This window comes from Cytobacillus sp. IB215665, assembly GCF_033963835.1.
In the GTDB taxonomy this organism is placed as follows: domain Bacteria; phylum Bacillota; class Bacilli; order Bacillales; family SM2101; genus Nanhaiella.
This window is the reverse complement of sequence record NZ_JAXBME010000026.1, coordinates 1-49,240: the sequence shown is the minus strand read 5'-3', so window position 1 is coordinate 49,240 and position 49,240 is coordinate 1. Positions and strand designations below refer to the sequence as shown.

At 33.6% G+C, this 49,240-nt stretch carries 51 protein-coding genes, 1 pseudogene and 1 other annotated feature; of the genes and pseudogenes, 37 read left to right on the top strand and 15 right to left on the bottom strand.

Annotation, left to right across the window (positions count from 1 at the left end; genetic code table 11):
• Positions 1-197, top strand: a 197-nt coding sequence (locus tag SLH52_RS21580) for a DUF1456 family protein (protein ID WP_320211268.1), incomplete at its 5' end; no start/stop codon positions are given.
• A gap of 246 nt (positions 198-443) precedes the next feature.
• On the opposite strand, the gene SLH52_RS21575 is transcribed toward SLH52_RS21580, so the two are convergent.
• Positions 444-887, bottom strand: a complete 444-nt coding sequence (locus SLH52_RS21575) for a VOC family protein (protein WP_320211267.1) — start codon at positions 885-887, stop codon at positions 444-446.
• Positions 888-968: 81 nt separating this feature from the next.
• On the opposite strand from SLH52_RS21575, the gene SLH52_RS21570 reads away from it, so the two are divergent.
• From SLH52_RS21570 to SLH52_RS21540, 7 genes are all read left to right on the top strand, one after another.
• The gene (locus SLH52_RS21570) at positions 969-1,913 is read left to right on the top strand and encodes a helix-turn-helix transcriptional regulator (protein ID WP_320211266.1); all 945 of its coding nucleotides are present in this window, start codon (positions 969-971) and stop codon (positions 1,911-1,913) included.
• Between the two features lie 265 nt (positions 1,914-2,178).
• On the top strand, positions 2,179-2,460 hold the full coding sequence (locus tag SLH52_RS21565; RefSeq protein ID WP_320211265.1) for a transposase: 282 nt from the start codon (positions 2,179-2,181) through the stop codon (positions 2,458-2,460).
• Positions 2,461-2,747: 287 nt separating this feature from the next.
• Positions 2,748-3,683 carry a YafY family protein gene (locus tag SLH52_RS21560; RefSeq protein ID WP_320211264.1) on the top strand — a complete coding sequence of 312 codons (936 nt, stop codon included), beginning with the start codon at positions 2,748-2,750 and terminating at the stop codon, positions 3,681-3,683.
• A 91-nt stretch (positions 3,684-3,774) separates the two neighbouring features.
• A complete protein-coding gene (locus SLH52_RS21555; RefSeq protein ID WP_320211263.1) occupies positions 3,775-4,716 on the top strand; it encodes an alpha/beta hydrolase in 942 nt (313 codons plus the stop codon).
• Complete coding sequence (locus tag SLH52_RS21550) at positions 4,692-5,261, top strand: YdeI/OmpD-associated family protein (protein WP_320211262.1); 570 nt, start codon at positions 4,692-4,694, stop codon at positions 5,259-5,261. The genes SLH52_RS21555 and SLH52_RS21550 overlap by 25 nt, the downstream gene beginning before the upstream one ends.
• Before the next feature lie 857 nt (positions 5,262-6,118).
• Positions 6,119-6,385 carry a CD3324 family protein gene (locus SLH52_RS21545; protein ID WP_320211261.1) on the top strand — a complete coding sequence of 89 codons (267 nt, stop codon included), beginning with the start codon at positions 6,119-6,121 and terminating at the stop codon, positions 6,383-6,385.
• Positions 6,386-6,543: 158 nt separating this feature from the next.
• On the top strand, positions 6,544-7,545 hold the full coding sequence (locus tag SLH52_RS21540) for a phosphotransferase enzyme family protein (RefSeq protein ID WP_320211260.1): 1,002 nt from the start codon (positions 6,544-6,546) through the stop codon (positions 7,543-7,545).
• A gap of 277 nt (positions 7,546-7,822) precedes the next feature.
• Here SLH52_RS21540 and SLH52_RS21535 read toward each other — a convergent pair whose 3' ends face one another.
• Entirely contained in the window at positions 7,823-8,836 is a 1,014-nt protein-coding gene (locus SLH52_RS21535; protein WP_320211259.1) for a cytochrome D1 domain-containing protein, read from the bottom strand.
• A 559-nt stretch (positions 8,837-9,395) separates the two neighbouring features.
• Here SLH52_RS21535 and SLH52_RS21530 point away from each other — a divergent pair.
• The 5 genes from SLH52_RS21530 to SLH52_RS21510 all read left to right on the top strand — a co-directional run bounded on the left by SLH52_RS21530 (position 9,396) and on the right by SLH52_RS21510 (position 12,252).
• Positions 9,396-9,602 (top strand): helix-turn-helix transcriptional regulator, encoded by a 207-nt coding sequence (locus SLH52_RS21530; RefSeq protein WP_320211258.1) that lies wholly within the window; start codon positions 9,396-9,398, stop codon positions 9,600-9,602.
• 40 nt (positions 9,603-9,642) lie between these two features.
• Complete coding sequence (locus tag SLH52_RS21525; protein WP_320211257.1) at positions 9,643-10,032, top strand: hypothetical protein; 390 nt, start codon at positions 9,643-9,645, stop codon at positions 10,030-10,032.
• Positions 10,033-10,081: 49 nt separating this feature from the next.
• Positions 10,082-10,447, top strand: a complete 366-nt coding sequence (locus SLH52_RS21520; RefSeq protein ID WP_320211256.1) for a hypothetical protein — start codon at positions 10,082-10,084, stop codon at positions 10,445-10,447.
• A 284-nt stretch (positions 10,448-10,731) separates the two neighbouring features.
• Entirely contained in the window at positions 10,732-11,616 is an 885-nt protein-coding gene (locus tag SLH52_RS21515; protein ID WP_320211255.1) for an alpha/beta hydrolase, read from the top strand.
• A gap of 246 nt (positions 11,617-11,862) precedes the next feature.
• Positions 11,863-12,252 (top strand): hypothetical protein, encoded by a 390-nt coding sequence (locus tag SLH52_RS21510; protein ID WP_320211254.1) that lies wholly within the window; start codon positions 11,863-11,865, stop codon positions 12,250-12,252.
• Positions 12,253-12,566: 314 nt separating this feature from the next.
• On the opposite strand, the gene SLH52_RS21505 is transcribed toward SLH52_RS21510, so the two are convergent.
• Complete coding sequence (locus tag SLH52_RS21505; RefSeq protein ID WP_320211253.1) at positions 12,567-13,022, bottom strand: hypothetical protein; 456 nt, start codon at positions 13,020-13,022, stop codon at positions 12,567-12,569.
• A 205-nt stretch (positions 13,023-13,227) separates the two neighbouring features.
• Here SLH52_RS21505 and SLH52_RS21500 point away from each other — a divergent pair, with 205 nt between their 5' ends.
• Entirely contained in the window at positions 13,228-13,701 is a 474-nt protein-coding gene (locus tag SLH52_RS21500; protein WP_320211252.1) for a hypothetical protein, read from the top strand.
• 476 nt (positions 13,702-14,177) lie between these two features.
• On the opposite strand, the gene SLH52_RS21495 is transcribed toward SLH52_RS21500, so the two are convergent.
• Complete coding sequence (locus SLH52_RS21495; RefSeq protein ID WP_320211251.1) at positions 14,178-15,401, bottom strand: MFS transporter; 1,224 nt, start codon at positions 15,399-15,401, stop codon at positions 14,178-14,180.
• Between the two features lie 427 nt (positions 15,402-15,828).
• On the opposite strand from SLH52_RS21495, the gene SLH52_RS21490 reads away from it, so the two are divergent.
• Positions 15,829-16,206, top strand: a complete 378-nt coding sequence (locus tag SLH52_RS21490) for a hypothetical protein (RefSeq protein WP_320211250.1) — start codon at positions 15,829-15,831, stop codon at positions 16,204-16,206.
• A gap of 127 nt (positions 16,207-16,333) precedes the next feature.
• Here SLH52_RS21490 and SLH52_RS21485 read toward each other — a convergent pair.
• A protein-coding gene (locus SLH52_RS21485) for an IS3 family transposase (protein ID WP_320211249.1) occupies positions 16,334-17,691 on the bottom strand; the annotation gives its coding sequence in 2 pieces (ribosomal slippage) (positions 16,334-17,235 and positions 17,235-17,691; 1,359 coding nt in all).
• Between the two features lie 216 nt (positions 17,692-17,907).
• Complete coding sequence (locus tag SLH52_RS21480; RefSeq protein WP_320211248.1) at positions 17,908-18,600, bottom strand: M23 family metallopeptidase; 693 nt, start codon at positions 18,598-18,600, stop codon at positions 17,908-17,910.
• Between the two features lie 368 nt (positions 18,601-18,968).
• Here SLH52_RS21480 and SLH52_RS21475 point away from each other — a divergent pair, with 368 nt between their 5' ends.
• From SLH52_RS21475 to SLH52_RS21455, 5 genes are all read left to right on the top strand, one after another.
• Positions 18,969-19,541, top strand: coding sequence for a VanZ family protein (locus tag SLH52_RS21475; protein WP_320211269.1), 573 nt, complete (start codon positions 18,969-18,971; stop codon positions 19,539-19,541).
• 16 nt (positions 19,542-19,557) lie between these two features.
• Positions 19,558-20,436, top strand: a complete 879-nt coding sequence (locus tag SLH52_RS21470) for an alpha/beta hydrolase (protein WP_320211247.1) — start codon at positions 19,558-19,560, stop codon at positions 20,434-20,436.
• 395 nt (positions 20,437-20,831) lie between these two features.
• The gene (locus SLH52_RS21465) at positions 20,832-21,410 is read left to right on the top strand and encodes a cupin domain-containing protein (RefSeq protein ID WP_320211246.1); all 579 of its coding nucleotides are present in this window, start codon (positions 20,832-20,834) and stop codon (positions 21,408-21,410) included.
• A gap of 618 nt (positions 21,411-22,028) precedes the next feature.
• Positions 22,029-22,817: an MBL fold metallo-hydrolase gene (locus SLH52_RS21460; protein WP_320211245.1), complete on the top strand. Its 789-nt coding sequence runs from the start codon at positions 22,029-22,031 to the stop codon at positions 22,815-22,817.
• 342 nt (positions 22,818-23,159) lie between these two features.
• On the top strand, positions 23,160-23,594 hold the full coding sequence (locus tag SLH52_RS21455; RefSeq protein ID WP_320211244.1) for a hypothetical protein: 435 nt from the start codon (positions 23,160-23,162) through the stop codon (positions 23,592-23,594).
• 514 nt (positions 23,595-24,108) lie between these two features.
• On the opposite strand, the gene SLH52_RS21450 is transcribed toward SLH52_RS21455, so the two are convergent.
• Together SLH52_RS21450 and SLH52_RS21445 are read right to left on the bottom strand one after the other, a co-directional pair.
• Positions 24,109-24,591: a hypothetical protein gene (locus tag SLH52_RS21450; RefSeq protein ID WP_320211243.1), complete on the bottom strand. Its 483-nt coding sequence runs from the start codon at positions 24,589-24,591 to the stop codon at positions 24,109-24,111.
• A 318-nt stretch (positions 24,592-24,909) separates the two neighbouring features.
• Positions 24,910-25,158 (bottom strand): hypothetical protein, encoded by a 249-nt coding sequence (locus SLH52_RS21445; protein WP_320211242.1) that lies wholly within the window; start codon positions 25,156-25,158, stop codon positions 24,910-24,912.
• Positions 25,159-25,663: 505 nt separating this feature from the next.
• On the opposite strand from SLH52_RS21445, the gene SLH52_RS21440 reads away from it, so the two are divergent.
• The 4 genes from SLH52_RS21440 to SLH52_RS21425 all read left to right on the top strand — a co-directional run bounded on the left by SLH52_RS21440 (position 25,664) and on the right by SLH52_RS21425 (position 28,476).
• Positions 25,664-26,314, top strand: coding sequence for a bifunctional transcriptional activator/DNA repair enzyme AdaA (locus SLH52_RS21440; protein WP_320211241.1), 651 nt, complete (start codon positions 25,664-25,666; stop codon positions 26,312-26,314).
• Complete coding sequence (locus SLH52_RS21435; RefSeq protein ID WP_320211240.1) at positions 26,304-26,852, top strand: methylated-DNA--[protein]-cysteine S-methyltransferase; 549 nt, start codon at positions 26,304-26,306, stop codon at positions 26,850-26,852. The genes SLH52_RS21440 and SLH52_RS21435 overlap by 11 nt, the downstream gene beginning before the upstream one ends.
• Positions 26,845-27,558 (top strand): 2OG-Fe(II) oxygenase, encoded by a 714-nt coding sequence (locus tag SLH52_RS21430; RefSeq protein WP_320211239.1) that lies wholly within the window; start codon positions 26,845-26,847, stop codon positions 27,556-27,558. The genes SLH52_RS21435 and SLH52_RS21430 overlap by 8 nt, the downstream gene beginning before the upstream one ends.
• Before the next feature lie 99 nt (positions 27,559-27,657).
• Entirely contained in the window at positions 27,658-28,476 is an 819-nt protein-coding gene (locus tag SLH52_RS21425; protein ID WP_320211238.1) for an SPL family radical SAM protein, read from the top strand.
• A 141-nt stretch (positions 28,477-28,617) separates the two neighbouring features.
• Here SLH52_RS21425 and SLH52_RS21420 read toward each other — a convergent pair.
• Positions 28,618-28,728: pseudogene (locus SLH52_RS21420) on the bottom strand (helix-turn-helix domain-containing protein); the annotation flags it as partial.
• A 174-nt stretch (positions 28,729-28,902) separates the two neighbouring features.
• On the opposite strand from SLH52_RS21420, the gene SLH52_RS21415 reads away from it, so the two are divergent.
• The 4 genes from SLH52_RS21415 (at position 28,903) to SLH52_RS21400 (ending at position 33,269) form a co-directional block, all read left to right on the top strand.
• A complete protein-coding gene (locus SLH52_RS21415; RefSeq protein WP_320211237.1) occupies positions 28,903-30,147 on the top strand; it encodes an MFS transporter in 1,245 nt (414 codons plus the stop codon).
• Between the two features lie 14 nt (positions 30,148-30,161).
• Positions 30,162-31,493, top strand: coding sequence for an ATP-grasp domain-containing protein (locus tag SLH52_RS21410; protein WP_320211236.1), 1,332 nt, complete (start codon positions 30,162-30,164; stop codon positions 31,491-31,493).
• 427 nt (positions 31,494-31,920) lie between these two features.
• Complete coding sequence (locus SLH52_RS21405; RefSeq protein ID WP_320211235.1) at positions 31,921-32,646, top strand: alpha/beta fold hydrolase; 726 nt, start codon at positions 31,921-31,923, stop codon at positions 32,644-32,646.
• 149 nt (positions 32,647-32,795) lie between these two features.
• A complete protein-coding gene (locus SLH52_RS21400; RefSeq protein WP_320211234.1) occupies positions 32,796-33,269 on the top strand; it encodes an NUDIX hydrolase in 474 nt (157 codons plus the stop codon).
• An 833-nt stretch (positions 33,270-34,102) separates the two neighbouring features.
• Here the strand turns inward: SLH52_RS21400 and SLH52_RS21395 are convergent.
• Positions 34,103-34,900, bottom strand: a complete 798-nt coding sequence (locus SLH52_RS21395; protein WP_320211233.1) for an alpha/beta hydrolase — start codon at positions 34,898-34,900, stop codon at positions 34,103-34,105.
• A 616-nt stretch (positions 34,901-35,516) separates the two neighbouring features.
• The gene (locus SLH52_RS21390; protein WP_320211232.1) at positions 35,517-35,999 is read right to left on the bottom strand and encodes a hypothetical protein; all 483 of its coding nucleotides are present in this window, start codon (positions 35,997-35,999) and stop codon (positions 35,517-35,519) included.
• A gap of 491 nt (positions 36,000-36,490) precedes the next feature.
• On the opposite strand from SLH52_RS21390, the gene SLH52_RS21385 reads away from it, so the two are divergent.
• Positions 36,491-36,931 (top strand): GyrI-like domain-containing protein, encoded by a 441-nt coding sequence (locus SLH52_RS21385; protein WP_320211231.1) that lies wholly within the window; start codon positions 36,491-36,493, stop codon positions 36,929-36,931.
• 241 nt (positions 36,932-37,172) lie between these two features.
• Positions 37,173-37,505, top strand: a complete 333-nt coding sequence (locus tag SLH52_RS21380; protein WP_320211230.1) for a hypothetical protein — start codon at positions 37,173-37,175, stop codon at positions 37,503-37,505.
• Positions 37,506-37,791: 286 nt separating this feature from the next.
• Here SLH52_RS21380 and SLH52_RS21375 read toward each other — a convergent pair whose 3' ends face one another.
• The 4 genes from SLH52_RS21375 to SLH52_RS21360 all read right to left on the bottom strand — a co-directional run bounded on the left by SLH52_RS21375 (position 37,792) and on the right by SLH52_RS21360 (position 42,302).
• Positions 37,792-37,983: a YbxH family protein gene (locus SLH52_RS21375; protein ID WP_320211229.1), complete on the bottom strand. Its 192-nt coding sequence runs from the start codon at positions 37,981-37,983 to the stop codon at positions 37,792-37,794.
• A gap of 1,318 nt (positions 37,984-39,301) precedes the next feature.
• Complete coding sequence (locus SLH52_RS21370) at positions 39,302-40,201, bottom strand: glycine betaine ABC transporter substrate-binding protein (RefSeq protein WP_320211228.1); 900 nt, start codon at positions 40,199-40,201, stop codon at positions 39,302-39,304.
• Positions 40,201-41,073 (bottom strand): proline/glycine betaine ABC transporter permease, encoded by an 873-nt coding sequence (locus SLH52_RS21365; protein ID WP_320211227.1) that lies wholly within the window; start codon positions 41,071-41,073, stop codon positions 40,201-40,203. The genes SLH52_RS21370 and SLH52_RS21365 overlap by 1 nt, the downstream gene beginning before the upstream one ends.
• Positions 41,074-41,096: 23 nt before the next feature.
• Positions 41,097-42,302: a glycine betaine/L-proline ABC transporter ATP-binding protein gene (locus tag SLH52_RS21360; protein WP_320211226.1), complete on the bottom strand. Its 1,206-nt coding sequence runs from the start codon at positions 42,300-42,302 to the stop codon at positions 41,097-41,099.
• A gap of 266 nt (positions 42,303-42,568) precedes the next feature.
• Here SLH52_RS21360 and SLH52_RS21355 point away from each other — a divergent pair, with 266 nt between their 5' ends.
• The 7 genes from SLH52_RS21355 to SLH52_RS21325 all read left to right on the top strand — a co-directional run bounded on the left by SLH52_RS21355 (position 42,569) and on the right by SLH52_RS21325 (position 48,967).
• Positions 42,569-43,102: a GbsR/MarR family transcriptional regulator gene (locus SLH52_RS21355; protein WP_320211225.1), complete on the top strand. Its 534-nt coding sequence runs from the start codon at positions 42,569-42,571 to the stop codon at positions 43,100-43,102.
• A 573-nt stretch (positions 43,103-43,675) separates the two neighbouring features.
• Positions 43,676-44,572: an AraC family transcriptional regulator gene (locus SLH52_RS21350; protein ID WP_320211224.1), complete on the top strand. Its 897-nt coding sequence runs from the start codon at positions 43,676-43,678 to the stop codon at positions 44,570-44,572.
• 143 nt (positions 44,573-44,715) lie between these two features.
• Positions 44,716-45,597, top strand: coding sequence for an alpha/beta hydrolase family protein (locus SLH52_RS21345; RefSeq protein WP_320211223.1), 882 nt, complete (start codon positions 44,716-44,718; stop codon positions 45,595-45,597).
• Between the two features lie 885 nt (positions 45,598-46,482).
• On the top strand, positions 46,483-46,683 hold the full coding sequence (locus tag SLH52_RS21340; RefSeq protein ID WP_320211222.1) for a hypothetical protein: 201 nt from the start codon (positions 46,483-46,485) through the stop codon (positions 46,681-46,683).
• Between the two features lie 141 nt (positions 46,684-46,824).
• Positions 46,825-47,208, top strand: a complete 384-nt coding sequence (locus SLH52_RS21335; protein ID WP_320211221.1) for a VOC family protein — start codon at positions 46,825-46,827, stop codon at positions 47,206-47,208.
• A 234-nt stretch (positions 47,209-47,442) separates the two neighbouring features.
• Positions 47,443-47,659, top strand: a binding site (T-box leader).
• Positions 47,660-47,712: 53 nt separating this feature from the next.
• Positions 47,713-48,156: an HIT family protein gene (locus SLH52_RS21330; RefSeq protein WP_320211220.1), complete on the top strand. Its 444-nt coding sequence runs from the start codon at positions 47,713-47,715 to the stop codon at positions 48,154-48,156.
• Position 48,157: 1 nt separating this feature from the next.
• On the top strand, positions 48,158-48,967 hold the full coding sequence (locus SLH52_RS21325; RefSeq protein WP_320211219.1) for a protein phosphatase 2C domain-containing protein: 810 nt from the start codon (positions 48,158-48,160) through the stop codon (positions 48,965-48,967).
• The last annotated feature ends 273 nt before the right edge of the window (positions 48,968-49,240 follow it).

Here is a 49,240-nt window from a genome sequence, read left to right as displayed (position 1 = left end):
TTCTAAAGAAAGTGAAAATCGCTCTCTCTTTGACAAGTGAGGATATGATCGAGATATTGGAAGACGCTGGAGTGATCATAACAAAAGGGGAATTAGGTGCCCTATTACGTAAAGAAGGCCATAAAAATTACAAAGTGTGCGGTGATCGGTACGCGCGGAATTTCTTAAAAGGACTAACGATAAGATACAGGGGATAAGACTTGAATTTAGCTTTCTCTTTTTGCGACATCCAGGACAATCACTGGATCCATACTGTATCACATCTCCTTTTAGTGGGAGTAATCAATCTCTTTCTTGTTGAAAAAGGATAAGTTTATTATGTGAAGAAGCCATTATGATGAATCTCTCTCAAAATGGCTTCTATTTGTCTATCTAAGAATATGGACATACAAGAAATATTTGATCCGACTTTATTCCAAAGCTATATTACTTCAATTATATGTCTATTTTAAACGCTTATCATACATAAGTTGAATTTGAACACCATAAGGATCCTGAACAATCCCGTAAGCTTCACTGAAAATATTCTTAGCAAGGGGAGTAATAATTTGAACTCTATCATCGCTTGTTAAATTAGTATAAAAGTTTTGAATTTCTGCTAAGTTTGCACTTTGAATACAAAGCGAAATATTATTACCTACATTGTAATTTTCACTAGGTAGCATTGTTTCTTCAGCAATCATTAGTTTAGTTTTTCCTATTTGAAGTACCGAATGTGAAATATAATCTTTGTTTCCTTTTGTTAAAACAAGTGAATCATCACGTTTTGCCATATCTGAATATGTCACACATAGTAGCTCTTTAGCGTTTAAGTGTTTTTTGTAAAAATTAATTGCTTCATATGCTTTGCCACTCATAGATAAAAAAACTGCAATTTCTAATGTCATTGAAATGACCTCCTTTTATTTTTGACACTTTTAATATACACTTTAAAGGTATCAAATAATGACACCATTTAAGGAGTTAATATGAATAAGTCTGAAAGATTAAATGATATGTTACAATTCATAAATAATAAAAAGACTTTTAACCTTAAGGATTTGATGGAAAAGTATAATATATCTAGGAGTACAGCGATTAGAGATGTTCAATCATTAGAATTATTAGGGATGCCAATATACGCTGAGCAAGGTAGAAATGGGAAATATTTAGTATTAGAAAATCGTATATTATCTCCAATTATCTTTACTGTTGATGAAATGTTTGCTATGTACTTTTCTATGCTAACGTTGGAAGGATATAAAGCAAAACCATTTGAATATGAAATAAATAATTTAGAAGAAAAGTTTAAAAAAGTTTTACCTATTCAAGTGAAAGAAAATATTGAGAAAATGAAAGGGTTAATTAGCTTAGAAATAACCAACCATAGTAATTATAACCCTTACATACAAGATTTAATTCAAGGTATTATTGATGAGAACATCTACCAAGTTTCCTATGAAAAAAATAAAGAAAAAATACAATTAACAGGTCAGTTTATAAAAATTAACTCTAAATTGGGGCAATGGTATGCAAAATTTTACAATATCGATAAGCAAAAAGTCCAAACTTTACGGTGTGATAAGATTTTATCATTAGAAATGGTTAAAGATAGAACTTCAATGAGATTAAAATATTTATTATCACTATTAGGGACCTACCATAAACAAGAAAATGCTATTCATTTCTCCATTGTTGTAAATGATAAAGGAAAGGACTTATATGATAAGGAGCATTATCCATCAATGTCAATTTTAAAAGAAGACGAACATTATGTCATATCAGGCTACTACAATATGAACGAAGAAGATTTTATTTCTGACTACATTTTGCGTTTTGGCCAGAACATTATTTCTATAAGTCCTCACTCATTAAAAACTTTGATTCAAAGCAAGTTGAAGATTATTTCGCTACACATAAATAACATAAACTAACTCGATTGTGTTGATTTTAAAACAGAGAAAATAATTTTGAATCGACTTTTTTCAATAGCATATAGTCCTCATGAGTAAATGAAATATTCCACAATATGGTGCATATCTGTAATGTTATGATCCCCTTATAGTAGACACATATATTAAAGCGCCTACCCTAAGGGGATCATAACAAAATTGAGATATGCGTCATTTTTCGTTTGATCGAGCTAATCTGAAAGTGTACTGCACCCCAATTGTTAGACACAACTATCAAATGGAGGTGTTGTTTTTTATAAGGAAATTTTCTTCTGAAGTAAAAATTAATGCAGTAAAACAATTTCTTCATGAGAAAGACAGTAGTGAATTTATTGCTCAATCCATATGGATCGACCACAGTAATTTTCATCAATCGGTGAAATGGTACAAAGCTTATGGTGAAGAGGCTTTTATTATAAACTATACAAGTTACCCTGCACCGTTTAAACTAGACGTACTTACTTATATGAAAGAAAATCTGGCGTCTATCAGAGAAACGGCTGCAATTTTTCACATCCCATCTTCATAAACACTTAGACAATGGAAAGTTGGTTATGAAAGAGGAGCGTTTGATGCCCTGCATTCAAAGAAAGAGGGGCGTCAGTCTATGAAAATCAAAATAATAAGCAAAGAAAAAATGAAAAGCAGACAGAAGATTCTTATGAAGCATTTCAAAAGTAGCAAGATAATAAAAAATATTATAAGTATTACGTGGCATCAAGACGTTCAGCGATTATAAGCATGATATGTTAAAAATGCTATGACAAAAATAACTTATACTCTAGAATATGCCAAATATAAATTAAGGAGAAGAATATGAAAATAGACCGTATGCTGACAATCATTGTTATATTACTTAATAGAAGTCGAATATCGGCAAAAGAGCTTGCGGAAAAGTTTGAAGTTTCAGTTCGAACGATTTACAGAGACATTGAAGCTATTAATATGGCTGGTATTCCAATTATATCCTACCCTGGGAATAATGGTGGTTTTGGTATTAGGGAGAATTATAAATTAAATCATCAGTTGCTGACACTAAACAATTTGTGTTCCATACTTTCAGCACTTAAAGGTGTTAACTCAACATTTGATGATGTTGAGCTCGAATCATCCATAGAAAAACTGCGAAATATTATTCCACAGGATAAAATTCATCATCTTGACCTGCATATGGAGCAAATCATAATTGGTATGCAGCCCTGGGCATACACCTCAAAACAAAAAGACCTGGTCAAAAACATCCGGAATGCTATCACTCAATCAAAAATGATTACAATTATATATAGAAACTATGCAAACGAAACAAGTACAAGGCAGATAGAACCGATGTCATTAATCTTTAAAGGTTATACATGGTACCTGTTTGGCTATTGTCACTTAAAAGCAAATTTCCGGGTATTTAGAATTTCACGCATTATTGACTTGCAGGTTGAAGATGTACTATTCAAGCGTAGGGAAAAGTCATATCAAGAAATTGAAGAGGCATCAATGAAGAAGGTCTCTTTAACAAGCATTAAATTAAAATTTGTACCCCAGGTGAGATCCCGAGTTGAAGATATTTTTGACAAAGAAAATATTGAAATTTTGAACACAGGTGAACTGATTGTGACTGCACAATTTCCAGAGAAGGAATGGTATTTCGCATTGATATTCAGTTTTGGCGAACATGTCGAAGTGTTAGGTCCTGAAAGGGTTCGCCAAGTTGTTGCATCTAGAATAAAATCGATGCATGCAAAATATCAATACAATTAATTTTTCAAACCTGACACGCTAGTGTCACACCACTATGCTACTATGCTAACTGTAACAGTCTTTTAGTACAGTTAGTATAGGAGGTAATATGATGATTAATAAAGCTGATTTTCCCAAACCTACCCTTATTTCAGTAAACGGTGTGGAACTCGAAGTCTTTGAAGCAGGCCGACAAAATTTAGGAAAACCTATTGTACTCTGTCATGGCTGGCCAGAGCATGCCTTTTCTTGGCGCCATCAGGTGCCCGCCCTTGTCGCAGCGGGCTACCATGTCATCGTCCCAAACCAGCGGGGTTATGGCAATTCATCCCGTCCGAGCGAAGTAACAGACTATGACATTGAACACTTGTCGGGTGATCTCATCGCACTTCTCGATCACTTCGAATACGAAGATGCCACCTTTGTCGGTCATGATTGGGGCGCGATGGTCGTTTGGGGGCTGACTTTATTGCATCCAAACCGTGTAAATAAAGTGATAAATCTGAGCTTGCCTTACCAAGAGCGCGGTGAAAGACCCTGGATCGAGTTCATGGAAGAAATACTTGGTGGCGACTACTATTTTGTCCACTTCAATCGACAGCCAGGTGTCGCAGACGCCATATTAGAAGAAAATACATTCCAGTTCCTTCGCAACATTTACCGGAAGAACGAGCCCCCAAGAGTGCCTCAGCCAGGTATGGCGATGATTAATCTTGCCAGAGCAGAAACACCACTCGGTGAACCCATAATGAGCGACAGCGAACTGGCCGTTTTCGTCTCAGCCTTCAAATCAACAGGCTTCACGGCAAGTATAAATTGGTACAGGAACCTTGACCGCAACTGGCACTTATTGGCGGACGTGAACCCAATCATCCGCCAGCCTGCACTTATGATCTATGGAGATCGGGATGTGATCCCGAAGTCTGAAAAACTAGCGGAATTCGTGCCCAATGTGGAAGTGGTCAATCTGGATTGCGGTCATTGGATCCAGCAAGAAAAGCCGGAAGAAACAAACCAAGCGATTTTAAAATGGCTGCAACAATGGGAGATGTAATTTTTTTCAACAACCAAGAAGAGTTTAACGATTGGTTAGAAGAACATCATGCTGAAGCTAGTGAAATTTGGGTGGGCTATTTCAAGGTAAGTACAGGGCGTGCAAGCCTTACTTGGTCTGCATCAGTAGATGCCCCTCTTTGTTTTGGGTGGATTGACGGTATACGAAAAACCATTGATAAACAAAGCTATAAGATTCGCTTTACTCCGCGCAAAGTAAATAGTGTATGGAGTGCTGTCAACGTAAAGAAGGTAAAAGCACTAATAAAGCTTGGAAAGATGAGACCAGAAGGAATGCACGTATATAATAACAGAGCCGATGCACAAGGCTATTCCTCTGAACAAAGGAACGTGGAACTTGCCAAAGAATATGAAGAACAAATCAAGGCAAATCAAACAGCCTGGCTATTCTTCACTAAATTAGCACCATCCTATAAAAGAGATTCTATTTGGTGGGTAATGAGCGCTAAGAAAGAAGAAACACGATTAAGAAGGCTTGGAATATTGATCTCTTCATTTGAAGAAGGGTTAAAATTTCAGCATTGATTAGGAGAGAGAAGCCACTGTATTTCTCAAACAATATTATGTAAACACCTAGAAATCGATAAACTGCTACAAATTAAAATGATTATAATATAGAAAATGAAAAAGGACGGTTAGGAAAGACACTCTGATAATATTGTACAATCTGGCGCATTTCTCTAAGTGATGCGCCTTTGGGATTGTTTTTTAATCATTACAGTTTTTATTATTTTTAAATTAATTATAATACTTGGTAAGAAAATTGAAAAAGAAGACAGAATGAACGAATAAGAAAGAGCTATCTCTAAGTAATTCACTTAACTGATAGCTCCTTTTTCCCGCAAAAAACTAATCTGTAATATAACAAAAGGAACTGCAAGAATTACGTAAGTGAATAAGCAAGGAAACTTGAAGGGATCGTCTAGAAGATCTGCCTGAAATTCAGAGTATAAAGGAGCAAATTTTAAACCGATCTAAACGCTGACCTAGTAAGTTATTTACACAAATCAATGACTGCAAAGGTTATTTATTCACTTGATTACTACAAATAAATTTTAAATACATCTAGTCAGCATCATCTAACGTATTTCTGATCTCCTAAAAGTTTATGGAAAATGTGGAAATTTAATTTATGTTCATCACCAGTTTTAAGAATTTAAAAATTCTGATAAAATAGTATGATAGTCTAACTTGGGAAGGGGCATTACTATGATAATTATTTCGTTCGCAAATTTGGAAATTACTCATGCAAAGTCTTGTATTAGAAATTAATACTTCGCATGAAGTGAAAGATAAAATCACTGCTGCTTTGTATTTCCATTTCTGATGTATGGCTTTGCACCTTATTTATAGTAATTAATTACGAATAAGGGGCTGCAGAAATGAGTTATATAAATGCAAACAAAATTCTACCTGAAAAACTTCTAAAAGAACTTCAACAATATGTTCAAGGAGAAACAATATATATTCCTAAGACGAAGAATAATTTTCAAAAATGGGGTACATGTTCTGGTGGAAGGCAAAAAATCAATGAAAGAAATACTTCTATGAAAAATGATTTTAAAAACGGGAAGACTGTTTATCAATTAGCTGAACAATATTTCCTTTCAACTGAAACTGTAAAGAAAATAATTTATACGAAGAATTAATGACATTAAAACTGATCATCTAGCAAAATAGATGATCAGTTTTTTATGGTGACCTTGATTACTAATGATTCTTGCTATTTATTTGTCGTTAATCATCAATTAGTCTTTATAGTAAGAATCATGATAAAAGCTTGTAATTTGAAAGGATGTATTAAAGTATGGCATACGAACAAAGTAGCCCATTATCAAGAAAAGAAGCTTTACAAAAGGTAGCAGAACTTTCAACACAAAGATATCATCTACAAGTTAAACAATTAGAATTTTTGAGTGAAGAGACCAACTTTCTATACAAGGTTATAGATAGCTTGGATGACGTATATGTGTTAAAAATTTTTGAAGAGGAATATAGTTCTCTTGAAGATAACCTTACTGAAATATTTTTTATGGACATTGTAAATAAAACAAACCACATTTCAGCACCAAGAATGATCCCTGGTAAAGATGGTGAGAAATTACAAATTATTACATCTAATTATACTTCTAAACCGAAACATGTCGCCGTATATAGTTGGTTGGACGGTGAAGAGCTAGAGGAAAATGAAAATGATGAGCGGTTTGTGCAATTAGGTGAGCTAACTGCTCATTTACATAACGCAACCTACGGGATTTCGGTCCCTACAGAACTTGCCCCAAAAATGTGGAATGAAGTGTTTTATTTTAAGGGAGAACAAGCAATATATAAGCAAGAAGAGTTTCAGAAATTTTTGTCAAAGGAATACCATCAAATAATGGACGACATTATCCCTTATTTAAATGATAAATTATCGTCTTACTATAAAAATAATATTAAAGACATTCAATTAATACATGGTGATCTAAATCCATCTAATATTAAGGTACAAGATGAACAAATGCACATTATTGATTTTGCAGATTCTATGCTTGGTTTACCAATACACGATTTATCCATTATGTTGTATTACTACAAGTATAATGAATCTCTAAATTTTGAAGAAGTAAAAAAGCTCTATTTTGAAGGTTATAGAAAGATCCGTGATTTGCCTGAAGTAACTGACTATGAGCTAGATCTATTTATGACAGCAAGAAGAGTAAGTTTCCTGAATTATATATTAGAGGTTAGTGAAGATCCTACAAATTTTATAGAAAGAAATATATCTAGAGTGAAAGATTTCTTAGGAAAATATAACATCAACTTATAAATACATTATACAGGAATGATCTCTTTTTGATTTGTAGTGGATGGGTTGTTATATTTATAACAACCCATTTTCTTTACAAATCAAAAAAATTGGCTCGGCTAGACATTATGGGAATTGTTTTTTTACATACTGAATTATTGTTAAATATATTTATTTTTTACCTACAAATGATTTTAGTTTTCGTAATAACAGTTTATTTGGGCTTAAATACGATAGGAAATCTAATATAGAGAAGTAAAAAAAGATACGTAAGCAAGAACAATCCTTTTCCATTTGGTTAAGTAGGTGTAATTGCTATGCCTCTAGGATTACTTCCAACTTGAACAGTAGCGATCACATTATGTGTTTTCACGTCAATCACGGATACATTGCCCTCTCCATTAATAGTCACATAAGCGAATTTCGCGTCTGGGGTGAAGGTAACAACATCTAGATCGTTTCCAATCTGCACGGTTGCTATGACACTATGAGTTTTCACATCGATGACCGATACAGAGTCGCCGTTTTCACCAGTATCCGTCACATAGGCCAGTTTCCCATCGGGGGTGAAGGTAACATCATCTGGATTACCATCAACCACCAAGGTAGTTGTTACACTATGAGTTTTTACATCCATGACAAATACAGAATCTTCCCTTATACTATTATCGATTACATAGGCAAATTTCCCGTCCGGTGTGAAGGCAACAGCCTTTGGATCATCTCCAACCTGCACGGTTGCTATGACACTATGAGTTTTCACATCGATGACTGATACAGAGTCTCGATTCACACCAGCACTCGTCACATAGGCCAGTTTCCCATCGGGCGTAAAGGAGACATCAACTGGATTACCGCCCACCTGCACGGTTGCTACGACACTATGTGTTTTTGTGTCCAAAACGGAAATTGCTGAGTTAGTAATAAAATATAGGTATTTACCATTTGGTGTGATAGATATGGCATTATCAGTATTACCTAACACTGTCGCCATGATAGAATGAGTTTTAGTATCTAAAACAAAGACACAATCATCACCCGCAACATAGGCTATTTTTCCATCAGGTGTAAAAACAGTTTGAAATGTATTTACATTAGTGCCAATGGTTGCTATTAATGAATGAGTTTTAATATCTACAGCATAAATGTTTCCAGAATCTATACTCGTAACATAAGCTAATTTTCCATCAGGCGTAATTGTAATTAAGGATGGTTCTATCACATTAGGTATTGTAGCTATTACTCCATGAGTTTTTGTATCAATGACAGTAACAAAATTAGACCCTTCGTTAGCAACATAAGCTACTCCCATAAATACACTCCCCTTTCTATGTATTATTACTTTAATATATGAGCAATGAAATGGATTTACGCTACATAATTCTTCGTAAGTTATCTACAAAAACGAGGCGTATATTGAATTTTATGACTCTCAATATAATATAACCTATAGAGACAAGTGGAAAATGACAGTCGAATGGTAAGGAAAGTCTAAGCCAACTTGTCTCAAAATTGTCAGGGAAAATAGGAGAGCTTGATTTTGTCACATTCATTTTGAATTTCAGCATTGTATGATTAAAATGGTGAGTGGTAAACACAAGTTGAGTAGTGTTTACTAATTACAGTTATGCCACAATCTGGCGCAAATCTGATATATGAAGGTATGCGTCTTTTTTAATTTATGTAATTATTGTTGAAAAACGAAGATAAGAGTAAGTGCTAAGATTAGGAAGATAGTATGACATGTTTTTTCGAGTAAATCAGCGGAATGAAAAGCAATAATTGTAAAAGCTTTGACAAATATTGGGCCTTTTTATATTATATAAGGTGTAAAACATGTTTTACACCTTGTTTATGGTGGTGACAAAAAATTGGAAAATAAAATTAAACAATACAGAGAGAAAAAAGGTCTATCACAGGGTAAGTTAGCCGATCTTTGTAATGTTAGTAGGCAGACAGTAAATGCAATTGAAAATAATAAATATGACCCCAGTCTTCAATTAGCTTTTGATATTGCATTTCACCTAAATAAACCTATGGAAGAAGTTTTTAGCCCTAAAAGACGAGGTGACAATTAGAGTAATCAATTATTATACAAAGGAGGAATAAGGATAAATTATGAGTACTAGAAAAATTGGGGGACTTATTTTGGGATTAGCAATTTTATCTGTACTTGGTTTTACAATCTTTAAAATCATTACAGGTAAAGAAGCTGGATTTAATGAATTCTTGGTGTTTAGTAGTTTATTTATGATGTTTTTTTCTGCTATTACATGGGGAGGAGAAAAAGAGAAAGATGGGATTTTACAAAATGAAGAATTAGGCAGAAAGATTACCGAGCAAAGTTCAAAAATTAGCTATTATATTTTAGTAGTAATTATAATAATCTTTGTCTTCTTAGATTATTCTGTAAACGGTACATATAACTTCTTTATCCTAGGGATTATGGGTATAGCTATGGTTTTGTTACCATTAGTAGAATTTTTAGTTTCACGAAAGTATCAGTAATTGAATATAGGGTATAGAAAATTAAGTTAAAGAAAACAAAGGGGAAAGAATGAAACCGAGATTAATAAAATTACGACCAAAAGTAGGCCCTCGGGATTACATAAAAGAACAAGATGATAGAGGTAACTACATTCCATATGAAGGTGTAGTTAGCAAAAATACCGATAGACAGAATCATATCAAGTCTCTGTTTAGAGAAAATGAAAATCCTCCCCAATTTGCATACCAGCGATTTTATCATGCTGACATAATTATAGATTCTTTAAATAAAACTCTAGGGGTTATTGACACTATTTATAGGTCATATTATGAAGGATCCGAAGATTGGATAATAGATATGAGTAATGGTATCCAATTGATAATTAACACATATGATGAATATGGTGGAGATAGTGGTATTAAGCTACAGGCTTAATAACTGATGGAAATATAAATGACAAAGAGGTGTATAATTCTATTAATTGGTTATCGAAGGTGTATCAACTATATGACACATTGATTATTGAGTAGATTAGTTCTAAGAAATAAGTTCATCTTACTATTGGCCAACAAGAAAATGTAACAAGCTAGTGCTTTTTTATAAATTGAAAGCGTCATTCTTCATAATTTGGAGTGTTAGAACTGACCAGACGATGAGGTGTAGAACCCATCTTAAAATAATGGATATACTTTGATTAACTGTTAATGGGGGAAGGTAGGATGGATAAACAGATTGAACTTTTCAGAAGTGAAAAAAAGAAATCAGAGTATCTAAAAATATATGATCTAGCTTTATCTCAACTAACTACACCATTTACTAGTAAGTATATTGGAACTAGCTATGGTAATACTCACGTTATCCGTTGTGGACTGGAAAATAGTCCGAAGTTATTGATGCTACATAGCATGGGATTCACCTCCATTGCTTGGCATAAAAATTTAGAAGGGCTCTCTAAGCAATTTGATATATATTGTATTGACTTAATCGGAGAACCAAATAGGACAGAAAGTAACAGAATAAAAATAACTCTAACAGACTATTTACAATGGTTAGTAGAAGTACTAGATGCATTAAACTTGAAAAAAACCAATCTGGTTGGGTGGTCATATGGAGGATTTTTAGTAACTACCTTTGCAATGAATTTTCCTAACCGTATTGAAAGAGTCGTAACAATGTCTCCTGCAGGAACTATTTCACCTTTGACTACTAGTTTTTATATAAAGCTCCTTCCTGCATTATTTAGTGGGAAAGATAAAAAAATCAATAAATTTTTAAAATGGATAAGTGGCAAGGATAATAATAATTACCCTAACCCTGCTTTTTTGTTGTTTACTGAAGGAATGAAGAATTTCAAAGGATGGGCCAGGGGTACAAAAATTATCGTATATTCAGATGATGATTTTATGAAACTTAAAGTACCTTATTTACTATTAATTGGAGATAAAGATCCTATTTACAAAAAAGAAATACACAATCAACTTATAGACAAATTCAATAATATTAGCCCCAATATTAAAGCAAATATAATAGGTGGAACACACGGATTCCCAATGCAGGAATCTGAAGTAGTAAATAAAAAAATAATCTCATTCCTTACGAACTAAAAAAATAATTGTGACTAATCTTGCTTTCGTTTATTATGCCAGTCTAGGATTTACGAATGTCAGGATGCATCGTTCGTTATTCAAGTAGCTAAAAATAGATTGATCCAACAAAAAGGCGCGTGTCTGAAAGGAAGTAGTGATCCAATAAAATAAGCTGAATATTTACTGGAATAAGTAATATTTTAGTCTGCGGGCTGAAGAATCTGAGTATTATAGGAAATATAATATTTGGGGGAGGCGAATTTTATGGACGGGGATATTTTCTACACATTATCGATTATTGTTACTATAATGTTTGTTTCTATAGCTGCTTTTCAAGTTTTACTTGTACTAGGGTTACCTTTAGGCGAATATGCGATGGGTGGATTTTATAAAGTTCTACCTAAAAAACTACGTATTGTAAGTGCCATAAATGCTATCATCCTTTTGTTTATGGGAATTGTTTTTTTACAGCATAGTGACTTGTTAAATATCTTTAATTTTTTACCTACACATATTTTAGTTTGGGTAGTAACAGTTTATTTAGGCTTAAATACGATAGGAAATCTAATATCCAGAAGCAAAAAAGAAAGATACGTAATGACACCTTTATCGAGTATTGCATTTATATTATGTTTAATGGTTTCTTTATCATAGGGTAGAGGATTATCACATATATATAACTCCACGATCTGGCGCTAATCTGAAATACATATAAGCGTCATTTTTTGTTGTTGAGCCATAACGTTAATTAGTAAGTAGAATAGTTCGATTTTTTCAGAATTGAAAAGTAGGGGAATATTCTATTGAAAATTTTGTATTGAAAATACATAAATACCAACAAGAAAAGATAATTTTGTGAACGAGTATTTAAGCACAATAATAAAAAATGAACTATGTAATGGCACTAGGTATAAAAAAGTAAAGATAGATTTTCATAGTAAAGAACACTTTCTATACTATACTAAACTTTATTCTGTTAATTCTTCTACTATTGTTGATTCTCCAAATCCAGTTACTTTATATTTATGGCCATCATCTAATTGAAATACTATACCCAAAATCGATTTCTCATATCTATCTTTTCGGTCAATGCTCTCTTTAGTAAGACCATCTGACTCATAATATACTTTACCTTCAATATTAATGAAATTCTCATCTTGATTTTCATTAATGTTACTAATCTCATGATTTATCATTCTATCTTGGATCCAGGCCCCTAATACTGGTTCAATGCTATTAATATCAAAAACCATTTCATCTTTGTAATATAAAGTTATAGAATATGTTACGAATTGTTCACTAAAGTCCTCATTACCCCCGTGTCCATAATAAAATTCGAATATTCTAAAATCCTCAAAGTCATTATAAGAGTTAGTACATGCTACTAGTGTTATGATTTGTAAAACAATTATTATTCGCTTCATTAAATCACCCCATACCCATATTATATTTGAATTTGCAAAAAAATAATCTACATATTTCAAAATGTAGACTTTCAAACCTTCTTATTCAACGATTGGCGCATTTCTAACAATTTCTATCAGGAGAAGCCACTTTCTTTATAAAAGATCTGAATTGTGTATACCGTTCTGTTATTATTTAGCTAAATAAAACTTGAGGTGAAAGGAAATGAACACTATTATAGAGGATTTTTTAGAGCTTAAAGAAATTTTGAATTCCTTTAACGGTCTTGAAAAAAAGTATAATTGGTTGCTAACCGACCTAGATTGGGCATATCCTGAAAGTTACCTCGATTATTTTATGGGCTATCGAAATAATGGGCATAACAATATTTATTTGATAACAGGGGAAAATCTTAAAAAATTAGCAAATATGAACGGTGTCTATTTTATATGGGGGGTATTTTCAGCAATCCCCAAAAATGAGATTGTTGATTTAGATAAAATTAAAGTGGAACCATATGCTGACGGAAACCCTGGTTTTTGGATGGGAAACCCAGCAATTCAGCATCCAAAGGCATCGGTGGAACTGGTATTGTGGGACTCAACTTTAGTTGTATTGCTAAGTAAAGATGATGGTTTATCGAGCAATTTTAGAAACACCTTTAATGGTTGGAATGACCTAAATCTCTATAACCAGTAATGAGATTTTTTCAAGTAAAAGGATCATTTTTTATATAAAAATACACTTAGGATTATCTTGAAACCGAGTCTTCAAGATAATGGCGTTAGTAGTAAATGAAAACTTAGAGAAAAGTGAATTTGAGAGCTCGGTTGAATAAGTGATAAACAATTACAAAATACTTTAACCTGCGACTTAATATAGATGAAACTGTATAGATACAGCACATTATTAACAATTGAAATTAATGTTTAGTCCAGGAAGTACATGTTGTGTTGTTTCGACATTGTAATAAGAGAAGATAAATTATGTAAGTAATGTGGAGCCGGAATATCAATTTCTGTTGAAATATCATTTACTGCTGTCCAGAAAGAAGTGAAAACTGACTTTCTGGACAGTCTCTTATCATAATAGACCTTCTCGGGGGATAAGGAAAAAACTCAAATGGCTGTAAGTTCTGTCCATACCCTATCCCTTTTTCCCTAAGTAAAATATGTTTATAGACTATATTCTACTTTCCGATTTGTTGATTTCATTAAGCCCTTAACATACAGAAGAACGGGGAACCCAAGTGAAGAGATTAGTGCCAACACACTAAACAAAGTAAAGTGGTTTGTATAACCGAAATACTCTAACATAAGCCCACCAATCAAAGGACCGAATGAACTTCCAATTGCAGTAAAACCCATCGCACCAAAATACAGACCTTTCATTTCATTTGGTGATATTTGATCAATAAATAAATCAGTCATTGTAAACATCATTACTTCACCGACCGTAAATACTAAGATCGACAAAAATAAAAAGGGTATAGAAGTAAAAAATGCAAAGCCTAGTAACCCAATAGATGTCGTTAATGTTCCAATCATTATTGATGTTAGTGCAGAATAGCGTTTTCCTATTCTTGTTACTGGGTATTGGACAATTAATACTGTTATAGCATTAAACACAATAAGGTAAGAGAATACTTCTACACCATTCGTAATAAGTGGTGAGGAGGATAAATATTGTGGGATGGTTGAACTGAATTGGGAATAACCGCATACCCCCATAATTAGTCCAATGACTGCGAAAAAAAATACACGATCAGCACTAAGTACCTTCAATGCTTTTGCCATCGTTACCCGTTCATTTGTTTTAGTGTTTAAACTATCATCAATTTGGTTTATAGAAAACATGGCAAGCAGAACAATAAAGTAAAGAGAATAAATAACTGCAGTCACAAAAAATGCAGACGTTGAAGACGAGCTACCTATCTTTAATCCAATAAGGGGACCTACTGCAGCACCGATATTAATGGCTGCATACCTAAGATTAAACACCAACAGTTTATTTTTGGGTTTAGTAACTTTTGAAAGTAATGCCCTAGACGAAGGCTCAAAAAAAGAACGACATAAACCATTTAAGGCATTTAAAATAAAAAACGTAACTACACTTTCTGCTAAAGCAAAGCCAACAAAAACAAAAATCCAAATAAAAATGGAATATTTCATGACCTTTTCTTGACCATATAAATCCGATAAAAAGCCACCAATAAAACCACCAAATAGGCCTACAATTGAACTAATTCCAATAATAGCACCAGCAAAACCTGGACTAACCCCCTTCACTGAAGTGAGGTAAATTGCTAGGAATGGGATTGTCATAAATGTAGCCATTCGAGCAAAGAGTGTACCAATGATTATGGTGAGACTTATTGGATGAATTCTTCTTATTCCCAACCTACACTCCTCCCTCCGAGTATTTACTCTATGTATCCTTCGTTCAACTCTATCTTAGGTTGAAAGAGTTTGGTTCTCTAGATTAGCATACTTCATTATACTAAATATGTATAAAGGACGGAATGAGAATTAAGAATGATATATTAGTACAACTTTAGAATGAGAGGTTAGTAATCCATGGAAGATAAATCAGCTAGGTTTGAGTATGTTAGTATATGTAAACCACTAATTTTGTACAGTAAACCACAGTTTGGACAGTAAACCACTGAGTTTGTACAGTAAACCACTAATTTTGGATACTGAATTTATTAACAAAGTGAAAATTCTTTTTTATAGATCAGACTAAATAAGAACACATAAATAATATGGTATATACTTAATTTTAACTTACGAATATGGATAGGAATTCATTTGGAGGGGGAGTAGATTGACCAAAAAAGACGTATCATATATTTTATTATTTATTTTTGGGGTGTTATTGGGTAGCTTCTCTATTTATATGCCTGCTTTAGGGTATAAAAATATTGAGTATATTGAACAAACATCTAGTTATCAGATTACTAATTATAGTTGGTATGGTAAAAAAATACATCAAGAAACTTTTGATGGAGATAATAAGGAAGGGTTGATGATATATCAAAACCAAAGAAGAATTCAAAAAATAGAAGCTTGGATAATATTTTTTTCAATAGCGTCGTTGGTGTTATGGAGGTTTAGAGATAAGAAATTTCGTATTTATGCCTGTGTCTTTTCAGCGATTGTATTTATAGTAATGGATATTGTATTGGTAAACAAATTCAATTAAAACAAGGATTTCTCCCTAACCTTTATTCACCATAATAGATAAGTATAGCTTAAATATTAATATTATCCACAACCTGGCGCAAATCTGAAATTGAAGTGACCCCAAAAAGTTAGACACGTTATTAAATTTATGCAACTTTGGCATGAGTTCGGTATTGTACTGGGCTCATGCCATTTAATTTACCTTTTATCCTTTTATGATTATAGTAATCTATATACTTTTTTAGTTCTTCTTTAAAATGTTTTATATTTTTAAATTCGTTTAGGTATAGGAATTCTGATTTCATTATTCCAAAGAAGTTTTCAATCACCGCGTTATCATAACAGTTTCCTTTTCTAGACATGCTTTGAGTGATTCCTAGATTTTTGAGGGTATCACGAAATTGTTTCATCTGATAGTGCCATCCTTGATCAGAATGAATAACTAGTATATCTCCCTCTGTTATACGTTTAAGAGCTTGATCTAACATAGTTGAAACAAGAGTATAGGTCGGTCTTGTTTGTAGCGTATATGTGATGATTTCCCCATTATATAAATCTAACATCGGAGAAAAGTATAATTTTTGACCAAATAATTTAAACTCAGTAATATCTGTTGCCCATTTATTATTTGGTCTATTTGCTTGAAAATTTCGATCCAAAATATTAGGGGCTATTTTCCCAATATTCCCTTTGTAAGAACGATATTTCTTTGGGCGGACAACACATTTTAACCCTAGTTCTTTCATAATGCGCTGAACCTTTTTGTGGTTTAGTTTGTACCCTTGATTCATCAATTCATCTCGAATACGACGGTATCCGTATCGCCCTTGATGTTCATGAAAGATGGTATGAATCAATGTTTTTATGTCTGAATCTGGATCAGGTCGATTCCTAACTTTTACCCAATAATAATAGGTGCTACGAGGAATCTCTGCGATAAATAATAGTTTTTTCACGGGAAATTCATGCCTTAATTCATAGATTACTTGTGCTTTGTCTTGTTTGGTAATTTTCCCTTGTTTTGAACTAAGGCATTCAACTTTTTTAGATAAGCATTTTCCATGCGTAATTGTTCTAATTCTTGTTGAAGTGCTTCATAAGAGCCTTCGGTCTGCTTTTCATTTTTTCTTTTCTTATTATTTTGATTTTTCATAGACTGACGCCCCTCTTTCTTTGAATGTAGGGCATCAAATCCTCCTCTTTCATAAGCAACTTTCCATTGTCTAAGTGTTTCTGGAGATGGGATGTGAAAAATTGCAGCCGTTTCTCTGATAGACGCCCGATTCTCTTTCATATAAGTAAGTACGTCTAGTTTAAACTGTGCAGGGTGACTTGTATAGTTTTTAATAAAAGCGTCTTCACCATAAGCCTTGTACAATTTCACCCATTGATGAAAATTACTGTGGTGAACCCCTATAGATTGAGCAATAGATTCACCACTGTCTTTCCCATTAAGAAATTGTTTTACCGCATTAATTTTTACTTCAGCAGAAAATTTACTCATAAAAACAACACCTCTAATTGATAGTTGTGTCTAACAATTGGGGTGCAGTACACAATTAGGATTAGCGCCTTTATTATTTTAGGACCAGATTGTTGAGAAGCGATGGATGTATAAAAACTAGGTGTTATTCTTCTAGAAAGATAGTTAGAGTTAATTTATAATGACCTTTTGTTGATCTAAAGAGATTAATTTCAAAGTGTTTAGTATTCGGGGCGACTAAACAGAAAATCTTATTCTATCTTTATCTGTGGGAATACCATTAAACACTTTACGCCATTTCCCGTTCTGAAATAATTCATATTGTTCAAAAGCACAAGGTAACCCATTTGCAGTGACTATATCACTGCTATCCATGAGCTGAAAATGTAAATGGGGGCCAAAAGAATTACCGGAATGACCTACTTTACCGATGACATCCCCCTTTTTCACGTTTTGACCAACTGAAACCTTGATTGACCCAGTTTGAAGATGAACTAATCCAGCAAATACATTATCATCACATTTCATAATGATGTAATTCCCAGCAACAGATTGTATATTGTCTTTGCTTGGATCAAAAGCATAGGCAGCTTTTAATGCAACATACAAGTCTGAAAGTAGATGCGCCCTTACGCGCTCCTTGTAACCATCCTCCGTCTTGACAATGAGCCCATCACAAGGCGCATGCACATCCTTACCCCAACAGTAAAAATTATTCAGAGGAGCGCCTAAAAGAAAATATCGTAATGGATGAACACGATAGCTGGGCCAACCTTTTCTGTCCCAATTCACTTGCAAAAAATCGTAAGCATATCGTGTTCCTAAGCGGTTTGATCCGTGGCTCGGAATTCTTTTTCCTGGAGTATTCGGAGAAATCCACTCACCTCTTAAAGGAAATTCTACAATTATCGGCTTACTCACTTTATCCATGTTAACTTACACTCCTTTCGCTGTGATTATGGCGCAAGTAATAAAATTTAATTTTTGTGTATATAGAGAAAGATAATGGCTCAGAAGGTAGATTGTATAAGAAATTTTTTTTTAAAAAAACGTACATTTTCTAATTGGAATTATTGGAGTTTAAATTTTGTCATGGAATGAGAGGTGATAGTAATGCAATATCTTTAAAAATGATTATAGCAAATGTAATTGAAATCTAAGAATTATCTTTTAAAGATGTATCTAAACTACTTATGATAAACTTAGTTTATCAGAATTTACCAAATGACGAAATATTCATTGTTCCATGAATAGGCAGTAGAATTGAAAAAGAAGCAGGGGGAAGTAATTTGTTTACAGTGTATGATGTTGTTGTAATCGGATCTTTATTTTTGTTGTTCTATATTATTGTAGATTTTATTATGAAAAAAACTAAGGATATAGTAAGGAGACTGATTTTTTACAGTTTTGTTTTCTATTTACTTAATGTAGTTCAACTAACTACTGGAGGCATCGTGTTCCCGCCTCAAAAGGACTTTCTACCAACTACTCAATTAATTCCATTTTATTTTATTGGTGACCTGTTTAGTATGTATCGTATTAATGGTTTAGATTGGTTTTTTTGGAATTCTTTTAAGCTAACATTGTTTAACTTGATTATGCTCATGCCTCTAGGTGTTTATATGTCTTTATTTTATAAAGTGAAACGAATATCTAGAGTATTTTTAATTATATTCCTTGTAAGTCTTACTATTGAAACTATTCAACTCACTTTTACTTACTTTGGATTGGTAATGGGTCGAGGATTTAATGTAGATGATTTAATTGTTAATACTTTAGGCGGTGTAATTGGATTTGTACTTTTTGGGCTGACAAAGAAAGGGGTTTTTACGATTATATCGAGCCTTAATACCAAAAAGGAGATAATGTAGAAAATTGGGGGCTATTATGAGGAGTAATACAATTTATAAAAGTGAAGAAGGTAAACAATTTATTCAAAATCATTATGAAAATTATTTACAGACACTGAAATTTAATGTTGAACGAATGTATATAGACACAAGCTTTGGTAAAACCCACATTCTTGTATCAGGTCCAACTCAAGCAAAACCATTATTTATCTTTCAGGGAGGTAACTGCATTAATCCTATGACAATGTCCTGGTTTTCTCCATTAACAAGCGAGTACAGAGTATATGCTCCAGATACAATTGGTCATCCAGGTTATAGTGATGAAAATAGAATTTCTGCAAAGGATGACAGTTTCGCTCTTTGGATAAAAGAAATGATGGATTACTTAAATATAAAAAGTAGTGCATTTATTGGCCCATCATACGGGGCAGGTATTATATTGAGACTAGCCACATTTATGCCGGAAAAAATAGATTGTTCCATCTTAGTTTCACCAGCAGGGATAAAATTAGGTTCTAAACTTAGTATGATTAAGGATATTTTACTTCCTTTAATTTTATATAACATCACATCATCAGGTAAACATCTTCATAAAATCACAAAAATTATGTCTTCCGATTCAATGAAGGAGCATGACAAAAAAATTATAGGTGATGTTTTCAAATATGTAAAACTTGAACAAGATATGCCTAAATTAACTGAGAAAAAAGAACTACTAAATTATAAATCTCCTACATTAACTATAGCAGGGAAAAAGGACATTTTCTTTCCTGAAAATAGATTGAAAGAAAAAACAAAAGAAATCATACCAAATTTAATATCATTCAAATCATTCGATATGGGGCATTTTCCTTCCGAAATTTATTTAGAAAAATTAAACAATGAGATAATTGAGTTTCTTAAATTTTATTACTAAAGACTATAGTAATCACCTAGACTCTTTTTGAATGAGATTATTATTAATGTTAAATCCAGTATTAAAAATAAAAATCTTAATCATTTTATTACTCAATTAGAACAAGATGCAGAGATGTTTAATTTTGTAATATTTTGTAATGGAACTTTGTCTGTTATGGCAATTGAAACTGAATATCATGCTTAAACTTGATTGCGATTAAGGGAATCTGAAGAGATACTGTCACTCCCTACCAAAGTCTAATCCAACTTAGACAACACAATGGGTGAAAGAATTTAAATCGATAAAGAAGGTTTACTTCCTTTAAATATACATTGAGTCAAGTACACTCCTCTATTACAGCACATAAGATAATTTGTAAATAACAATTAATTCATCTGAGGGGATTGATAGAAATGTTCTGTGTGCCCTATATGTATCAACATTCTAATAACGTGGTGAATGGACCAATTCTTACTTACAGAAATCCTACACCTTATTGCGCTCCTTCTAATAAGATATATAGCCCGTATCCACCATTTTATAGTCATAATAGGCTTGTGTTAAGAGATTATGGAGCAAACCCATTTGTTTTAAATATCAATGAAGCTACCAAACAAAATAATACGTACCGTACAGCAATCTGGACGGGTAAACATTTTCAAGTTACATTAATGAGTCTCAATGTTAGTGAAGATATTGGCTTGGAAATTCATCCTAACACTGATCAATTTTTAAGAGTTGAACAAGGTCAGGGAATTGTACAAATGGGTAAGCAGAGAGAAGATTTAAGTTTTCAAAAAAGAATTTTTGATGACTCTGCCATAATGATCCCTGCTGGAATGTGGCACAATGTGATAAATACAGGCAATGTTCCTTTAAAGCTATACTCGATATATGCTCCACCAAACCATCCATTTGGTACGATTCATAGGACTAAAGCAGATGCAATGGCTTTAGAAGAAGGTTATGGAAATAGAGATGGAATTCAGTAGTTCTTCAGAATAGTTATTTAAAACAGTAGAAGATTATGTAACCTCCCTGTTCCGTGGCATGAAAGGAGGGTGAGCAGGGAGGCTGGCAGAAGGATCGTATAAAATATGGTATGCCAATTATAAAGAATAAGCATGTACTGGTGTACTAGGTAATTTACATCGATTTTTATCTTTTTTAAGAAATTTATCTAGAGAAATATCTATTCTACAAAATTGCGAATAATGAGATGAAAATATTCACACTTTTATTCACCCAAAGTCGGTTTTCGACATTAAAACATGTTATTTCGACAGTATAGCACCGATTTTATTTTAGACAGTATTACCTCGGTTTCGGACAGTAAAACATGTTTTTCTGACAGTATATTATCTTGATTTTATTTCTTCCGTAATACTACAGGGCGCTAATCAATAAAGATTAGCGTTTTTTATATTTTAGGACACGAGTAACCTTCGTTTATACAGGTACAACTTAGCCTCTCCTTCTATAATTCTTATATTTACTTTCAACAAACCCTTTCAGTATAATTGGATTGGTAAATTAAAGAATGTAAGTTTGATATTGTAAAATAAATATTAATAATTACATTTTTATATGAAAAAAGGAGAGGGTAAATTATGACTTTGATAAAGGATAGATGGTTTACGGTTCAAGAAATAGGTAATTCAACTTTTGCTATAAGCGAATATGGGCATTGGGAAAAAGTCCATTCATTTTTATTATTAGGTGATAGGGAAGCTGCATTAATTGATACAGGACTTGGTATTGATAATATCAAAAGGATTACTGATCAACTTACTTCATTACCTATAAAGGTTTTAACTACACATGTACATACTGATCATATTGGAAGCCATGGGGAGTATAATGAAATTTATGTACATGAGGGAGATAAAGACTGGTTGGTGAATGGGATCAGAGGATTATCTATAGAACAAATAAGAGAACACATAAGTAGAGACATAACAATACCGACGCCAGAAACATTTAACCCTAATACATACCAACCTTTTCAAGGTGAGCCGACAGGATTATTGAAAGATGGTGATGTAATTGATCTGGGTAACAGGCAGCTAGAAATTTATCATACTCCTGGACATTCGCCAGGCCATATATCAATATTTGATAGATTAGAGAAATATCTCTTCACGGGTGATTTACTTTATGATCAAACACCAATTTATGCTTATTATCCTTCTACCAGCCCTGTTGATTTAGTTGATTCTCTACAAAGAATATCAAATATTGAGGACGTTATGATGATATATGGCTCACATAACTCATTAGGTCTTGAAAAAAACATACTGAAGGAAGTTAAAAAAGGAATTATCTATTTAAAAGAAAATAAGCTTGTGAAATTTGGAACAGGATTACATAAATTTAATGGATTTAGTGTGCAGTTTTAAAAGAGTTATTATTAGAATTATCATGAATTAGTGTATTCTGCTTTAGGGCACTTATTATATAACACGAAAGACGTCTCTTAATATGGGTAAAAAGATTGAGTGAATTTTAATCCTGAAATAATTGTAATTCCTTTGCTGACTTAGTTAGATGCTGAGCCTATACAAAAAAGATCAAATTCCCTCTCTGTTACAGGATGGGGATTTAATAAATTCTAAACGAGTCAGTGGATATTGTGCTTACTAGAGATTAAAGTTGTAACCTTTTTGTAATCTTCTTTTAAACAAACCGTAATAAAATACAATCATCAAGAAGAAAAAACAAAAAATTGGAGGTTATACAACATGATAAAAATCATAATTGCTAGTATGTTAACAATGTCATTAGTCGGTGGAGGATTAGTATATCAGAAAACCGATTTTGCAATAAATGATAGTCAGGTTACATTATCTGAGATAGAAGAATCACAAGAGAATCCGATACGAAAAGAAGATATGGAAAATTTTGATGAACTAATGAAGGAGCAAATGGCAAAGTTTAAAGGTCCAAATGAAGAGAGTATGTACGATTTGTTAAATCGTACATTTGAAAATCCAGATTGGACCTTTGAAAGTGATGATTATAATGCAATGCTATTTCATGGGACACAGAATGGTAAAGAATATTATATATTCTTTTACTATCAACAAGAAGATATAAATATAATTTTAGATGGAGAAAGCATAAGAAAAACAAATGAAGAGTTTAATGAATGGTTAAGTTCGGAGTTACTTTTATAAAGGCTCTTTTCGTAAGCTTTGTTGCTAATGTTACCAAATTCGTACAATAAAAAGTGTTTTTATATGGTAGTCATCTTTTTACAGATGAAAAGGTGCCACGCTCGCTATTTATGTCGTGAAAAACTGTGACGAAAAGTTCATAACGTAATACCAATAGTTGTTGTATCACTCTGTGAAGTAATGGGTTTTACTACTCCTCTTTAAATACAGGGCGCTAATCTGAAAAGATTATCGTCTCTTTTATTTTCGGGACATATTGTGGAATAACAAGTTTTTTTTGATTCATAATATTGTAGGTTGTAGGAGGACTCATATATCAAGATAAACTTAATTGCTTGCTAACAATAAACTGAAAAATAATAAAATCCCATCTTCGTTACAGAAGTGGGATTTTTAAAATTCTATACCTAGGACAAGTAGCCAACACGTTCCATAAGAATTAGCTAATACCTTGGGGATGAAGCAGTGAATGATTTTTACTTTCAGACTTATTTTGTGTGTTATTTTTAAAAAATTAAGTGCAGAAAACAGTAGCATTTAAGGAACGAGTTTGGAACATTAGTGAATCAAATATTGCTGCTCCAGCAACCACAGTGCTGTTATCTATAAATACACGATACACATGTAAACCTATTCCTGTTTTATCTGTCCAAGTATGGTTAGGGATTAATGATGCTCTATCAGGATTATTAAAACCTTCGAATATATTAACTCTTTGTCTAGCTGTTACCGTGGATAGATTAGAAAAAGGCCCATTATTAGTAGAGCGTTGAAGAATGTAGTCAAATTCAACAAACGTAGTACCTTGTGGTTGATTGACTGGGTCAGTGAGGGACATTTCAGAAGTTAAATCAAGTTTAACTTCAACATCTTGTTGCTTAAGTAGTACTTGTAATGATAAGGAATTTGAAGTGACATCGCTAAAATCGACTTCAGTTTCTGTTTGAGTTTTAAATAATCGAGGATATTTATCATCTTTGCACTTACAGTTTCCCATTATTACATCAGTCCTTTTAAAGAAGAATCAGTTGTATTAGTAAATGTTGAAAAAAATATATGCAGCTGATAAAAGACCAAATTTAAGAATATGGAAGCACTTGAATTATTGAGTTTATTAGATTGGAGGGGGCTATTTTAATTAGATGTGCTAATACTTATTCGAAACAATGGAACCATACAGAAACTGAGAACATCTTTAAGTAGAAGCTATTCTGCCTTATGATCCACGACTGAGAGAATGGTTAAAAAAGATAGACAAAGGATTGTCTAAGTCAAAATAAAATATCAGTTTTCTAGGAACAGTTATCCATGTCCTTCAATCCTTCTTAACATTAGCTAAAGCAATTGTTGATGTAAGGAATACTGCAATTGATCCGAATAATAAAATTATCATTATAAAAAAAGCTGCTACTGCATCATCTCCAAATGATTCTAGTAGACCGATTGGAGACATAGCCGTCACAAAGGAAAAAGCTAGAATAAAAATAAAAGAAATAGCTTTAGTCACTTCAAGGTGGTATATGTTAAGATTTTTAATTTCTTTATAATTAGGTTCTTCTGACAATGTTATCACCCCTCTTTTTTTGTTTTGGGTAATTATACCATGGTATTTTATCTGAAACTATATGTTCAATTGTCTTTTAAAACAAAAAAACCTTTTGGAATGGCTTTTCTTTAGAGTTTTGGATGGTATGGTATTTTATCATAATCTGTAACTAAACTACATGGTCCGCTCCTTTTAACACATATTGCTCGTGTTTACTCCTTACACCATAGTTCATAAAATACTGAAGGTATTTGTCACTATGCTGTTTTACACTTTGACCAGTTATCAGGTGACGTCTTTAGGATTCCAAACAATATATGAAACGTTGACCCGATCCTACAAGTGTATATTTGGGACGAGTTGAAATCGAACTGTTACCTTGATTCACAGGTTTTTCATCGTGATCTGACTACGTATGAGAACAAACAACTTGTCATGGGAATTTCGTTATCTTGCTATTACATTCTAAAATACGTACATAAGCTTGGTTTCAGGTTTATACTAAAGCTAGAGGTGATTCAAAATGACAGAAGATTGGAAAACGAATCCGCATTGGGCTTTTCAACAACCAGACTCTGACAAGCCAATTCTATCTGCATCTGTTTCTGATGAACAATGGGAGGCCATAGCCACTAATGATGTTTCTTATGACGGACAATTTTTTTATGCAGTGAAAACAACAGGGATTTTTTGTCGCCCTTCTTGCAAATCAAGATTACCTAATAGAGAAAACATTGGCTTTTTTGAAAATGTTGATCAAGCATTAGCTGCACATTTTCGCCCATGCAAACGGTGCAAGCCAACCGGGAAAAGGTTGCCAGACGAGGAGTGGATTGCTTTCATAACGGAATATGTGGATAGCCACTACAATGAAACTTTGACGCTTGAAGTCCTTGCGCTTATGAGCCACGTATCTCCTTATCACTTGCATCGAACGTTTAAAAAAATCAAAGGCATGACCCCAGTGGACTACATTCAGCATATCCGAATCGAAAAAGCGAAAATGTTATTGACTACTTTCGATGACCCGGTTGCTGAAGTCGGTAAATCTGTCGGACTTTCCAATACGCCTTATTTTATTACGTTGTTTAAGAAGAAAATTGGACAAACGCCGGAAGCCTATCGCCGACAGCAAAAACAACGCTTGAAGGAGGCTTTTTCAAATGACACTTAACAAAAGCGGCTCTCTCTATTGGTCCTTGTTTTCTTATGAAAACTGGAAGATTTACATTGCTGCAACAAGCAGAGGCTTATGTTTTGTCGGATCACAAAATCAACCATTTGAAGAATTGGTGAAATGGGCAGATCATTCCTTTCCTGGATATGATCTGATTCAAGGTGACGAAAAATTGCAACCTTTTACAGATGAGCTTATTCGTTATTTTCAAGGAAATCTCATCCGTTTTACTATTCCAATCTATTATCGCGGAACATTTTTTCAGGAAGTCGTATGGAAGGCACTTTGCGATATTCCGTACGGTCAAACTCGATCCTACTCGGATATTGCTCGTCAAATTCGAAGACCTACTGCGGTTCGGGCGATTGGGAGGGCCATTGGAGCAAATCCCGTCCTAATCACGGTTCCATGCCACCGTGTTATCGGCAAAAATGGATCGCTGACGGGATATCGAGGCGGAATGGAAATGAAAACACAACTGTTGGAACTTGAACGAAGCTCAACTACCAATGAGAAGGAGCAACAATATGTCTAAACAACATATAACATCTTTATCCGATCTCAAATGGGCCGAGCTGCATCAAATGCTTGATGAACAGGGCTACGCGAAACTGCCGCCTCTTTTAAATACGGACTCGTGTGCTAGGCTTATCAAAGACTATGAAGATGAATCTCTATATTGCAAGACCATAGATATGAAGCGATTTCGTTTCGGAATGGGAGAGTACAAATATTATCAAACTCCTCTTCCTGATCTATTACAGCAACATCGCGATAAATTGTATCCGGAGCTTGCGAAGGCGGCCAATCGTTGGTTGGAACAGTTGAATAGATCACCTAAGTACCCAGAAACCTTGGCGATGTTTCTTGAACAATGTCATCAGGCTGGGCAGAATCACCCCACTCCACTAATTTTGAAATATGAAGTAGGAGGCTACAATTGTCTCCATCAGGATTTGTACGGTGATATCTTCTTCCCTTTTCAAGTCGTGTTTACTCTGAACCAACGAAATGAAGATTATACAGGCGGTGAATTTTTACTCATCGAACAGCGACCACGGGCACAGAGCAGAGGTCATGTTATTACGCTGAATCAAGGTGAAGGTCTCATCTTTCCAACCCAACATCGACCGATATTAGGTTCGCGTGGATATTACAGGGTGACTCTGCGACATGGCGTTGGCACGATCACCTCTGGAACGCGGTATAGTTTGGGGGTTATATTTCATGATGCGAAGTAAATCCAAACCGACATGTCCTCCAAATAATCATGTAACAAATCGGAATTGCTACTTCTTGTCTAATCCGTACGTAAAATATGATTTAGCAGGTGGTTGCAGATGACAATTGAGTATTTATATAAAACGCCGAAAACATTGCTGAATAAGGGAACTGGTTTTTTGTCCGGATATAGCCACTCATTGAACCCATATACGGGATGCGCATTCGCTTGCTCGTATTGCTATGTGCGGCAAATGCCTGTCTCTACTTTTCGTAACGCAGAATGGGGAACTTGGGTAGACATTAAAAAAGATGCTGCGTCCACATTCCAAAAAGAATTGCTCAGAGCTAAGACCAAAGGGCCGGTCACCATCTTCATGTCATCTAGCACGGACCCATATCAATCAATCGAACACAAGGAGAAAATTACGGAGTCTTTACTGAAAATCATGGTGGAAAATCCTCCGGACTTCTTGCTTGTTCAAACACGAAGCCCGCTTGTTCGCAGGGACATTAAGATGTTGCAACAGTTGGGAGCCAAGGTTCGGGTAAGTATGACAGTAGAGACCGATAGAGAAGATATTCGCAAGCATTTTGCGCCCTACGCTCCTCCTATTCCGGCAAGGCTTAAAACACTTCAACTGCTTGCGGAATTCGGTATTCCTACACAGGTTGCCATCGCACCTGTATTACCGAGTAGCGAGCGATTTGCGGATATATTGCGGCCCTTGGTTAACCGAGTATGTATTGACGATTATTTCATGGGGGACGGCAGTGGTGGTAAACGAACACACAAGTTGGGCTTACAAGAATTATATAGAAATCTGGAAATGGAAGAATGGTATGATCCTTCCGTCTATCAAATGGTTTATAAGCGAATGCGGCAGTATTTTTCAGAAGACGAACTTTTCATTAGCCAGAGGGGTTTCGAACCCTAGTGCTAACATAATGACCACCTTGTCTTCATTTTGGAACTAAAAATGTGCTGAAACATCTGTGATACAAATGTTATATGAAAAATATGGCTTCACCTTATCTTACTTACGCCGTACAGGATCTTTATATGTATCATTTCATGTAGCCAAAAAATGATTGTATACAAAACGACTGCAACCTATGGTTTTAGCAATGAGTGTTTTTTGTTCTTTGTTTAGTTAAATTAGAAATTTAATGGCTTTATTGACGAGCACCGTCTTCACCTAACCTATCTATTAATAGGTTGAATATATGATATGACAAGTGATTTTATGCTTACACAATGGTCATTCACCCCCACTCAATCTTCACTCGCTTTGCATTGTTTTTGTTTGAAGTGGGGCTCCTCTAACTGGAAAATGATAAATATGAATTAATGGGGTTGTATTATGAAAAATAACAAACATTTTAATTTTTACAAGCTATGGCTAGGACAGTCTATAAGTTTGCTAGGTACCCAGTTTACATTAGTAGCTTTGCCACTTTTTGCATTAGAGGTACTAGAAACAAGTGAGGCGAATGCTGCCTTACTTCGTGGGATTATATTCATACCCTACCTAATTTTCGGATTAGTAGCCGGTGCTTTAATAGACGTCCTTCATAGAAAAAAAGTTTTGCTAATTTGTAGTATATGCCAAGGCATTTTATTTTTATCAGTATTCTTACTGACTGTAACAAATATAATGACGTTCCCTTTATTGGTGTTTCTCATGTTTTTAAATGGCATATTTACTACTTTTTACAACATTGCAATTCCTTCTTTCTTACCGGAAATATTAACAGGTAAAGACAACTTGAAAAAAGGAAATGCTCAACTAGCTCTCTCGGAGTCTCTTTCTATAGTAATTGGTCCTATGCTAGCAGGAATTGTTATTACTCTAGCTGGATTAACAGGCTCTTTCACTGTTGACGCAGTTACGTATTTTGTTTGTTTTGTATTTGTATTATTTATTTCAAGGTTTAAACCGCATACAGAAGGCTCTTTAAAAAATGTAAATATAAAATCCATATATATCAACATATATGAAGGGTTGATATATTTTAAAAAACATCCTGTATTAGAACCAATTGTAAGTTGTGGCGCTGTTTACGGCTTTTTTAAATACATACTAAATAGCATTTTAGTAATATTCCTTTATAAGGTAATGGGTCTATCTGAACTTGAAATAGGATTTATTATAGGCTCAGCAGCGGTGGGATTTTTAATAGGCAATACGATACTTATGAAAAAAAGTCAACAATTTAATAATACAAAAGTGCTTATTTATAGCGCTACTGTTTCAGTTATCGGTCTGTGCTTTATACCGATAATGGGATATTTAGGAACCGTTATCGGTATAGTAGCTGCAAGTATCATACATGGTATGGGAGAAGGTGTATTTGGTCCTTACGCTGCAACCATACGACAACTTGCCTCACCAAGCCATATGCTAGGTCGAGTAAATGCTGTACAACGTACGCTTAATTGGGGAGCTTGGGCATTGGGGAGCTTTGCAAGTGCATTGTTAGTTTCTATATTTGGGCTTCAAACTACGTTATTTATAGGAGGCTTCGGAACAACGTTGTGTTTAATGGTGTTGCTAAGGCGAGGCGTATCAAAAGGAACCAACATTGAATATATGAGTTCAATTTAGAGGAGATGATTATGATGAATAAGATATTAAAAGGAACTGACATAGAAAATACACCACACATTTTATTTGTAGGGGGATGGACAAAGCCTATACAAGATGCTTTAGACAGGGGGTATAGTGTTTCGTATATAGGGTCTTACACTAAACACATATATTTCGATGGAACGATCTTAGAAAAGTGTTTCTATAAAAAAGAAATAGACACAACAAACATACCAGTATGTGTATACTATGCTGAAGAATTGTACACAGAGAATCAGTTTGATATGGTCGTATCTTTCAACGAAACGGCCTTAGATACAGCTTCTATAATTGCAAAGATTTTTGATGTTAAAGGAGCTTCTTTTAACGCTAATATGATAACCCGTAATAAAGACATGATGCGTGAAATTCTAGCAGGCAAGGACTTTTCGATAGATTCAATAGTTTGCAACAATATAAAAGATATTGATGAATTTTTGAGCAAAAAAGATAGTATTATAATAAAGCCCCTGATTGGTGTAGGTGGTAAAGAGGTATCTAAGCTAGACATAGGAGATGACGTAGAGGTATTTATTAAAGATAACGGTATTCAGCTACCTACTTTAGTGGAAGAGTACGTTGAAGGTGACGTGGTTTATACGGTCGAAGCCGTTTCTTATAACAAAAAACATTCTATACTAGCTATATCGGCTGAAATATTTAAAGAAGATACGTTTTTAATAAACTATACTATTATGCCGGCACCTATAGATGAATTTCAAAAAAAATTAATCATTGAGAAAGTAATGCTATTTTTGGACGACATGCAGCTGGAAGACGGCATTACTCATACAGAGGTAAAGATAGACAAACAAAATAACCCAATAATCATAGAGTCTCAAGTCAGAATAGGTGGAGGAAACATTTGGAGAATGGTAGAATTAACAACCGGGATATCTCAATTTGGATACTATTATGATGCGTTAGCAACTAAAACTATCGATGAATATAGATGTGTACCTTCTAAATGTCAAGCTATGTCTTTAAGTTTGATTCCAAAACCAGGTTGCTTAAAAGAAATTAAGTATAAAGGGTTAGCTAACATATCTGAGGTCGTATTAATTGATCTATTAGTAAAAGAGGGCGACACTATACCAGCTATTGTAGACAGTACTCAGCGTAAAGGATATATATTATTTGTGGCTAATGATATAAAACATATGTACGAAGTTGCAAACAAAATATGTGACAATATAACGTTTGTTTATCAGGATTTATCAGAATGGAAACCTTCTTTTAAAAAAATATTTAAAAGGAATGTGACACATGACTGGTCTTTATCACATGAAAAAGGACAAGTTAAACCACAACTGTCGATTAACTAAAAATAGGTAGACTACTCCCGTAAATAAATTCATAGCTTTTCAATAATAGAATTCATCTTAGAATACCAATTGATGAGTAAGTTGCTTTCAAGGAATCTTCTTGAAAAGAGACAAAGGATAGCATTTGGAAAACATACCGTTCTGCTGTTTGACCTACCATAAGGTAGTAGTTGCGGATTGTCGAGCTCTTACGGGCACAATGTACCCTGTTGAGTTTTATTCCGCAACTTTTCTCATCGTTACTATTATAGTAAATACAATTAATATAATAGTTTATCGTAACATTTCAACAAAGTAGGCTGTCAAATTCTAGTTTGTAATAATGAAATGATCAACACTGAATCATACATGTTTAAGGATAGGTCAACATATTTTATTAAATTTTCCTTGTATTAAGAAACTAATAATTTGTGAGAGGAAGGGCTGGATGGAAAAAGCTGTATTTGTGCAAATTGGTGATTATAAACTATTTGCACAATTGTTTGGGCAGAAAAAAGATAAACCAACTATTGTAATGGAATCAGGGTATGGAGAATCATCAAAAACTTGGGACTCTATAATCCAAGAAGTTTCGAAGCTAACTGAAGTACTTATATACGATAGAGCTGGATTAGGGGAAAGTGAAAAAAGTTCTAATCCAAGAACAAGTAGAGAGATGGTAAAAGAACTAAAAGAACTAATAAATCAAGTGAAAATAAAACCGCCTTATATATTAATAGGTCATTCATTTGGCGGAGTAAACGCACGGATTTATGCTACTAAATATCCTAACGAGGTTTGTGGATTAATTTTAATTGACTCTACTCCAGAGAATTATAGAGAAAAGTTTCTTCCAACCATGTCCAAGGAGTTTCAAGAATCATATAATAACCAATTTATTTATGAAGGTAATTATGATGAATTTATGGAAAGCTTAAAACAGCTAAAAGAATCCAAAATGAAATTAAATGTACCTTTAACTGTTCTGTCAGCAGGAAAAAAAGATCATTACTCCAAAAAATCTCAGGAATTGTGGAATGGAATGCAAAGAGAAATTCTTGATATATCTTCAAACAGTGATTTTATCAATGCTGAGAATAGCACTCATTATATACATAAAGATAACCCGAAAATTGTCATTAATGCCATAAAACAAATGATTAATACTTTTTAGTATAGTTTACCTGATTTTCAGTAAAGGGTCCGTAATTATAGATATTCAATCTTGTGTTTCAGAATTGGGTTCAAAGTTCTTATTAGAGAGGGAGGAGAATCAAATTTTGATTGTCAAAAAAAGCTATAAAAACAAGATAAGGGGGTGTTGTGTTGGTTAATGTAGAAGTACCGTTAAGATGTACAGGTGTTGCGGCTGTATTATTAAAAAGAGTTGGAGCAGATTACAAAGTTCTATTGCTTAAACGTGATACAGCAGTTTTACAAGATGTTTGGTGTTACATAGGTGGTAGTATAGAAGAAGGAGAAAAAGCGTGGGAAGCTGCTCTCAGAGAAATTGAAGAGGAAACAGGGATTACTTGTAATTCACTCTATACATCGAATCTATTTGATCAAATTTATTCACCTCAAGAAAATTACATTTATATTGCTCCGGTCTTCATAGGTTATGTGGATGAAACACAAAAGGTAAGTTTAAACTATGAGCATAGTGATTATAAATGGGTTTCCTTCAAGGAAGCATTTGAAACAGTTTCATTACCAGGTAACGAAGAAGTACTTCGTTCTATAGAAAAACACTTTGCTAATCGTAAACCATTACATAATCTACGTATACAACAATAGAAGCGCTTCGGCAGTATTTTTACTTGCTTGTATTTTTAGTCTATTAATCTTTCTATGGGTTCGAAAATCCCCTTTGTGGAAATTGGTATAAACATAAGATGGATTTTAAATAATTGGTAGCAAACAGCTGACTGAGCGAGTAATTAGCATATTGAGTAGAAAATGAATTACCTTATTCGTATAGGTTACGGCATTTGGCAAGACAACAATGGCTAATCAGCTTGCTGAAGTACTTCGAAACAGAAGTGAGAACGTGAATAAAACGAGAATCTATCATTTTCATAATCCAAAATCAAAGATTACACAAGTATTGATGAGTTTCAAGAACATAAGGTTATACTCGGGACCACACAAAAAATAATGCCATAATCTTCAGCTTTATGACGCGATGACCTTAAAATCATCGTGTTTTTGTATACACCAGAAAGTTGTTGTAAGCAACAAATCATTTTAGGAATTATAAGTATTAAATAAAGAAGTAATATTTTCATAGGTGGAATAAATATGACAAAACTAATTGTTGTTCTTAGTAATTATAAACCAAATTGGGTAAATCAATTTGGATATGAAAAAATAGAATTCTTAATGTTCTAGGTGATAACATTGTTGGAATCGAACATATTGGAAGTACTTCTATAAAAGGGATCATACCTATTAGGGTCAGGATTTTTCTAATTAGGTATGATTCTTCTATAGATAGAGAAAATTTAAGCTTTCAAAGAAGAATTTATGATAACTCCGCCATTATGGTACCTGCTCGAATGTTGCACAATGTATAATACTCCCTGGCATCATACATTGTGTTGCAATTCGGTAGAAGCGTTGCCGATTTCTTAATTGTTGACTAGTAACAGAATCTCTTCTTTGACTGTTTGCCAGGCGGAAGAGGTAGTATTTGTCAACATGAGATGTTCTGCAGTAAGAAGGTTAACATATTTTACACTATCTCCTGCACTTTCTGCTTCACGGTGAAAGTGATCACTAATTCCGATCGGTACGTGGATATCAAGTGCACCATGAATAAGTGTCTGGTGGACACCGATTGGAAGAAGTTCAACAGGAGAAGCATGTTTGTAGCGCGTTGGATATTCCTGTGGCGACCCCCCAATTAATTCAGCTGTTGGATTATCTGGTTCGCGAGATAGCACCATGTCACGATAATGATGCACACCATGCATCATTTCAAGGTCGTTCACTCCGGCAAGGCTAACAGTACCGCGAATAGAGATAGGGTCTTCGATGAAAAGCTCGCTATCCCTTGCAATACGATGGCGTGCAGCAATCCAGGTCGCGAGATGACCACCAGCGGAGTGACCAACTGTGACAACTTTATTCAGGTCGAGTGGATAAGATTTTGAAAGGGTACGTATGTAGTCACTCGCATTCGCAGCATCAATTAATGTACCTGGCCAACCTCCACCTTCTTGACCAGTGCGACGGTATTCAATGTTCCATGTTGCGATCCCGCTTGCTGTTAAATCCTGAGCAGCTTTTCTCATTCTCTCAAGAGTGACTCGTTTTCGCCAGAATCCACCGTGAATGACAATGGCGACAGGATGAGGTCCTTCACCTTCAGGAAGAAGTAGTTCACCAAATTGATTTTGGTTTGTTCCGTAAAATATTTTTTCCATTCTTCTTTCACCTCAATTGTTGATGATTGATTCCAATTTTATTAAAACATAGTTTTTATTCGAAACAAAGTTATATTAAGAAAGCCCTTAGTCAACTTTGCCCCTGTCTTTGGAGAAAGAAAGTGGTTACTAATTAATTTGAAAGATTTGTCTAAACAACACATCTTTGCTCGTTATTTTTAAGATTAAAAAGTTATCGTTATTGGACAATAATTTACAAGTAATTATTCTTAATTAAACGTAAGAGGACTTTTCTTGAAAATTGAATTTGTAAAATAAATGAATGTATATATGATATTGTGAGGAAATTTAAAGCTAAATTTAATGGAGAAAGAGAGGGTAAAGTTATGTTGAAGAAAACGTTAGATGTCATTTTAGTATTAATGGCTATTACTTCCTTCTACATCATTTGTTGAAAAACTAGGAAATAACCCTAGTTATTGGCGCAGAAAACTATTCAAGAACAATAGCTATAGGTATTGTATCTGAAAGACAACAAAAAAAGTCTTAGGTTGAATAGGAGAATCCCACCTTTTTTCAGACAAAAAGAGGTTTATGGAAATGAATAACGATGAAATGAACTTTCTAGCTAATAATATTAAATTCCATTCCATAATCAATATGTCAAACCCTTACTATCAGCTTCTTTCTCTTTACTAGTCCCAATAATCCCAGAACCGATAACAATACCTATAGCTGTTCCAAAACCTGGACCTAGAGCTACACCGACTCCAATATTATCTATTCCCGATCCTATAATCATTCCCATAATCAATCCAATACCGCTGCCCATGGCAATCCATATACCTACATAACGTCCTATTAAAGCTCCTTTTTCGACATACCCGAATTCTTTTTCAACAGCCTCCTGGATGTTGTGAAAATATTGTCTATACACTTTAATTTTGGTTTTATTGTAATGTTGTATGACTTCTGTTAGAAGTTTCTTTAATTCATCAAAATCACTCAATAATTTATGATTAGGTTCATCTTTAAGCATGTTTAGCATTCGCATCAATACATCAATCTTAAGTTTCTTTTTCTTTTGTTCATCCAATTCTTTTACTAAATTTTCTATTTCTATAATATATTCCTTCATTTTTCCACCCCTTGATTAACAAATATAGTTTACCTATGGCTAAACTTTAAATAAAAGTAGTGATCATGGTACAAGGATATATATTTTATATAGGTACTTCTTTGCTCCATTGTTTCTTTGAAAATGAATTTAATAAGTTAAAATAGTTTTAACAATTGATATGCCCAAATTAATCTAATTATACATGAGGAGTAATTAGCTCTTTACATTCCTAAGGGTTATACGTATGATAACAAAATGGAAATTTTGATAAATAATGAATGACAAAGATAGTCAAATATATAGTTAACAAAAATTAGTTTTTGTGCAGGATTCGTTAACAGAAGTTACCCTATTATTTTTAAAGACAAATACATTTTATAAAATATATGAAAAAAACTTTTGACATTAAACTAACTTCAAGGTTTAGGATATTCATATGGTAATAAAAACCTATTATTACCTAATACCAGTAAATGGACTCTAGAATTATATAATCAGGGGGAGAAAATATGGAATTTAAAAAGCTTGAAAAAACATTTAAAATTGTCGGAATGAAAAATAAAGGAGAATTCAAAAACTTTGGTAATGAAGTACCGATGAATGCTCAGAAATTTATGAGTAGGGTAGACGAAATCTCGAACCACACTGGAACAGAAATAGCCCTCTTCGAGCCTAAAAAGGGCGATGACCATCTTGAAGGAGAATATTATGTAGGAATTATTGTGTCGGATTTTATAACAGAACTTCCTTCAGACATGGAATATATTGAAGTAAAGGATGAATTCGTTGTAACGAGAGGGAGTATAATGGAAGTCGGTGAACTTCATTCTAAATTAGGAGAATGGGCGAAAGAACAAGGGTATCATAATAAGCAAAGTTCATACATAATAGAAACTTATCATCCTGTAGAAAACGGTGAAGAAGTGGAAATCTATATACCCATCAGCTAGTTACAAAAGAAACACATTAGGTATGGAAATATGATGGATGCTTACGAACAATCTGGCGCTAATCTAAAATAGAGATTAGCGTTTCCCATTAAAGAAGTTAGCATGGATTTTTTTTTACTTCTATACTATTTCTAAAATGTTTTGTTTATTAATATGTATATTTATTACCAAATATTTAGTAATGACAATTTAATTTTAATATTATAAGATTTAGCAAACTATTCATATAATGGAGGAAAGTATGTTTGCTACAGTAATGTGGTCAATTTATTTGATCTTTCTAGCAGCTTCAATGATTGTTTTTTTATACGTGGAGAAGCTTAAAACAAAAAGGCAAAAACTTGATTTAGTAATGCACATTATCACTTTTATTGGGCTATTTGGCTATGTATATAATATTCAAATGTTAACCCCTTTTATTTGGATGATAATATTTGTATGTGCATTAATATGGGGGATAACAGGAATGGTTTTTCCTCCAGGTTATATAAAAAAACCATCAATTATAGAAAGTATTTTTGGCATATTAATCAGTATTCCTCTTTATTATGGTTTGTATCAATATGCATTTTAAAGTCAAGTATCTATTCTTTAGAATTTGATACACAGGTGCAAGTACATAGTATGTATTACATTATAAACCGATATGACATCCAATTAAGGAATGATCACATACCGTTATGCTTGGAAATAACGGAGAAAGTAGAATCAATTTCATTGATCCGTAATCTTATAGCTACATAATGTAATAGTTGCCAGTGATTCGTTCCACTACATAGCGCATTTCTAGAGAAAGAAATGCGCATTTTTAAATGAATTGGGCAAGTGAAACGCAAGGTAGAAGAAACAATGTAAGGTAATCAGATTCCCCGCTCTTCACAATATTCATCAACTAGCTGTTCAATTTGATCAAGCTCTGGATATTTACCAGAAAAGGAGAATTTTACTTCATCAACAAGCTCCCCCATGTTATATACGTGAATTGCTCCATTTTTCTCAATTAAACTATATTCAGGCTCAAATCTATATCCATTCCGGTCTATTGCACCCATTTGTTCATAACCAGCTCCTTAAACGAAAGTTAACTTTGCATTTATTATTGCACGCATTATACATTAATAACCTCAATTCTTTCTGTCCATTCTTAGTTAATCAAAAATACCAACTAGAACTTTAAAACAAATAACTATTTGATGAAATCTATGATCACATTATAAAAGAAAGTTTTTCAAATAAATCAATACAGCGCCTTTCTCTATGGATGAGTCTATAAATTTGAATTTGTTAAATTGGTGATTGAGAAATAGCTATCTTACTTGAAAAGGAATTAGGTTGATCTAATTCCTTTAATGAAGAGAAGAGAGAAAAAGTTGAATAGCATAAGAAAATTGAATTTTCTATAAAAACCGTTTATAAATTCCATAAAATACAATACATGTAAATTATCAGAATTGATAAGGGGACAATACGGAAATGTAAACCTGCAACCTTTGATTTTCTAGGATTTACTCACTATTGCAGTAAAAGTAAACACGGGAAATTTAGGGTGAAACGGAAATCAAGTCGGAAGAAAGTACAAAGTAAATTGAAAGTGTCTAAAGAATGGTTGAAGAAGAATAGAAATAAAGGTATTCATATAATCATGGATAGATTTAGACGCTCACTTACAGGAAATTACAACTATTATTGCATTACCGATAACACCATAAATGTTAGCAGTTTCAAAGACAAAATCGAGAAATTACTCTTTAAATGGCTCAATAGAAGAAGTCAAAGGAAATTTTTTACGCGGGATAAATTCAGGATATTTCATGATAAATATCCACTACCTTCACCAAGAATTAAAGTGAATATATATGATTTAAGAAAAGATATTAGCTATAATCTGTGAATGATGATTAGGAGGAGCCGTGTGCATTAATAGTGCAAGCACGGTTCTGCGAGGGGATGGAGTACAATTTTCCGAAAAGTAGAAAGACTCCATTCTACTCAACTTTATACTGAAAAGCGTCTTTAATTATATTAAGGTACATTTCTTTACAGAAATAAGTATTCTATTAGTTCATAGTTTATTGAACAAAGATGTCGAAGTTATAAGGAGAGGATGTGGCAGCTCTTAACCTATGTAATTTAAATATCCACATTGAATAATTGAAGCTTTGCTTTTGAACTTAATTTGTTTCTTTAGTTATAATCGAAATTTTCCACTAGAAGACCTCTAAAATTAACCTCTTTTTCCTATTACTTTCATGAAACATTTACGAACACAAAAGCATCTAATGGAAAATAATTTATTTTTCATTAGATGCTTTACTTTTATGAGGACTTATTGGACAGCCTCTTTCACTTAGTATAGTGGTACATTATTTCTTATTTTTTTAAATCTTCAATAGAATCAATATCCATGTAGGCAGGTACAACTAGCCCAATTTTCGTTCCCTCTAGATTTGCTCCTAAATCTTCGAAGTCACCTTCATACTTATTGTAGTAGTCCTCATGAGTTGATGGTAACCATCCAGCTACATGAGCATCTACACTACCATCTGCAACACCCGTCCACATAGGTCCAGCTTCCACTTGACGTAAGGTTACATCATACCCTGCATCGGATAAAACTTTACTAACAACATTGGTACTAGCAATTTCACTAGCCCAAGCAACATAGGCAATCTCAATTTCATCACCATCAACAGGTTTTATACCCTCAGTCCATTTTTCTACATTTTCTTTATTTTCCTCAACCCATTTAGATGCAGCTTCCTCTGGTTTCATACCTTCCTCAATCATCACCATTACGTTTTCCATATCTTCTGAAGTCCAATTAAATTGGTCAAGAATTTGGTAAGCAACTGGATGATCTTCTTTAAGGCCAGTTCTTACAATTGTATGAATAGATTCAGCTTCACCAAATATTCCCTTAGGGTCTTCTAGGTATTTTAGATCAAACTTAGAAAACTTCCAATGTGGTGTCCAACCAGTGACGATGATAGGTTCTTCTTTTTCGTAAGCTTTTTTCAAAGCGGCGGTCATGGCTGCCCCAGAGCCTTCAATTAAATCCCAGTTTTCAAGTTCATATTGCTCAATTACCTCAGCTGTGGATTTCATCAATCCAGCTCCTGGATCAATACCCACAATTTCAAAGTCAACACTTTCTCCTACTGAAGATGCTGCATTCTCTTCAGTTTTATCTTTGTCATCTGCACCTCCACAAGCGGCTAAGCTTGCGATCACGGTAACAGCTAGTAAAAATAGAGACCATTTTTTAAACATTACATTCTTCCTCCTTGTTTGTTTTTTCCTATATTTTGGGTTAATCTATCAAGAATAATAGCAATAATAACAATAGATATTCCTGCTTCAAAGCCCATCCCTGTTTGAATTTGTGTAACAGCTCGATAGACTTCAGCTCCTAATCCGGGAGCTCCTACCATCGAAGAAATGACAACCATTGACAAAGATAACATGATACTCTGATTCACTCCCGCCATGATGGTTGGCATTGCTAATGGTAATTGTACTTTCAATAATCGTTGCCTTGTAGTAGAACCAAAGGCGTGTGTGGCTTCAATTAAATCATTTGGAACCTGCTTAATTCCTAGAGTAGTTAGTCGAATGGCAGGTGGCATAGCAAAAATAACAGAAGCCACAATCCCTGGGACCACACCAATATTAAAGAAAAATATAGCAGGTATTAAATATACAAATGCAGGCATCGTTTGCATTAAATCTAATATTGGGGTAATAACTCTATTTACTGTATTGTTTTGCGAGGCCCAAATTCCTATGGGAATCCCAACGATGATGGAGATCGCAACAGATGTGAGGACGAGAGAGAGAGTTTCCAACATCTCAGCCCAATATCCTAAGTTATCAATAAGTAATAGTCCAAATAAAGTAAATATCCCTAGTTTCCAGTTTCCAATTTTCCATGCAAATAAAGTAAAAATGAGCATGAGGAGGAAGGTACTTATAGCTTCATTTCCTCCAATATTTACGAAGTCTAGTTCAAGTACTTGTACAATTGCATCCACAAGCCATTCTAGCCCTTCTGATAGAGATTCAAAAAAACCTTCGAAATGATTGGTTAGCCATTCGACTGTTACATCTACCCAATCAGCTAAAGGCAATCTAGGCATTTTCATAGGCAATCGCCTCCTTATAAAAGCTAGTTCTCACTGTTTATGTGTTCATCGTTACCTGCAAGTCCTCCAAGGACTGCTCCTCGGATAAGAATGCCAGATATAACATTCTCCTCGTTTACGACAGCCATAGGTAAGGTAGTTGTAGCCATAAGCTCCAACACATTAGTTAGTAGCGTCTCTTTAGATACAGTAGAAATATCCTTTATTAAAATGTCCTCGAGATGCTGATTTTTTTCAATTGCTTTTAGGGCTGCATCAGCTGTGACAACGCCAAGTAAATGTTTCTTTTTATCTACAACAAAGATTGTGGAAATGCTCCTATCTTTCATTAGTTGTAGAGCAACACGAGGACCTTTATCTAGTTGAACCGTTTCAGGTGACTTCATCACATGTCCTGCTGTAAGAACTTTAGATAGATCAACATCCTCGACAAATCGTTCAACATATCGATTGGCTGGATTCATTAGAATTTCCTCTGGAGAACCAATTTGAACAATATTCCCATCTTTCATCAGAGCTATTCTGTCACCAATACGTAAAGCCTCATCTAAGTCATGAGTAATGAATATAATGGTTTTATTCATGCTAGATTGTAAGCTTAAAAGCTCGTCCTGCATCTCTTTTCTAATTAAAGGGTCAAGCGCACTGAAAGCTTCATCCATTAAGAGAATATCTGGATCATTTGCTAAAGCACGAGCTAAGCCTACACGTTGTTGCATTCCACCGCTCAATTGAGAAGGGTATTGATTCTCATATCCTTCTAGTCCAACGAGTCGAAGTGACTCAAGAGCTTTTTCTTTCCTTTCAGATTTACTTATCCCTTGTACCTCTAGACCGTACTCTGTATTTTGTAAAATTGTTCTATGAGGAAAGAGAGCAAATTTTTGAAAGACCATACTCATTTTTTTTCGACGAATACCTAGTAATTTGTCTTTAGGCATGCTTACTAAATCATCTTTATAAATGTAAATATTTCCACTTGTCGGTTCAATTAGTCTGTTAAGCAATCGAATGAGAGTTGATTTCCCACTCCCTGATAAACCCATAATGACAAAAATTTCACCTTTATATACATCAAAATTAGCTGAATTAACACCAACAGTAGCACCTGTATTTTTAAGGATGTCTTGTTTAGATTTTCCTTCCTTTAGCATGTCTAAAGCCTTTTTGTAGTTCTTCCCAAATACTTTTGTCAATTCTTTTACTGTTAAGATTGTTTCTTGAGCCATGCTCGTACACCTCTTATCTCAAATGTCCACTCTCTTATCTCTACCCAACAGTTTATATTGTATGCAACCATAAGTTTGATTACAAAGCGGATAAGGGAGTGTACAGCGTCATAAACTACGTACAGAATAGACTGTACAAACTGACCGTAGAGTACCTTACAATTCCTCTCATATTGTTTGAAATCCTTAGTATTTCGTTTCTTTACAATGTAAGAATAAATGAGTAGTCTATAATTACAACAACTTGGAATAGGGAGCGAATTGTTATGGACAAGGAAGAGAGACTTATAAAAGCGAGAGAACGAGTAATTGATTCTATTGCAAAAAATATGTCCTTATATGGTGTAACTCCATCAATTGGCAGGTTATATGGTTTGCTATTCTTTCAAAATGAACCTATGACGTTAGATGAGATGAAAGAAGCGCTAGGTATGAGTAAGACGAGTATGAGTACTTCAGTTCGTACATTAATGGATTTGAAAATGGTTGATAAAGTGTGGAAAAAAGGATCAAGAAAGGATCAATATGTAGTTGAAGACGATTGGTATCAGACCTTTATAGATTACTTTTCCATTCAGTGGAGACATGCAACTATGATTAATATACAAGCAATTGAGAAGTCTAAAAATGAAATAGAAGATATCTTATTAAGTACTGATATTGATGAGCAAATAAAGGTAGTAATTGAACAGGATTTAAACAAGCTTAATAAAGCGTTACAGTACTATGAATGGTTAAACCATCTCATTGATAACCTTGAGTCTCACAATATATTTGAGTGGATACCTAAACCAGATTAGAAAGACCGTGAAAATACCTTACTTAGATTGGTTTGGGATAATGTTTGTTCATATTACAACACTCCAGAGTGAGAAGATATATGATGGATAATGACTAGTAGCCGGCTAATGAACCTGGCAAATTACAGGAGATGAAATGGAGGTGAATGCTCTTTGTCAATAATATTGGAGCATTGCTTCGGTAAGAAGTCTTTCTCATATAAATAAGGTATATCCAGCTCCCTTATTTAAAAATATATATAAATTAGAAAAGACCGATAAATTATTTATAATTACTGTTTCTTGTAATAGGAGCTTGCTATTAGCAAGAAAACTGCTTAAACGTATATTCCCACATTAAGCCCCTTACTTTTATATATCATCATATTTTAAAGTACTTTTCAAATCTAGTTCGAAAGATTAAAAGAAATTTATGATTGCTGTTCCTCTTTACAAAAAATTCACATAAACGCCCTCTTAAATTAACAAACTCCTTTTCAATATTTCCTGCTTCAATATACAAAAGCAAAAAACATCAAGAAATCTCAAACTGAAAAAGATAGAATTAAACAAGAGAGGAGAGTTAGACCTTAAATGGGATATCATTATACGATTCAGAAAGTGATTGATTATATTGAGTTAAACCTACAAAATGACTTAACACTTGAAGAACTAGCCAATAAAGCTAACTTTTCAATCTATCATTTTCATAGAGTATTCCATACGTTGGTAGGAGCATCTGTAATGGAGTACGTTAGAAAAAGGAGGTTAGTACAAGCAGCTTATAAAATTTCCTGTACAGATATTCGAGTAATTGATATTGCTTTGGAAAATGGATTTAGGTCCCATGAAACGTTTACACGTTCTTTCAAAAAATTATTTAAAATGACACCTAGCGAATATAGAAAACGAAATATTAAAACACAATTATATCCAAAGGCAAATGTACTGCAGCGTCGATATAATCCCTATTTAGGCGGAATTGAAATGGGATTTCGTATTGTTAAAAAACTAGAATATAAAGTGGTTGGTTATGAGCTAAGAACGACAATAGATGATCGAAGGAATTTTAAAGAAATTCCACATTTTTGGGAGGTGTATAAAGAGCGAAATTTGGGCGGTAAGATAAAAAATTGTATTCATAGTGACAAAATGGTTGAGTTAGGCATTTGTACAGATTTTAATATAGAAACTGGAGAATTTATATATATAATTGGGGCAGAAGTGAATAATTTTGATCAAGTCGAGGAAGGTCAAACTTCTAGAATATTTCCAGAAACTGAGTTTGCTGTCTTTACTACACCAAAAGTAAAACCAGCAGATTTTAGTAAATCAATTCAAGAAACTTGGCGCGTAATATATGAAGAATGGTTCCCACACTCTGTTTATGAACATGCAGGTACTACCGAGTTTAGTGAGAGGTGTAATATAAATTCCCAAAATTTATTGCAAAATAATATTTATGTTCCTATAAAAAAGGTTTCGCTCTAAGTTAAATAATGATACTCAACTACAATTCTATAATTCTTATTTAAATAAGAATTCCACCTGTGGAATAGATTATTTTTACTTAAGGAAAGAAGGAGTTTAGATATTTCATTGAGTAAATTCTATATTAATAGGAGTTGAATTTTATGAATGAAGAAATGTTTGCTGGCTATCGAAGAGTCGAGCTTACTGACGAACAATTAGATATAACATTTTCAATATTTGTTATGTATCCAACGAGTATACCCGAAAAAGTGGATAACATTGGACCATATCAATTGAATATTTCGAGTGATGCTAAACCTCAAGAAGGTATGTTCAATTTGGTGTTAATATCTCATGGCACCGGTGGTTCACCTTTAGTTTATCGAACGATTGCTTCCCATTTGGCTCGCAAAGGATTTGTTGTAGGAATGATTGAGCACCCATTTAATAATATAAACGACAACACATTTGAAGGTACTGTGGATAACCTAACGATGAGGCCAAAGCATATTTCTATGGCGATTGATTGGTTCTTTAATAATGAAAATTTCACGAAAATTTTAAAACCTGATTCTGTCTCAGTTATCGGACATTCTATGGGAGGGTACACAGCATTAGCTGCAACAGGAGGAGTACCAACCTCTTTTCCATATGAATCTTCTGATGGAAAAGTTCATCTTATTAATGTTACACCAGATTACAGAATTAAATCTTTAATTCTGTTAGCACCAGCTTCAGTCTGGTTTAAAGATAAGGGTGCTTTGCAAGACATAAACATCCCTATTTTGATGTATGTAGGGGAGAAAGATCAAATTACACCTTATTTTCATGCAGACATTATATTGAATGGGATACCTGAAAGTACAACGATCCAACATACAATTGTTCAAAATGCAGGACATTTCTCGTTTCTTAGCCCATTCCCAAAAGAAATGACAAATTCATCTTTTCTTCCATCACAAGACCCACCTGGATTTAATAGAGAGCAGTTCCATCATGACCTAAATGAAGAAATATCAGAATTTTTATTTGAAAATCTATAATGAAAATAATGACATTTTTATATACTTAGAAGGGTGAATGTACTAACTCATGGTTATTCATGGTGAAAGAATGTTGTAAAGCTAAAATAATAGCAATAGCATTAAAAGACTGAGCACCAAAATTGACTGGTTGAACTCTTAATCCGAATGACCTCTGATAAAACATAAGAGTAGAGTTGATTTATATCTATTAAGAACTGTATAAAGAACCTGTAGGAAAGGTAGAAAATCCTTTAATGGCCCTTGCTAAATTTTCTACTGGTTATTTTTCTCGTACTCGATCTCTTCTTGTTCTTTGACTTTCTCAACTAATTTATAATAAACATGATGATCAATAAAGCTTATTAAGGAAATAAGAAAAGCATACAAACCTATTACTCTTTCTAATAGGAGTGTCTAACACGTACAACACTATTACTGACACGCTACCTATCAACACAACATAATTCAGAATCGACATCCCCCAACATTTACGCTCTGATAACTTCATTAACATTATTATTGTTTTGTTTTCTAACATAAAAACTACTTCCTTTCCAGATTCTCTTGCTATAATTCTAGCACTAGTACTTTTTATTTAATAAGTTGCTTCAACATGTTTTACTATAAATCTGAAATAAAGATAAGCATCTTTTTATACGCCATATTCTGTAAAAAGGGATTGCTTAAGTACTGAACATTTGAAATAATCGGTGTAAAGAATTGATTATTGTTTTCATATTAAGAAGCAAAACTTACACAAAATGAGTTCGTGGCATCTTTTCTTCTGGACAACTATGCCTAACAATACAAAGAAACTTTTTTTAGCACTAATTTGATAACAATAGCAACAATGTTTACGAAATGAGCCTTTAATGAATGCAAACGGTTGTAAAGGAGATATTTATGATTAAGAGAAAAGAATTCACAGCTAAAGAATATATAGACACATCTTTAGTTTACTTTATTATATCGGGAGTAATGTTTTTAGGAATGATAATTGCTATCTTCATTGAAGGTCTGGACAAAAGTGTCATACCAATACTTCTTTTGATAATAACATCTTTTATGGGGGGAGTTTCATACAGAAGGAAAGGAAAAAAATAAAGTTTGTAACGTGTATAGCTATATAAACTATTGTCATATTATTTAGTAATAAGAAGGATAAATGGTATCGAATTATCATCAAATCAAGTGTTATTTTATCAAGAATAGCATTTTGTTTGTAGACAAGGGAGGATTCAAAGTATGAAAATCGTTGTTACAAGTATATTCGTACAAGATCAAGACAAGGCACTAGATTTTTATTCAGGAAAGCTTGGGTTTGTAAAAAAGGAGGATGTTCCTGTGGGAGAATTTAGGTGGATAACGCTCGTTTCTCCCGATGAACTGGACGGTACAGAGCTTTTACTCGAACCGAATGAACATCCTGCCGCAAAAGAGTATCAAAAGAAGATATTTGCCGATGGTATCCCAGCAACAATGTTTGGTGTTGCAGATATTCAAAGAGAGTACAAACGATTAAAGGAAAAAGGCGTAGAGTTTTCTATGGAGCCAACAGCAATGGGTGAAGTCACAATAGCTATCTTCAATGATACATGTGGCAACCTAATTCAATTAGTGCAGAAGTAACCTATTACTAAATGATGATAATCGTCAAGGTTTTTTAATGCCACATAATCTAACTTGCTGAGAAATCAACTATATTTATATAAGAAAACACTACCTCGAGGACGTAACTTTCATTTGATAATGTGAGAAGTATCAACAAAATAAAAAAGTTAACAGAATTGAGTGAATTTAACTTTATAGAAAAATATTGACAAATCTGATTTCAATATATAGAATTTTAAAAAAATATATAAAATAAACGCTTTGATTAGGAGTAGTAAGGATAAGTTATTGTATAGAGAGCTGTCGGAAGGTGCAAGACAGTCAATAACATCCCCAACTCGCCTAGGAGTGGATAGATTGATATTTAAGTCTATACGGTTAACTTCCGTAACAAAGTCCTAAGATGTTTCGTTTAACGAAAATGAAGCAAGAAGAGTGGTACCACGATAAAAATCCTATCGTCTCTTTATGAGATAGTAGGATTTTTATTATATAAAAAAAGAATTTATGAGGTGAATTATTGTGGAAGATTGTTTTATTTGCAACAAGCATACTGGAAATATTCAAACTTCAGGAGTAACCATTTATGAGGATGATTATGTTTATGTTAGTCACATCGATCAAAATGGCAAACCACATTATTTAGGTCATATAATGATTGACTTAAAACGACACATTCCAACACTTGGTGATATGACAGTTGATGAAGCACAGGTATTTGGAATGGTCATGGCAAAAGTAAGCAAAGCTCTTATAGAAAGTGAAAATGCTGAACATGTTTATTCATATGTTTTAGGTGATGCAGTTCCTCATCTTCATATGCATATAGTTCCACGTTATCCAAATACCCCGAAAAAATATTGGGGACCTTCAGCTGTTTATGACTGGGAAAATGCTCCTATGGGTGATAACGTCGAGGTTGTAAGGCTGTGTAATCGTTTAAAAGCATATTTGGAGAATATTTGATATGGGAAATTCCATTAGTGAATTTAGTTGGGTTGGGAGCCAAGCAAATTTCGTAGACTTAATAAATGTAAATAATTTTAAGCAAGTATCATTAGGGCGGTTCGGTGGTAACTCCCTTGAAGGTCAGTATAAAAATGAAGATGGCTGCTTAATTTGGATAGATGAAAAAGCAAATTGGGAGTTTACTGTTATTTTAGATGCACACAATTCAGCCGAAAGTGCTGAATTAGTTTTAGAGCAATTCTCAAAGAGAAAGTCAGATATACTACTTATATTATCCTTACCATATGAACAGACATTAAAAAATATAGAGGGATCAATTCTAAACTTGTTCCAAGAAGATGCGTTTCTTACTGCTTGTCGAAAAGTTAAGGGGGAGACAGCTTGTCTGATCGTTCTAAGGAAGGATAAATATGTTTGGTGGTTTTCTATAGGAGATTGTATTTCTTACGTATTTCATCCAGAGCTTGCGAATCTTGGTCAGTATCAAATAAATCAACGGCAATTATACGAATGGGTTGGACTAGTCAACACATTTGACCAAGTAGTTCCCTGTTACAGTAGTGGTATAAGAGAACTAAGAAAAGGAAAGAATCGTATATTTTTAACAACTGATGGGCTAATTGAATGTCCTAAAGAACCTTACTCTTCTCCGAAAGAGATTTATAATGTAATGAAAAGTCAGCAAATTGATAAAGGAATTCTAAAATTATTACAAACTATTAAGGGAAATAATGTGATAGATAGTACAACAATTATTTCTTGGGAAGTGAAAGTAACAAAAGAAGTGGCAAGACCAAGTGAAGAATAAGTTTATTCAGCTTAAGTGAGCAGTTTCTTAATGTCCAGATAACTAATAACAAATGCCTCTATTTGTAAACTTTGCTACTATAGTTTCTATACTAGAAGATAAAGATATTGTTTTGCTTAACAGCCATCGTTTTACGGAAGAAAAGATGGTAGGAAATCGTGTTTATTTATTCGTATGAAAAGCAACAATCTATCGAAAACAGCCCTTCATCAATACCAGCTAATATAAGTCAATACATTTTAAGAAATCATAATAGATTTAAGATGATATAAT

Coding starts and splice junctions, on each gene's coding strand:
- SLH52_RS21575 (WP_320211267.1), bottom strand. CDS start 887: ATGACATTAGAAATTGCAGTTTTTTTATCTATGAGTGGCAAAGCATAT.
- SLH52_RS21570 (WP_320211266.1), top strand. CDS start 969: ATGAATAAGTCTGAAAGATTAAATGATATGTTACAATTCATAAATAAT.
- SLH52_RS21560 (WP_320211264.1), top strand. CDS start 2,748: ATGAAAATAGACCGTATGCTGACAATCATTGTTATATTACTTAATAGA.
- SLH52_RS21555 (WP_320211263.1), top strand. CDS start 3,775: ATGATTAATAAAGCTGATTTTCCCAAACCTACCCTTATTTCAGTAAAC.
- SLH52_RS21550 (WP_320211262.1), top strand. CDS start 4,692: ATGGCTGCAACAATGGGAGATGTAATTTTTTTCAACAACCAAGAAGAG.
- SLH52_RS21545 (WP_320211261.1), top strand. CDS start 6,119: ATGAGTTATATAAATGCAAACAAAATTCTACCTGAAAAACTTCTAAAA.
- SLH52_RS21540 (WP_320211260.1), top strand. CDS start 6,544: ATGGCATACGAACAAAGTAGCCCATTATCAAGAAAAGAAGCTTTACAA.
- SLH52_RS21535 (WP_320211259.1), bottom strand. CDS start 8,836: ATGGGAGTAGCTTATGTTGCTAACGAAGGGTCTAATTTTGTTACTGTC.
- SLH52_RS21525 (WP_320211257.1), top strand. CDS start 9,643: ATGAGTACTAGAAAAATTGGGGGACTTATTTTGGGATTAGCAATTTTA.
- SLH52_RS21520 (WP_320211256.1), top strand. CDS start 10,082: ATGAAACCGAGATTAATAAAATTACGACCAAAAGTAGGCCCTCGGGAT.
- SLH52_RS21515 (WP_320211255.1), top strand. CDS start 10,732: ATGGATAAACAGATTGAACTTTTCAGAAGTGAAAAAAAGAAATCAGAG.
- SLH52_RS21510 (WP_320211254.1), top strand. CDS start 11,863: ATGGACGGGGATATTTTCTACACATTATCGATTATTGTTACTATAATG.
- SLH52_RS21505 (WP_320211253.1), bottom strand. CDS start 13,022: ATGAAGCGAATAATAATTGTTTTACAAATCATAACACTAGTAGCATGT.
- SLH52_RS21500 (WP_320211252.1), top strand. CDS start 13,228: ATGAACACTATTATAGAGGATTTTTTAGAGCTTAAAGAAATTTTGAAT.
- SLH52_RS21480 (WP_320211248.1), bottom strand. CDS start 18,600: ATGGATAAAGTGAGTAAGCCGATAATTGTAGAATTTCCTTTAAGAGGT.
- SLH52_RS21470 (WP_320211247.1), top strand. CDS start 19,558: ATGAGGAGTAATACAATTTATAAAAGTGAAGAAGGTAAACAATTTATT.
- SLH52_RS21465 (WP_320211246.1), top strand. CDS start 20,832: ATGTTCTGTGTGCCCTATATGTATCAACATTCTAATAACGTGGTGAAT.
- SLH52_RS21460 (WP_320211245.1), top strand. CDS start 22,029: ATGACTTTGATAAAGGATAGATGGTTTACGGTTCAAGAAATAGGTAAT.
- SLH52_RS21455 (WP_320211244.1), top strand. CDS start 23,160: ATGATAAAAATCATAATTGCTAGTATGTTAACAATGTCATTAGTCGGT.
- SLH52_RS21450 (WP_320211243.1), bottom strand. CDS start 24,591: ATGGGAAACTGTAAGTGCAAAGATGATAAATATCCTCGATTATTTAAA.
- SLH52_RS21440 (WP_320211241.1), top strand. CDS start 25,664: ATGACAGAAGATTGGAAAACGAATCCGCATTGGGCTTTTCAACAACCA.
- SLH52_RS21435 (WP_320211240.1), top strand. CDS start 26,304: ATGACACTTAACAAAAGCGGCTCTCTCTATTGGTCCTTGTTTTCTTAT.
- SLH52_RS21430 (WP_320211239.1), top strand. CDS start 26,845: ATGTCTAAACAACATATAACATCTTTATCCGATCTCAAATGGGCCGAG.
- SLH52_RS21425 (WP_320211238.1), top strand. CDS start 27,658: ATGACAATTGAGTATTTATATAAAACGCCGAAAACATTGCTGAATAAG.
- SLH52_RS21415 (WP_320211237.1), top strand. CDS start 28,903: ATGAAAAATAACAAACATTTTAATTTTTACAAGCTATGGCTAGGACAG.
- SLH52_RS21410 (WP_320211236.1), top strand. CDS start 30,162: ATGAATAAGATATTAAAAGGAACTGACATAGAAAATACACCACACATT.
- SLH52_RS21405 (WP_320211235.1), top strand. CDS start 31,921: ATGGAAAAAGCTGTATTTGTGCAAATTGGTGATTATAAACTATTTGCA.
- SLH52_RS21395 (WP_320211233.1), bottom strand. CDS start 34,900: ATGGAAAAAATATTTTACGGAACAAACCAAAATCAATTTGGTGAACTA.
- SLH52_RS21390 (WP_320211232.1), bottom strand. CDS start 35,999: ATGAAGGAATATATTATAGAAATAGAAAATTTAGTAAAAGAATTGGAT.
- SLH52_RS21385 (WP_320211231.1), top strand. CDS start 36,491: ATGGAATTTAAAAAGCTTGAAAAAACATTTAAAATTGTCGGAATGAAA.
- SLH52_RS21380 (WP_320211230.1), top strand. CDS start 37,173: ATGTTTGCTACAGTAATGTGGTCAATTTATTTGATCTTTCTAGCAGCT.
- SLH52_RS21375 (WP_320211229.1), bottom strand. CDS start 37,983: ATGGGTGCAATAGACCGGAATGGATATAGATTTGAGCCTGAATATAGT.
- SLH52_RS21370 (WP_320211228.1), bottom strand. CDS start 40,201: ATGTTTAAAAAATGGTCTCTATTTTTACTAGCTGTTACCGTGATCGCA.
- SLH52_RS21365 (WP_320211227.1), bottom strand. CDS start 41,073: ATGAAAATGCCTAGATTGCCTTTAGCTGATTGGGTAGATGTAACAGTC.
- SLH52_RS21360 (WP_320211226.1), bottom strand. CDS start 42,302: ATGGCTCAAGAAACAATCTTAACAGTAAAAGAATTGACAAAAGTATTT.
- SLH52_RS21355 (WP_320211225.1), top strand. CDS start 42,569: ATGGACAAGGAAGAGAGACTTATAAAAGCGAGAGAACGAGTAATTGAT.
- SLH52_RS21350 (WP_320211224.1), top strand. CDS start 43,676: ATGGGATATCATTATACGATTCAGAAAGTGATTGATTATATTGAGTTA.
- SLH52_RS21345 (WP_320211223.1), top strand. CDS start 44,716: ATGAATGAAGAAATGTTTGCTGGCTATCGAAGAGTCGAGCTTACTGAC.
- SLH52_RS21340 (WP_320211222.1), top strand. CDS start 46,483: ATGATTAAGAGAAAAGAATTCACAGCTAAAGAATATATAGACACATCT.
- SLH52_RS21335 (WP_320211221.1), top strand. CDS start 46,825: ATGAAAATCGTTGTTACAAGTATATTCGTACAAGATCAAGACAAGGCA.
- SLH52_RS21325 (WP_320211219.1), top strand. CDS start 48,158: ATGGGAAATTCCATTAGTGAATTTAGTTGGGTTGGGAGCCAAGCAAAT.